This is a genomic window from Streptomyces sp. NPDC005374, assembly GCF_042872225.1.
Lineage (GTDB): Bacteria > Actinomycetota > Actinomycetes > Streptomycetales > Streptomycetaceae > Streptomyces.
In genome coordinates this window covers 113,613-171,283 of the sequence record NZ_JBIAKA010000020.1, presented here as the reverse complement: position 1 = coordinate 171,283, position 57,671 = coordinate 113,613, and the positions used below count along the sequence as shown (strand labels likewise).

Genomic DNA, 57,671 nt, shown 5'->3' with positions numbered 1-57,671 from the left:
ACAGGCTCTTGCCGGTGCCGGTGGCGTTCTCGATGCCCTGGTACTCGAAGAGCTTCTTGCCGGTCGCGGCGTCGGTGATGACGTGCAGCTGGTTCGGGGTGCCGTCGTCCTGGAAGCCGCCGACGATCGTCTCGTAGGCGAGGACGGGGGTGCCCGAGCCGGCCCAGATGACCTTGCGGGCACCGTCGGCGGCGGTCTTGTCCGAGCCCGCGGCCTTGGCGGCGGTCAGCGCCTGGGCCTCGGCCTTGGCGACGGTGAGCTTCGGCGTCAGGGAGGTGACCTTGATGGTCTTGTTCGTCGCCTTGACGACGCCCTCGGTCGCACCGGACTTCGACTCGTGGACGACCAGGTCGCCGCCGAGGACGGGCAGGCCGTCGTAGGTGCGCTCGTAGCGGGTGTGCACCGTGCCGTCGGCGTCCTTCACGACGTCCTTGACGACCAGCTTCTCCTTGGAACCGAGGCCTATCTCCTGCGCCGTGGTGCCGGCGTCGGCCTGCTGCTCCTTGATGAGGGAGGTGCGCGCGGCCGCGGAGAGCTGGACCGGGGCGCCCGCGAGGGCCCTGCTGTCCGCCGGGGTCTGGGCGGCGGCGGTTCCGGTGGTCAGACCGGTGGTGAGAAGAGCTCCGGCCGCGACAGCGGTGGCGATGGCCAGAGTGGTGCGCTTGTGACGCGCGTAGAGGGGGGTCACACAAGCTCCTTCGTGGGGAACACCGGACGGCGTGGGGTGCCTTCCGGGGTGGCTGTGAAGTTGTGCGGCGGTTGTGAGGAAGCGTGGCATCAAGGCGCGTACATGTCATGACCCCGAAGTGATGTTGGCTGAAAGTCGACGGCTGGATGAACATTGCAGGCATGTAAAACGAGTTGACCTGGGTAAAGCCCCAACAGGACGTCGGTCATGGGAGGGCAAAAAGAGGGCGCCGCCCCGGGGAGTCGAACCTCCGGAGCGGCGCCCTGTTCTGTGGGTGCGGGCCTGCGGGTGCGGGCCTACGGGAAGGTGAGCTTCCAGCTGTTGATGTAGCCGGTGTCCTGGGCCGCGTTGTCCTGGACCCGCAACTGCCAGGTCCCGTTGGCGACTTCGGAGGACGCGTTCACCGTGTACGTGGTGTTGAGGTTGTCCGTGGAGCCGCCGGTGCCGTACGCCTTCAGCGTGTACGCCGTCCCGTCGGGGGCGATCAGCTGCACCCGGAGGTCACCGATGTAGGTGTGCACGATGTCGACCGCGACGGCGAGGTTCGACGGCGCGTTGCCCGTACGCCCCGACACGGTGATCGGCGAGTTGACCGCCGCCCCGTTGTCCGGAATCGATACGTCGGTGGTCGACTCGAACGAGGTGCCGCCACCGCCCCCGCCACCGGGACGCGCGCCGACCGCCACGCCCGCCCAGGCGTTCGCCACGGCCGTGTACTCGGCGCTCGTGGTGCCGTACAGCTCACCGGCCGCCGCGAGGGTGCCGGTGCGGGCCGCCGCGTAGTTGGTCGTGGACGTGAACTTCGTGGTCAGCGCGCGGAACCAGATCTTCTCGGCCTTGTCCCGGCCGATGCCGGTGACCGGAAGCCCGTCCGAGGTGGACGAGTTGTAGGTGACACCGTTGATGGTCTTGGTGCCACTGCCCTCCGACAGGAGGTAGAAGAAGTGGTTCGCCGGGCCCGACGAGTAGTGGACGTCCACCGACCCGATGCCCGAGTACCAACTGTCCTTGGACGCGCCGTCCTTGCTCGGCTTGTCCATGTAACGCAGCGGCGAGCCGTCGCCGTTGATGTCGATCTCCTCGCCGATGAGGTAGTCACCGACGTCGGAGGAGTTGTTGGCGTAGAACTCGACCGCCGTGCCGAAGATGTCGGAGGTGGCCTCGTTCAGACCGCCGGACTCGCCCGAGTAGTTGAGCCCCGCGGTGTTGGACGTGACGCCGTGGGTCATCTCGTGACCGGCCACGTCGATCGACGTCAGCGGGTGCGTGTTGCCCGAGCCGTCGCCGTACGTCATGCAGAAGCAGCTGTCGTCCCAGAACGCGTTGACGTATGCGTTGCCGTAGTGGACCCGGGAGTACGCCCCGACCCCGTCACCGCGGATACCCGAACGCCCCTGCACGTTCTTGTAGTAGTCCCAGGTGAGCGCGGCCCCGTAGTGCGCGTCGGCGCCCGCGGTCTCCGCGTTGGACGCGGCTCCGTTGCCCCAGATGTCGTCGGGGCCGGAGAAGAGGGTGCCGGTGCCGGAGGTGCCGCGGTTGAGGTTGTACGTCTTGTGGTTGCCGCGCGCCCCGTCGGTCAGGTTGTACGTCGACCCGGACTGCGTGGTGCCGAGGGTGACCGTGCCGCTGTACATGGTGTTGCCGGTGCCGGTCTCGATGCCCTGGTACTCGAAGAGCTTCTTGCCGGTCGCCGCGTCGGTGACGACGTGCAGCTGGTTCGGGGTGCCGTCCTCCTGGAGGCCGCCGACGACCGTCTCGTAGGCGAGGACGGGCGTGCCGTTGCCGGCCCAGATCACCTTGCGCGGGGCCTGGTCGGTGCCGGCCCTGTCGGCGCCCGCGGCCTTCGCCAGCGACAGCGCCTGCTGCTCGGCCTTGGCCGCGGCCACCTTCGGGGTCAGGGAGGCGACCTTGATGGTGGCCTTCGTCGCCTTGGTGACGCCCTCGGTCGCGCCCGCCTTCGTGGTGTCCACGACGAGGTCGCCGCCGAGGACGGGCAGGCCGTCGTAGGTGCGCTCGTAGCGGGTGTGGAGCGTGCCGTCGCCGTCCTTGACGACGTCACGGACGACCAGCTTCTCCTTGGCGCCGAGGCCGAGGTCCTTGGCGGTGTCCGCCTTCGTGGCGTTCGCCTTGCGTATCAGCTCGGCCCGCTGGGCGGGGGTGAGCTTGAGGGACTCGGAGCCCGGGATCACCTTGCCCGCGGCCGACGGTGCCTTCTCCGGGGCTGCGGTGGCGGCGCCGGACTGGACGGCGGCGGCGATCAGGGCCGAGACACCGACCAGGGCCACGGCGGCGGCCTTGCGGTGCAGGGTGTGGGGGGTGCGTCTGTGGGAGGAACTGTCTCTCAACACTGACTCCTTCTGCGCGGCCACGGATCACGCGGCCAGGGGAGACCGGACGATGGGTCGACCGTCCGGGCGGTACGCGGAACGAGGTGCAGGCGGCCGCGGAACGAGAACACAGCAAGATATCTGTGAGGTTGCTGTGAAGCGGCCGTGGGAAGCCTGGCACCGGAAAGCCCGTACTGTCAGGACCGCGTCAGGAAGTTGGCCGGAAATCGTTCGTTGTCCGGGAGTTCATGTTCGTTATACGGACTTTCCACCCTGGTCGGACACCGGCCGGCCCCCGTGCCACGACCCCCACAGCGCCGCGTACGCACCGTCCGCCGCCACCAGCTCCTCGTGCGTGCCGAGCTCGGTCAGCAGGCCGTTCTCCATCACCGCCACCCGGTCCGCGTCATGCGCGGTGTGCAGCCGGTGGGCGATCGCGATGACCGTGCGCCCTTCGAGCACGGCGGCCAGCGCGTGCTCGGTGTGCCGCGCGGTCGTGGGATCGAGAAGCGCGGTCGCCTCGTCGAGGATCAGTGTGTGCGGATCCGCCAGCACCACCCGGGCCAGGGCGAGTTGCTGCGCCTGCGGGCCGTCGGTGCGGCAACCGCCCTCGCCCAGCGCGGTGTCGAGCCCCGCGGGCAGCTCCCGCACCCAGCCGTCCGCTCCCACCGCGGTCAGCGCGGCCCACAACTCCTCGTCCCCCGCACCGGGTTCGGCGATGAGGAGGTTGTCGCGGACCGTACCCAGGAAGACATGGTGCTCCTGGGTGACCAGGACGACCTGGCGGCGCAGCTGCTCCGGGCCGAGGCCGACCACCGGGACCCCGCCGACGGTCACCGTCCCCGACGTGGGCGCGTCGACCCCCGCGAGCAGTCTGCTCAGCGTGGTCTTCCCGGCACCGGACGGACCCACCACCGCGAGCCGCTCACCGGGGCGCACGGTCAGGTCGACACCGTGCAGGACCTCGACGCCACGGCCGTAGGAGTAGTGCACACCGGTGACGTCGATACGGTCGTCCACGGGAGCGGGGGAGCCCCCTTCGGTCGAGCGCGGAGCCTGCGCGAGGCCCTCCACGCGGGCGAACGAGGCGCCGCTGGACTGGAGTTGCTCGACCCGCACCAGGATCTGGTCGAGTGGATTGACCAGCTGCTGCAGATACAGGGCGGCCGCCACGACCGAGCCCAGGCTCATCACGCCCCGTGCGTGCAGCATCCCGCCGACCAGCAGCACCCCCGCCACCGGCAGGATGTACGCCACCTCCACCACGGGGAAGAACACACTGCGCAGGTAGAGGGTGTAGAAGCGGGTGCGGCGGGCCGTGTCGAGGGCCGACCGGCTCGCCCCGACGCGCCGCTCGTGGAGGCGCAGCGCCTCGACCGTGCGGGCGCCCGACGCGGTGGCCCCGAGGATCTCGGCGACGTCCGAGGTGGCCGCGCCCTCGGCCAGGTAGCCGTCCCTGGCCCGCCGCAGGTACCAGCGCAGGACGAACCAGATCGGCAGCAGACCGAACACACCGACCGCGCCCAGCAGCGGGTTCAGGACGAACACCGCGGCCAGCAGGAACAGGAACTGCACGGAGTTGATGAGCAGTTCGGGTCCCGCGTCGCGCAACGTGGTGCCGACGGTGGCCACGTCGGCGGTGCCGCGGGCGGTGAGGTCGCCGGTGCCGGCGCGTTCCACGACGGAGGCGGGCAGGGTCAGGACGCGGTCCACGAACTCCTCGCGGACCCGGGCGAGGGTGCGTTCGCCGAAGCGGTGGCCGACGTAACGGGCCCAGCGGGCCAGCAGGAGCTGGGTGCACGCGCACGCCACGAGGACGAGCGAGAGCCGGTCCACCGCGGCCACGCCCGCACCGGCACGCACCTCGTCGATGATCCTGCCGAGCAGCCACGGGCCGGCCAGACCGCTGAGGGCGGCGAGCGAGTTCAGGCCGAGCACGGCGGTGAAGGCCCGGGTGTCGGCGCGGACCAGCCGGCCGGCGGCCCGCCGTACGGTGGCCTGGTCGGCGACCGGCAGATGGCCCTTGCTCACTGCGCGACCTCCATGTCCCGTGTGACCAGCGCGCGGTATCCCGGTTCCTCCGCGAGCAGCCGCTGATGGGTTCCGGTCGCCGCGAGTTTGCCGTCGACCAGGTAGTGGACCGTGTCGGCGCGGTCCAGCACGAGGGGGGAGGTGGTGGTGACGACTGTGGTGCGGCCGTGGCGGGCCTGTCGTAGGCGTTCGGCCACGAGGGCTTCCGTGTGTGCGTCCAGGGCGGAGGTGGGCTCGGTGGCGAGGAGGACCTCCGGGTCCGCGAGAAGGGCTCTGACCAGGCGGATGCGTTGGCGTTGGCCGCCGGAGAGGTTGCGGGCCTGGGCGTCCATGGGGGAGTCGAGACCGTCGGGGAGACCTTGGACGATGTCGTCCGCGGCGGCCGCGTGCAGGGCGGCCGCGGCTTTGTCGGGGCTCCCCGCGCCTTCGCGGGGTGCGATCACCTCACCCAGGCTTCCCGCGAACAGGTCCGCCTCGTGGTCCGCCATCAGGATGTGCTCCCTGATCTGCGGCAACCGGATCTCGTCCAGGGGGACTCCGGCCCAGGTCGCCATCGAGGAGGTGTAGCGGGCCAGGCGGTCCAGGACCGTCGCCGTGTCCGCGGGCCTCGCGCAGGCCAGTGCCGTCAGACGGCCCGGGAGGACGCGGACGCCCGACTCCGGGTCGTGCAGTACCGACGGCTCCGCCGGGGCGTCCCTGGTGCCCACGTCCTCGATCGGCTCCAGACGCAGGAACCGTACGACCCTGCGCGCCGCCACCGCACCGCGGCTCAGCTGGTATCCGCACTCCACCCAGAACGCCACCGGGCCCACCAGCACCGCGACATAGCCGTACACCGCCACCAACTCGCCCACGGTGATGTCCCCCTGGGCGGCCAGGCGGGCCGCGAGCCAGGTGACGACGGCGAGGAACAGGGTGGGCAGGCCGACGCCGAGGGCCTGGACCCAGCTGGTGACCGCGCCGACCCGGTAGCCCTGGGCCCGCAGCCGCTGGGAGTCGCGATGGAAGGCGTCGGCGACCAGGCCCTTGCCGCCGAGGCCGTTGAGGACGCGCAGGCCGCCCGCGAGGTCGGCGATCCGGGCGGTGAGAACGCCCTGGCGGTCGCGGTACTCCGTCTCCGCGCCCTGGAGGCGGGACAGGAACGGGCCCACCAGGACGACGATCGCCGGAATGCCGAGGAGGACCACGGTCGCCAGGACCGGCGAGACCGACACCAGCAGGGCGGCGACCGTCAGGTAGGCGACACACGCCCCGACGCCCGGGCCCACGACGGTCAGGGCCTGGGCGATCGTCTGCACGTCGCTCACGCCGATGGTGACGACCTCCCCGGCCCCGGTCCTGCGCGAGAGCGCCGAGCCGAGCCGGACCGCCTGCCCGACGACCACCTTGACCGTGCGGAAGTTGGCGTCCATCCGCACCCGGGTCATCGTGCGGTGCCGCATGATGCTCAGCCAGGCGTTGAAGGAGCCGACCAGGAACAGGGCCAGGCTCCAGCCGGTGAGCGCCGTCCAGTCGCCCGGCTCCAGACCCTCGTCGATCGCCTTCGCCATCAGATACGGCGTCGCCGCCAGCAGCACCATCCAGGAACTGCCCAGCAGCGCCCCGGCGACGGACCGCCCCGGCTGGCAGCGCACCAGCCACCACAGATACCGCCAGCCGCCGCGGACGTCGGGCGTGCCGGGATCCTCGTACGCGTCGATCACTTGTCCCCCTGGCCCTGTGGCTTCCTCTTGATCGTCAGCAGCCGCGCAGTCCCGGTCCGGTGGATGGTGTTGCAGGTTACCGAGGGCTCCGAGGGGACGCCCGGGTGGGTTCGCAATGCGCGGCGGTGCCTCTCAGGGACGCCAGTACTGTCCGTCGGCCCGCGTGAGCAGCTGTTCCTCCACCAGGTACCGGCGTAGCGCGGCCACATCCGGGTGGATCTCACGCAGCAGATCGTTGACCGAGCTCTCCGGGTAGTGCCGCTGCGGTTCGAAGAGCTGCACCAGGCCTTCCAGGAACACCCTCCGCTTACCGCGTCTGGAGGGAATCGTCGTCTGTGACGGCGGCCGCACACGGCGGGGCGCTGCCTTCTGCCAGACGTCGTCGACAGCGGACCAGCCGCTTTCCGTGTGCGTGACGAGCCCGGCCCGCGCCAGCGAGGCGAGGGCCTTCGCGGTGCGCGCGGGAGTCATCGTCAGGCGCTCCCCGACACCCTGGGCGGTGTCGGCTCGAAGGACGACGGCGCTGTAGACCGCGCGGCGGGTCTCGTCGGCCAGCGCTGCGAGGATCCGGCCCGTGACGTCGTCCGCGCCGCTCTCCGGACGCGCGGGCGGCGCGGCCAGCCGGGGTGGCTCGGTGGAGGCCGGCTCACCCAGGGCTTCCAGCTCCTCGGAGAACAGGGCGCCCCTGTCGCGTTCCCACGCCCCGTGTCTGCGGAGCAGCAGCAGGCCCGTCTGACGGTGCTTGTGGGGCTCGTTCAGGGCGAGCACGTCCATCCCACTGCCCGGTGCGGCAGCCTGACGGCGGAGCTCCTGCAGCAGTGGGGTCGGCACGATCCGGCCGGCCACCCGGGCGCGCCCCTGTTCGTCGGAGATCTCGACGGTGGTCGCCATGTACGGCTCGTGCAGGACGACCGTGCCACCGGGGGGCACACGGGGCCACAGGGATGCGAGGAATCCCGCGTCGTCGGCCTGGGTGCCGGCATCGAGCCAGACCAGGTCCAGAGGACCCCACTGGTCGAGGTCCGCGTCCGTGAGGGCGAAGAAGTCCCGCTCGATGAAGGTGAGCATGTCGTCGAGCCCGAGCGAGCGGGCCGCCTCCCTCACCTGGTCCGCGGAGGTGCCCGGGACGGAGATGTCGTCGACGACGAGCAGCCTCGGTGTGTAGTCCTCGACGGCGGAACGGGGGTGCAGAACCGAGGCACGCTCGTGAGCCCCCGCCTCGCCCTCGACGATCCGCCGGTCCTGAGCCGCCTCGGCGCGGGCGTCCCGCAACCCGAGAAGCAGGTGCAGGGTCGACGAGCCCGCTCCCACCTCGAGCACCGTGCGGGGGCGCAGCATGGTGGTGAGCGCTCGCAGGGCGGGACCGGCGTTCTCCGTTCCCATCCCGGGACGGGTCAGGGCGGTCAGAGCCTCCGAAGCCGGCTCACTCATGGATCATCCTCTCCTCGACTTGCCGGGGCCCGTGGTCAGGCGGCCCTGACGGCCCGAAGCATCCCCGCGGACAACATCTGGCGGGCCGCGGCATGCAGTGGTGCGGGCAGAGAGGCGAAGGGGATCCCGTCCCCGGACCCGGCGCACCGCCACAGATGGTGGGCCGCCTTGCCGACCTTGAGGAAGTTGCCGGTGGAGAGGGAGGCGAGGACGTGCACGCCGGGCTCTCGCTCCACGGCCTCCGTCCACGCCTCCCGTACCAGGAGCTGGTGGTCCGGTCCCTCCGGCCCGGCGACGGGTGCGGGATCGGCGTCCAGCAGGCCCAGGCGCAGCAGGCCCACCAGGAGGTGGTCCACGGCTTCCTCGCGCTGTCCCCATCGCTCGCGCACCGCGGCCACGGACGTGCCGTGCGCCAGGAGTGCGCCCACCGCTTCGGGAACTTCCGCGAACGCGGGCAGGTCCGTACCGAAGAGAGCGGCCACAGGACCGCCGTCCCCTACGAACGGCACCGGCGTCCGCTGTACCCGCACGCCGTGGGGAAGGCGGAGCCCGGTGCCGGCGGACAGCCGTCCTGGCCAGACGAGGCTGTCGACCTGCCGGGGAGCGGGCGGCGGAGTGAGTCTCAGCACGGTGTCCTGCGCCTGGTCCTGCGGCGACCAGGCGAGCTCCCAGGCGAGCGGCAGCGAGGCCCCGGTCTGGGCGCAGAACCGGGGGACGACGGGATCGAGGGCGGTCGGGTGACGGGTCACGACGCTCTTTCCTCGGACACCCGCACCGCGGGCACGGACTCGTTCGCGCCGGCCGGTGCGGGGGCGGTCAGCGCCCGTGTCCGGAGCCAGCCCAGGGAGCCCGCGAGAAAGGCGACGGCACCCCCGGCCAGGATGCCCCAGCGGGCCCAGCCGGCGGGGGCGAGCCCGGCCAGAGCGAATCCCACCGCCACCGAGCTCTGCAGTGTCGCCCCGTAGGCGGCGCCGACGCGACCCCGCACGTCCTGCGGACAGTCGGCCATGACGTGCGTCCGCAACGCCACGTTCTGAACCGAGTTGGCCATGCCGCCGCACAAGCAGGCCGCCAGCATCACCGGGAGGACGAGGAACGCGGCCGTCACCACATAACCGAGCCCGATGATCGCGGCCGCACCGACGGCGACCACGGCGGTGGGCTGCTTGCCGAGCCGGCCACGCAGTACGAACGGCCCCACCACCAGCCCCACGCTCCAGGTGGCCAGCAGGGTGCCGTAGGAAGCCGCGCCGCCCGGAATCTCGCGCGCGAAGAAGGGCATCAGCACATTGACGACAGAGGTCGACGCGACGGTGACGGTGATCGTGGCCAGTGCGGCTCGCCGCTGGGGTCCCGTCCAGAGCAGGGACAGACCGACGCGCAGGCCCCCCTTGGCCCCCTCGGCGGGCGCGGGGGGTGTGTCGACAGTCGGCGGGAGCGGCACCGCCCGGGCGGCCAGCCACTGGGTGATCACCGGCACGGCCAGCAGTGCGAAGGCGAAGGTGCCCGCGTCGACCGCCAGCGCCAGCCCGGTCCCGCCCTGCGCGGTCAGCAGGCCCACCAGCAGCGGGCCGACGATGTAGCCCGCGTTCCTGGTCGACTCCATGACGCCGTTGACCCGCAACTGAACGTCGGAGGCGGGGAACAGCCGGGGTACGAGCGCCATCACACACGTCTGGGCGACGGCTCCCAGGGCCCCCAGGAACAGCATGGTGGCGATGAGCAGTACCGCACCGTCGGCGAACGCGGCGGCGGACGCCGCGATCAGGCACTCGAGTACCAGCGTCACGCCGAGGACGACGTCGAGGCGGAAACGGTCGACGATCCTCCCGATGACACCGCCGAGGACGATCCCCGGCAGCAGTCCGGCGAGCATCTGGGCCGACACCACCGACGTGAGTCCCGTACGGTCGGCGCCACGCAGGGCGAGCGCCACCAGGGCCACCTCGTCACCGACCGTGCTGATCAGCAGGGCGACGACGGTCAGCAGGGTCGCCCCCCTGCTCAGCCGTGCCGACGTCACAGAACTGTCCCGGCGCCGGACCCGCTGCTCTCGACGCGGGTCGCCCGCCAGGTCGACAGCCGGAGCAGGACGGCATGCAGGAGGGGGACCGCGGCGCTGTCCGTGCCCTGCTCCCACTGGCCGAGATCGAGTGTGTCCCCCGAGCCCAGCGCGGTGAGGGCGACTTCCAGGCGAGGATGGTCGGCGACCTTCAACGTGTGCCCCTGGACGGCGACCGCGCGGCGCCCGTCGGCGAGCGCCCGCTGGTGCAGGACGACATCGCCGCGGAGCCGGATGCGGGCGTCCCGGGGCACGGGCACAGGGGGCTCGGACGGTCGGCCCACGCCCAGACCGCCCGACGTCACCGTACGCATGTGGTGCTCCCAGACGGCGTCCTCGATCTCGCCGCCCGACAGGCCGGCCAGCGCGTCGAGGGCCGCGGCGGCCGCGACCGGGATGCCGTCGGCGACATGCGCGTCGGGGCCGGGTCCGCGGGTCGCGCTTCCCCGGCCCAGCAGGCCGCCGACGGCTTCGAGGACGAGGGCGGCCGGATCGTTCCTGGTGAAGAAGGCGATGTTCACGTTGACCGCGACCGTGTCGGGAGACTCGCCGACGTGCAACTGCTCCGAGGGGAAGTACGTCAGCGCTCCGGGCACCCCGACCAGGACATCGGCCAGACCGCGGGCCGACGTGTAGTCGGCGGTGTGCTGCGGGACCTGCTCGGAGTGCTCCGGTGCCCAGGTGAGAAGGGTCTTGCGGCCGCGCAGGGTGAAGCCGAAGTTTCCCGCGTGGTCGACGTGCACGCCGACGTTGGTGGAGGTGTACCGGCCGATGAAGGTGTCCATGTCCACCCGGCCGGCGACCCGGGTTCCGGTGAACCGGAAGACGTCGTCGGACATCTGCTTGGCCCGGTCCCAGAGCGGTGCCGAGACCGCGTGCAGGCCGGACACCGCGACGCTCCACTCGTGGTCACGCATGTGCAGGTCCACACGAGCCAGGTAGTCGTCCAGAGAACCGTCCTCGGGCGACGGCAGGAAGACCTGGGTGTCGATCGGCTGCGTGCGGCCGTCCACCGTCACCACGACTTTCGGGAGCCCGGACCCCCTGGGCCGGTTGTTCGTGCCGGCCGCCAGGACCAGAGCCCTCAGCAGTTCCTCGTCGCCGATGCCCAACTGCACGGGGGACGAGGGCAGGGACAGCGGCTCCTGCTCCCAGTGACGGGAAGCGAATTCCTTCCAGAAGCGGTCCGTTTCGGACCCTGCCACGGGGAGGGGGTGGGACACGGCTGGAACTCCTGGGCTCGGGGCCGCGGCGTGCGGCGTCGGTTGGTCTGACGGTGAGGGCGACGGGGCGTCAGCCGGAGTGTCGGGCCGCTCCGGCCGGCACGGACCCGCCGAGAAGGGCCGGGTGAAAGCAGGCCGACGCAAGGACATTGTGTCCGGTCAGTTCGTTCAGCAGCGGCACCAGCCGCTGCTCGGGCAGCCGGGTCCGGGTCGCCAGTTCGGCTGTGCTCGCACCGTCGGCCGTGAGCAGCCAGATGAGCCGGCCCGCGGCGGAGACCCTGACCTGACGGCTGGTCTCAGGAGACGTCAACAGGCAGCTTCCGTCGGGTCGGCTCTCCACCACGTCGTGCGGCTGGGCGGTGTACCACAGCGGTGGGCGCTCCCCGGAGGTGCCGGCCGCGGTGACCTCCAGGGCCCGGTGGGCCGAGAGCCGTATCAGCGTGGTCGCCGCGGTTCTGGCCGCGGGCGCGTTCCCCAGCAGGTCGGCCACGGTGTGCGGTTGTCCGTCGAGCAGTGGGTGCCACTCCGGCAGCACCGTCAACAGGGCGTCTCCGGACGGCACATGCAGCAGGATGTCCTGCCCGGCTCCGGGCGTCCGGGCGTGCACCTCGTCCGCGAGCCGTACGAGTGTCCCGGGGTGCAGCTCCGGTCGAGGAGCGGCAGGAGTCGCACCCCTGCGGGCCGGCAGTTCCGCCTCTGCCATCGCCCAGAGGAACGACCACTCCTCCGCGTCCCCGATCCAGGTGCCCCTGTGGAACGCGGCGCCCGCGGAGGCGCCCGGTCCACTCGAGGTGAGACGGGCCGCGTCCTCCTGCGTGAGGCCTTCGGCGACGGTGTAGTCCAGGTCGAAGGCCAGGTCCTCTCCCGCACCGGGCGGGATCAGCTCGACGCCGAACAGATCGGGGCGTTCACCCACGGGGGAGAGCACATCCAGGATGAACGGTCCGTTGGCGGCCGTGGAGTACGGAACGTCGTACTCGTCCGCCGACCGGCGCAGTGCCTGTGCCGCGAACTCCTGGGTGCGGACCGCCTCTTCTTCCGTTTCCCCGGGAAAACCGGTCATGCAGAACAGGTGGACCGGCACCTTGTTGCTCAGGAGAGCGTCGAGGGAGGGTTCGATGTCGGCGACCTTGGTGCCCTTGCGCATGAGATCCAGCACGCGTTGGTTGTAGGACTCGAGGCCGAGGTCGAGACGTCGGCATCCCGAACGCCGCAGCGCGCCCGCCAACTCGTCGTCGAGCCCCTTGCTGAACCGCGTCTCTCCGTACCAGAACAGCTCGTGCCCGCCGTTGATCAGTTCTCGTGACACCCCGCGCAGTGATGTGAGCGTCATGATCTCGTCCACGAACATGAAGGTGTCGGTGCCGTGTCTGCCGGCGAGGGTGGCCATGTCGTGTACGACCTGGTCCGGGCGCCGGATGCGGAACTTGTTGCTGGCGAAAGGAATCGAGCAGAAGGCGCAGTCCCATGCGCAGCTCCGCGAGGCCTGCAGCGGGAGAACGGGACCGGGCGCGAAGTAGCGGTCGAGCGGCAGGCCGTCGAAGTCCGGCGTCGGCAGGTCGGAGACATCGACCATGGCCGCCGGAGTGCGCAGCAGCCCACCGCGGCCGTCGCGCTCCAGCAGTCCCGGCACCGGGCGGTCATCGGCACCGGTGATCCGGTCGCAGAGCGCGGGCAGCGCGTCTTCTCCCTCGTAGGACACGAAGGAGTCGACGTACTGGAAGAACGGGTGTTCCTCCTGCCAGCGGCTCACCATGCGTGTGGTCAGGTTGCCGCCCATCACCACATGGACGTCGGGACGGGCACGCTTGACGTGGCGGGCCACGGTGAGGGCCGCGATGAGCTGGGTGTCGGCGGACACGGAGATTCCGACCACAGCCAGGTCGGATGCCTCGAGTTCAGGGATCGGCCGGTTTTCCAGAGCCCAGCCGTACACATTGCGGTCCGCCGACCGGGCCGCGTCCAGGACGGAATCAGACCGTCGGTGGGAGAAGCAGGAGAAGTTTCCCCGCAGGTCGAAACTGAGTCCGGGAAAGGAGGCCGAGACACACCCGAGCCCATTGCGTACGACCGTCGCGGCGTCGGTGAAGGCGGCCGGATCCGTCAGGACGGAGCGGGACTTGAGTGTTGCGCGGGCGCTGTCGATGCGGGCGATGGTGTCGCCGAACACAGCCAGAGTCTCCTCATGGGCCCGGCGTTCGCCGTCGCGCATCTCGCCCTGACGCCGCTCTGCTTTGGGGAGCAGGGCCGTCAGCCCCTCGCCGGAGAGCAGCCAGTCCGTCTGTTCGATGCTCAGATCGAGGGACGACACCTGCCATCCGTGCCGTCGCATCACCGCGGCCAGCAGCGGGACCGCGAGGTGAGGCGCGTAGACATTCCAGATAGGCGGGTTGACGAGAAGTATTCGGGGTTTCCGCATATGAGCTCTCGTGGGAGTCCGTTACTGGATAGGGGAGTCGAGTCCGGCCATCAGAGCGCGGACGGAGCGTGCTTCAGCACGACATGCCGATCAGCCCATGGCTGTTCAGCTGTTGGCGGACTCCTGGAGAAGCGCGTACTTGCTGTTGATGCGGTTCGGGACGATGGCCTCGACGGAGAGGGCCTCGTCGACCTCGGCGAGGGCGAGAAGGGCGTCGACGTCGAATTCGTTCGAAGAATCAGCGTTGAGGTTCATGAAGTTCTCCTTTTGAGTGAAGGACGCTTCGTGGAACGTGTGCTTTTTCCCGGCCTTCGCTCGACTCCCCAGCCGTCCAGCGCGACGACGAAGGTATCTTCGTGATCGGTACGGCACAAGAGTGGCCTTGCGCCAGGGAGACGGCGAATTCAAGTCATTTCGTGGGGCACGGAGTCGCTGTAGGGATGCGCGATCCGCTTCGGATGGCATGTGCGGTCGTGGCGGTGTGTCGTCGTGGTGCCTCAGCTCCTGATGTATCCCCGGGGGTTGACCGACCGTTCGCCGGACGGTCAGGAGGGTGTCCGGTTCATCGGTCGTCACACGCCGATACCGGACACCCTCCGATCATCCACCGCCGGACGTCACCACCTCTCGGCCGGCGCGTCGGGCGGTCAGTGCGTCAGGAGGTACGCGTCGATGATCGTCACCGTGTGCGTGTTCCCGCCCTTGTCCGTCAGACGGGCCCGGAAGGAGACGGACCCGGCGTCCGCGGGGTGGGCCAGAGTCACCTGCCGCGTGCTCCCGGAGGAACGGACGGCCGTCTTCCGCCAGGTGGTCCCTGCGTCGTACGAGACCTCGACCGAGAGCGCCTTCACGCCCCGCGTGGCCGCCGAGCCCTCGACCACGAGCGGCACCGTCAGACGGGTGCCCGCCTTCGCGGTGCCGGTGGACGTCAGTTCGGGAGCGAAGCGGACCGAGGACAGCGGCAGTACGGCTGCACGCGTGCCGGACACCCGCCCGGAGACGAACGTCCAGGAGGCGCTGACCCGGCTGCTGAGCCCGGAGAGCTCCGCCGGACGGGAGAAGTCCGTGGTGAGGCGGTAGGACTGCCGTGCCGCGGGGAGCGTGGTGACGGACCGGCAGCGCAGGTACTTCGGCGTCATGGCGGTCGCTGTGCTGTACACGTAGGGGACACCGCCCGAAGTGAGGGTGACCTCGGCCTTCTCGGTCACGGAGTCGCCGAGGTGGCCGGAGCCGTCCGCGAACTGCGGCAGGCAGATCGCGAGGTCGTCACCGAGACGCGACACACCTCCGCCGCCCGGTCCCTCGCCGAGGCTGGGCCCGAAGACACCGGTGTTGAAGGTCTCCGAGTAGCTCCGTCCGGCCCGGTACGTCCGGCCCGCGATGCTCTGGAACGTCTCGCGGCCGCCGTCCGCGCCCTTCTGTACGAAGTCGAAGCCCCAGGTGTAGCCCTTGGGCACGGTGACGTAGTGCCGCTGGCTGCCCGGGAGGGCGAGGTCGGCGGCGGCGACGCTGTAGCTCTCGCCGATCGGCGAGTACCAGACGGCCCCGACGCCGCCCGTCTTGCCCGCCGCGGGAGCGCCCGCAGTGATGTCCGCGCGCGCGAGTTCGCTCGTACTCGTCGCGTGCGAGAAGCCGTCGAAGAACGAGCCGGACCGCGTGTACAGCAGGTCGTACGCGGTGTCGGTGCCCTTGCTGAAGGTGGCGCCGACCTGGGCCTCGAAATGGTCGGCGGGTGTCGCCGGGGCGCCGGACTGGGCGATCCTGAGCCGCGAGAAGTCACTGCCGGTCAGAATGCCCACGGCGAGACTCGACCCGGCCGCGCGCATCAGGTACGCGGCGTAGGCGCCGTTGGACGTGGCGTCAGGATCCGGTGGGGTGAGCGACACCGGCTTGGCCTCACGGGCGTCCAGGACCACATGGGTGTCCGCGGTCACCGACAGCCGCGGCTGCACCAGGTGCGCCGACCCCGCGGCCGTACCGCTCCAGGTGGTGACAAGGGCGAAGACGTTGTACGCCCCCTTCGGCGCGCGGAACCGCACGGTGCCGTCGGTGGTCCGCAGGTTCCACTGCAGGGTCGGGCTGTCCAGGCCCCAGAGGAGGACGAACGGGAAGAACGCCGGGTCGCCGTTGCCGTCGAGAACGGTCATCGTCAGGTCGTACGACTCCACCTCGGCGTCGGCCGCCACGGCGGTCCGTACGCTCTGGCCGCCGCCGGTGGCGACCACGGCGCCCGAGTAGGCGCCCCCCGTCGGTACGGTGCGGGTGTCCACGGTCACGTCCACGGAGGCGGTGCCGCCCGCGGGCACGGTGACGCGCTTCGGCGACACGGTGAACAGCCCCCGAGGAGCAGGCTTGCCGTCGGCGTCGGTCGCCTGGGCGGACAGGCCGAGGGTGACCGCCGAGGTGCCGGTGTTGCGGTAGGTGATCTGCTTGGCCAGCGGAGTGTCGTCGGTGTGCGGCCACTGCTGTGTGCCGAAGCCGACGGACGACGCCTCACTGCTCACCGTCTGTGTGACGGCCTTCGCGACGTCCACCCGCCCGGTGCCCTGCTGCTGCGCGGTCAGCCCGGCCGTGGGTTTCGCTGAGGAGACGAGGGCCTGCTTGAGCTGCTGCCCGGTCCAGTCGGGGTGCCGCTGGGCCACGATGGCCGCGGCGCCCGCGACATGCGGGGTGGCCATCGAGGTGCCGTTGAGGGAGACGTATCCGTCGCCTGCGGGGACGCCTATCACGCCCTGGGCCGCCTTGGCGGCGACGATGAACCGGCCCGGCGCGGTGAGGTCGGGCTTCAGGGCGCCGTCCTGGGTGGGGCCCACGCTGGAGAAGGTGGCGATCCGGTCCTGCTTGTCCACCGCGCCGACGGTGAGCGCGGCGGCCGCGCTGCCGGGGGAGCCGATGGTGCCGGCGAGGGGGCCCGTGTTGCCGGCGGCGATCACGAACAGCGTTCCTGACTGGGCGGACAGGGTGTTGACGGCCGCTTCCAGCGGGTCGGTGCCCGCGGTGTCGGTGCCGCCCAGGGAGAGGTTGACAACGTTGGCATGCTGGTCCACCGCCCACTGCATACCGGCGATGATGCCCGACTCGTAGCCCGCTCCGGTGTCGCCGAGGACCTTGCCGTCGAGGATCTTCGCCCCGGGGGCGACACCCTTGTAACGACCGCCGGACTTGGCGCCCGAACCGGCCGCGATGGAGGCGACATGGGTGCCGTGGCCCACCCGGTCCACGTTGTCGGGCGAGTCGGAGAAGTTCTTCTCGACGATCTCCCGGTCGGCCAGATCCGGGTGGGTCTGGTCCACGCCGGTGTCCAGTACGGCGATGGTGACACCCTTGCCGTCGTAACCGGAGGCCCACGCCTCGGGCGCGCCGATCTGCGGCACGCTCTGGTCCAGGGCCGCCGTCCGGGCGGCGTCCAGCCATATCTTGTCGATGCCGGAGGCGACGCGGGTGGCGCCCGCCCTGGCACCCGTACCGGCGTCCGTCAGCGCGTTCCACACCTGCGCGGTGCCGGACCTGGGCGCCTCGACCGCAGAGCCGTTGATCACCGGCAGGTCCCGCCCGGCGTCCGCGTCGGCGGCGGCGAGTTCCCGTTTCGCCGATGCCTCACCGGACTTGCGGTAGGTCACGATGAGCGGTGTCGAATCCCGATGCGCGTCGTCGTAGTCCGAGGCGAGCAGCTCCGTCACGTCGAACAGCCGTCGGTCCACGGTGCCCTCGGACAGCGGCCGCATCGCGTCCTCGGGGATCACGTAACTGCGGTCCTGGTAGCGGTGGACGGAGATCGTGACGTCCTCCCGTCCCTTCCCCGCCCGGACCCCGGTGACCCGCCCGGCGCCGTCGGTCGTCACCGTGTCCCCGGTGATCAGCGTGACGGTGCGGCCGCCACTCTGCGCCGTATCTCCTGCCGGTGCGGCCTCCGCCGCGACCGACAGGCCGGGTCTCATCCCGGGCACCATGCCCAGGGCCAGCGCGGCGGCAATCGCCGTAGCCCCCGAGCGCATCCGTAAGCGCATGCAAACTCCTCTGTTGTCAGGTGAGTTGGGTGGTGATCAAGTGCTGCCATCGTGGCGGCGGCCCCATGATCCGTGGTGCGATACCTCCACACAAGGCCGTCCCTGTCCGGCACCCGGATCAGGCTCGCGCCCTTCGGAGCGGCGGGGCGGTCCAGTACGGCGGTGACGCGGCCGGGTGAATTGGCGCCGACTCCGCAAAGTCCGTCAACGGCAGGTGAGCGAGGGGAACTTCGGGTACTGATACGTCCTCGCTACAGGCAGCGACCATTGCGCACCGAACCCCGGATCTATGCAGTCACTGCGCATCCTCAGCCGACATTGCGCGGGATCGTGGACCCTTCAGTACGCCTCGCTCACGCCAGGCTGTCCCGCCAGGCCCGGTGCAGATCCGCGAACCGGCCCGTGCCCGCGACGAGTTCGGCCGGTGTGCCGTCTTCGACGATCCGGCCGTGCTCCATGACCAGGACCCGGTCGGCGATCTCGACGGTCGACAGCCGGTGCGCGATCACCACGGCCGTACGGCCCCTCAGGACCGTCGTCATCGCGCGCTGCACAGCCCGTTCGCCCGGGATGTCGAGCGAACTGGTCGCCTCGTCCAGGATCAGCACCGCCGGGTCGGCGAGCAACGCCCTTGCGAACGCCACGAGTTGGCGCTGTCCCGCCGAGATGCGGCCACCCCGCTTGCGTACGTCCGTGTCGTAGCCGTCGGGCAGGGCGCTGATGAAGTCGTGCGCGCCGATCGCCTTCGCGGCCTGCTCGATCTCCGCACGGCTCGCGTCCGGGCGGCCGATCGCGATGTTCTCGGCGACCGTGCCGGAGAACAGGAAGGCCTCCTGCGTCACCATGACCACCCCGCGCCGCAGTTCGGGCACGGAGAGGTCGCGCAGGTCCGTGCCGTCCAGGAGGACCCGGCCGTCCGAGGGGTCGTAGAAGCGGGCGAGGAGCTTGGCGAGCGTCGACTTCCCGGCGCCGGTCGAGCCGACCACCGCGACCGTCTGCCCGGCGGGCAGGGTCAGGTCGAAGCGGGGGAGCACCTCGCCACCGGTGCGGTAGGCGAACCGGACTCCGTCGAAGACGACCTCGCGGCCCGGATGCTCCGACGCGAGGGCCGGAAGCTGCTGGGGCGTCGCGGGTTCCGGCACGGTCGGGGTCTGGGCCAGCAGGCCCGCGATCTTCTCCAGGGAGGCCGCCGCCGACTGGTAGGAGTTCAGGAACATCCCGAGCCGGTCGATCGGGTCGTACAGCCGCCGCAGATACAGCACCGCCGCCGCCAGCACCCCCAGTTCCAGCGAGCCCTGCGCCACCCGGTAGGCGCCCCACAGCACGATCCCCGCGACGGCCGTGTTGGCGACCAGCCGGGAACCGACGACGTAACGGGCCATCTCGAGCAGCGCGTCGCCGTTGACCCGCTCGTGCCGCTTGTTCAGTACGGCGAAGTCGGCGTCGTTGGCCGCCTCGCGGCGGAACGCCCGCACCGGCCGGATGCCGTTCATCGTCTCGACGAACTTCACGATCACGGCGGCGATGGCGGTCGACCGCTTCCGGTAGACCCGCCCCGCACGCCGCCGGTAGCCCCGCACGAGCAGGTACAGCGGCACGAAGGACGCCACCGCGACCGCGCCGAGGCCGAGATCCAGCCAGAGCAGCAGGGCGGAGATGTAGAGGAAGGACAGGATGACGGTGACGAGCTCCTGAAGGCCCTCGCTGAGCAGTTCGCGCAGCGACTCCACGTCCGTCGTCGAACGGGAGATGAGCCGGCCCGAGGTGTAGCGCTCGTGGAAGTCGATGCTCAGCGCCTGCGCGTGCCGGAAGATCCGGCTGCGCAGGTCCAGCAGCACGTCCTGGTTGACGCGGGCGGAAACCAGGATGAACGCGTACTGGAGCCCGCCGGAGACCAGCGCGCACAGCAGATAGCCGACGCCCACCGCGATCAGCGGGCCGTTGTCGTGGTCCCGGAACGCGGGAACGGCGTGGTCGATCGCGTACGCAACCAGCAGCGGGCCCGCCTGGACGGCCGCCTGCTGGAACAGCAGCAGAAGGGTCGTGACGGTGACCCGCGCCTTCATCGGGGTGAGCAGCGAGCGCAGGAGGAGGGAGGTGGCACGCGGAGGAGTGGGCAGGACGTCCCGGTCGAAGGCGTCGTCGGTGCCCTTCGGCCCGGGCGGGCCGGATTCGTCGTCGGCGGTGGGCGCGGACGTCGTGGGGGCCGTCATCGGGCGCTCTCCTCTTCCCTGGAGTCTTCCCCGGACATCAGGTGGGCGTACTCGGCGTTGGTGCGCAGGAGTTCGTGGTGGGTGCCCACGGCCGTGATGCGGCCGTCCGACAGCAGGGCGACCCGGTCGGCGAGCTGCACGGTGGAGGGGCGGTGCGCGACGATCAGGGCGGTGGTGTCCGCCAGGACGTCCCTCAGGGCCGCCTCCACCGCGGCCTCCGTGTGGACGTCCAGGGCGGACAGGGGGTCGTCCAGGACGAGGAAACGGGGGGTGCCGACCACGGCTCGTGCGAGGGCGAGGCGCTGGCGCTGCCCGCCGGACAGACTGAGGCCCTGTTCGCCGACCTGGGTGTCGGTGCCCTGGGGGAGGGCGTGTGCGAAGTCGGCCTGGGCGACGGAGAGGGCGCGGTCGAGCTCCTCTTCGTCGGCGCCCATGAGGACGTTGTCGCCGACGCTGGTGGAGAAGAGGGTGGGTTCCTCGAAGGCCACGGCCACTCTTGAGCGCAGCTCTTCTCTTGGCATGGCGGTGATGTCCTCGCCGTCCAGGGTGATCCGGCCCGATGTCAGTTCGTGGAGGCGGGGGACGAGGGTGGTGAGGGTTGTCTTGCCGCTGCCCGTTGCGCCTACGAGGGCCATCGACTCGCCCGGCCGGATGTGGAGGTCGATCAGGTCGAGGACGGGTGGGGAGTCTTCGGGGGCGTCGGGGTAGCGGAAGCGGACGTTGTGGAACCTGAGGCCATCGTCTTCGGCTGTCGGCCGGTGGGGGCTGGTCGCGCAGTTCCCCGCGCCCCTTACGTAGGTCTCCTGCTCCGGTACCTCATCGATGGCCTCGAAGTACCGCTCCGTCGCCGTGGCCGCCTCCTGGCTCATCGCCAGCAGGAAGCCGATCGACTCCACGGGCCAGCGGAGTGCCAGTGCTGTCGACAGGAAGGCCACCAGGGTCCCTGCCGACAACTCGCCGTTCGCCACCTGCACACAGCCCAGCACCAGTGCCGCTCCGATGGCCACCTCCGGAAGGGTGGTGATGACGCCCCAGATCGTGGCCAGGAGGCCGGCCTTGCGGAGCTCGGTGCCCCGCAGCTCTCCCGTCAGGTCCCGGAACGCCCGCGCCTGCGCCCGGTGGCGGCCGAAGCCCTTGATGATCCGGATGCCGAGGACGCTCTCCTCGACGACCGTCGTGAGGTCGCCGACCTGGTCCTGGGCGAGGCGTGCCACGCCGGCGTAGCGCTTCTCGAAGATCACGCAGGTGACCATCACCGGGATGGCAGGGCCGAGGATCACCAGGCCGAGGGTCCAGTCCTGGAGCAGCATGATGATCACGCCGACGAGGATGGTCACGCTGTTGACCAGCAGGAAGGTCAGCGGGAAGGCGAGGAACATGCGCAGCAGCATGAGGTCCGTCGTGCCCCGGGACAGGAGCTGACCGGACGCCCAGCGGTCGTGGAAGGCCACCGGGAGGCGCTGGACGTGCCGGTACAGGCCCGCCCGCATCTCCGCCTCCACGTGGGAGAGCGGTCTCGCCACCAGCCAGCGCCGCAGTCCGAACAGCAGTGCCTCCGCGAACCCGAGCAGCAGGAGGTACAGGGCCCCGCGCCACACGCCCGCCGTGTCGTGGTCGGCGATCGGGCCGTCCACCATCCACTTCAGGACGAGCGGGATCACCAGCCCCGTACAGGACGCGAGGATCGCGACGGACGCGGCGGTGAACAGCCGCGCGCGGACGGGCCGGACATACGGCCACAGACGCAGCAGGGTTCTGACTGCCGACCGGTCCTTGGTGGTTGCACGTGTCGTGGACATCAGCTGCGAGCCTACGGACCGGCACTGACAACGCCCACCGAGTTTTGGCCGGACCGGAATCGGTCGCAGGACCTACGACCTGCATGTTCGAGGGTCCGCACAGGAAGATCCGCGGGGGAGTCGTAGGGGCCCGTCAACCGATCGGTTGATGCCGGGTCGAGCGTGACGGGCGATGCGGCGGCGGGCCCCGCGCCGGGACGCTGATGCCATGTCCGTCATCGAAGTCAGCGAACTGCGAAAGTCCTACGGCGGCCGGAGCGTCGTCGACGGGATCTCCTTCACCGTCGAGGAGGGCGAGATCTTCGGGATCCTCGGCCCGAACGGCGCCGGCAAGACCACCACCGTCGAGTGCGTGGAGGGCCTGCGGGTCCCGGACGCGGGCCGGGTCCGGGTCACAGGCTTCGACCCCGTCGCCGACCACGCGCGTGTGGCCCGCGTTTTGGGCGCCCAGCTCCAGGAGAGCGAACTCCAGGCCAAGCTCACCGTCCGTGAGGCCCTGGAGCTGTACACCGCGTTCCACGACCAGCCCGTCGACTGGCGGCCCCTGGCCGAGCGGCTCGGGCTGGCCCAGAGGCTCGGCACCCGGTTCGGCAAGCTCTCCGGTGGCCAGAAACAGCGCCTGTTCATCGCGCTGGCCCTGGTCGGCAACCCCCGGGTCGTCGTACTGGACGAACTGACCACCGGTCTCGACCCGCGCGCCCGCCGTGACACCTGGGAGCTCATCGAGGACGTCCGCGCGAACGGCGTCACCGTCCTGCTCGTCACGCACTTCATGGAGGAGGCGCAACGGCTCTGCGACCGGATCGCCGTCATCGACAAGGGCCGGATCGCCGCCCTGGACAGCCCGGCGGGGCTCATCCGGCGCTCGGCGGGCGGCACCGTCATCAGCTTCACCCCGTCCGCCCCGCTCGACGCGCACGAGCTCAACGCCCTGCCCGCGCTCGCCTCCGTCGAGGACCGGGACGGCCACCTCACCCTGTCCGGCACCGACGAGACCGTGAACGCCGTGATCACCCTGCTCGCCCGCCGCCATGTCACCGCCCACCAGCTCCGGGTCGTCGACGCCACCCTCGACGACGCCTTCCTCGACCTGACCCAGGAGGCCTCGGCATGAACACCGCCGTACTGAGGACCGAGATCCGTCTCTTCCGCCGCGAACCCGGCGCCCTGTTCTGGATCCTGCTGTTCCCGACATTGCTGCTGGTGATCCTCGGCTCGATCCCATCCTTCCGGAACCACGACGCCGACCTCGGCGGCCTCAGGACCATCGACGTCTACGTCCCCGTCGCCGTGCTCCTCGGCATGATCGTGGGCGGGCTCCAGTCCATGCCGCAGACCCTCACCGGCTACCGCGAACGCGGCATCCTGCGCCGCATGGCCACCACCCCGGTCCGGCCCTCAGCGCTGCTCTCCGCGCAGATGACCGTCTACGGCGGTGCCGCCCTGGCGTCCGCGCTGCTCGCCCTCGCCGTCGGCCGGTTCGCCTTCGACGTACGACTGCCCGAGCAACTCCCCGGATACCTGCTCGCCCTGGTCCTCGCCGTCCTGGCCGCCCTCGCGCTCGGCGCGGTGATCTCCGCCCTGTCCCGGACCACGAAGATCGCCGGTGCCATCGGGTCCGCCGTGTTCTTCCCGTCGATGTTCTGCGCGGGCGTGTGGGCGCCGGTGCAGACCATGCCGCACCTCCTCGCCCGGATCGTCGGCTGGACCCCGTTCGGCGCGGCCGCCGAGGCCCTGAACCGGGCCGCGGCCGGCCACTGGCCGGGCTGGACCCACCTGGGCGTCCTCGTCCTCTGGACGGTGCTGCTGACGGCCGCCGCGTCGCGCTGGTTCCGCTGGGAGTAGGGGAGGGGCCGTGCAGACTGGGGACATGACCGTGGCGGACACACAGATCGAGCGGCGCCTGGAACAGCTGCACATCTGGGGGCCGTACGCGCTGCTCGGCATCGGTGCTGTCCTCGCCGTCGGTTCCGCGGAGCTGCAGCGGGGCCCCGAGGAGTGGTACGCCGCAGCGGGCCTGGTCGTCGCCGCGCTCGTGCTCCAGACGTGGTGGCACGGCACCCGGCACCGCCGTGCCGACCGCGGCCGCACGCCCTCCCGGGCCGGGACGGCGTACTACGCCGTGCGCTGGGCCATCGCCTTCGCCCTCACCTGGATCAATCCGTTCTTCGCGTTCTACGCCGCCACCGGCTACATGGACGCGGACGAGCTGATCCCGGGCATGTGGCGACGGCTCGGACTGTTCGCGAGCGCGGTCACGGTGGCGGGCGCCCAGCTCGGCGGACTGCCGGCACGCGGCACGGGCGAGTGGCTCGGGTTCGCCGGCCTCCTCGTCGTCAACTTCGGCCTTCAGGCGGTCGTCGCCCACATCACCGAACAGGAGGAGCAGCGCTCCCGCGACCGTGCCGAGACCATCGACGCGCTGCAGCAGGCGCTCGACGAGAACGCCGCCCTTCACGCCCAACTCCTCGTCCAGGCACGGGAAGCCGGGGTCGCCGACGAGCGCCGCCGGCTCGCCGCCGAGATCCACGACACCCTCGCCCAGGGCCTGACCGGGATCATCGCCCAGCTCCAGGTCGTCGCGAACACGCCCGACGAGGTGCTGGCCCGTGAGCACGCGCACCGGGCCATGGACCTGGCCCGGCACAGCCTCGGCGAGGCCCGTCGCTCGGTCCACAACCTCGCCCCGGTCGCACTGGCCGACGCCGGACTTCCCGAGGCCCTCAAGCAGACGGTCGCCGACTGGGGCGAACGCACCGGCGTACGCGCCGAGTTCACGGTCACCGGCATCGCGCAGCAACTCCACGACGAGGTCTCCGCGACGCTCCTGCGCATCGCCCAGGAAGCCCTCTCGAACGCCGCCCGGCACGCCCGAGCAGGCCGCGTCGGCGTCACCCTGACCTTCCTGGGCGACGAGGTCATCCTCGACATCCGCGACGACGGCGTCGGCTTCGACCCCCTCGCCCTCGCGCCCCGCACCCGCGGCGGCGGCTTCGGCCTCGACGGCATGCGCGCCCGCGCCGAACGCATCGCGGGCTCCCTCACCGTGGAGACCGAACCGGGCCACGGCACCGCCCTGTCGGCTCGCGTACCGTTGGTCCGCCATGACCAGTGACGTGCCGCTCCCCATGCCGCTCCCCGTGCCGATCTCCCTGCTGATCGTCGACGACCATCCCGTCGTACGGGACGGTCTGCGCGGCATGTTCGAGTCGGCGCCCGGCTTCACCGTGCTCGGTGAGGCGTCCGACGGTGTCGAGGCGGTCGAGCGGGCCACCGCGCTCGACCCCGACGTGATCCTCATGGACCTGCGCATGCCGGGCGGCGGCGGGGTCGACGCCATCCGGGAGCTGACCCGCCGCTCCGCCCGCGCGAAGGTGCTCGTCCTGACGACGTACGACACCGACTCCGACACGCTGCCGGCGATCGAGGCGGGCGCGACCGGCTACCTGCTCAAGGACGCCCCGCGCGACGAGCTGTTCACCGGGGTACGGGCGGCGGCGGAGGGCCGTACGGTCCTGTCCCCGGCGGTCGCCTCCCGTCTGGTCTCCGCGGTCCGTGCCCCCAAGTCCCCGCCGGGGGAACCCCTTTCCGCCCGGGAGCGCGAGGTGCTGGCCCTGGTCGCCAAGGGCACCTCCAACCGCGAGATCGCCCGTGAGCTGTTCATCAGCGAGGCCACCGTGAAGACCCATCTCACCCACCTGTACGCCAAGTTGGGCGTCAACGACCGCGCGGCGGCGGTCGCGACCGGATACCAGCGGGGGATCCTCGGCTAGGCGCGACGCAGCGGGTGTCCAGGGACCGGTGCCCCCTCAGCCGACCACCCTCAGCAACAGCACCGCCCGCGCCGGAACCGTGATCGACGTCCCCGCCCGGTGCACCACCCCCGGCGCCTCCGACTGTTCCTCGCTCGACGTGTCGACCACCACCTCGTACCGCTCCGCCCACGGCGGCCCCGGCAGCAGGAAGGCCGCCGGACGGTCGCCGGCGTGCAGGACGGCCAGGAAGCTGTCGTCGACGATCGGCACCCCGCGCTCGTCCCGGCCGGGGATGTCCCGCCCCGACAGATACATGCCGAGGGTGGCGGCGGGCGCGTACCAGTCCCGTTCCGTCATCTCCGTGCCGCGGGCCGTGAACCAGGCGAGGTCGCGGATGCCGTCCACCGAGTCCGCCCGCCCGGAGAAGAAGGCGCGGCGGCGCAGCACCGGGTGCCGGTGGCGCAGGGCGATCAGCCGGGAGGTCAGCTCGAACAGGGCCTTCCAGCCGGGCTGTTCGAGCAGACCCCAGTCCAGCCAGCTGATCTCGTTGTCCTGGCAGTAGGCGTTGTTGCTGCCGCGCTGGGTGCGGCCGAGTTCGTCACCGGCGACCAGCATCGGCACGCCCGTCGACAGCAGCAGCGTGGTGAGCAGGTTCCGCAACTGCCGTCGCCTGAGCGCCCGTACGCGCTCGTCGTCCGTCTCCCCCTCCGTCCCGCAGTTCCACGCCCGGTTGTCGTCCGTGCCGTCCCGGTTGCCCTCGCCGTTCGCCTCGTTGTGCTTGCGTTCGTAGGACACCAGGTCGCGCAGGGTGAAACCGTCGTGCGCGGTGATGAAGTTGACCGACGCGTACGGCCGCCGCCCGCCCCACGCGTACAGGTCGCTGGAGCCGGAGAGGCGGTAGCCGAGATCCCGTACGTCCGGGAGGGCGCCCCGCCAGAAGTCGCGTACGGCGTTGCGGTAGCGGTCGTTCCACTCCGTCCACAGGGGAGGGAAGGCGCCCACCTGGTAGCCCCCGGAGCCCACGTCCCACGGCTCGGCGATCAGCTTCACGCGCCGCAGCACCGGGTCCTGTGCGATGACCGCGAGGAACGGGGACAGCATGTCGACGTCGTGCATCGAGCGGGCCAGCGCGGCGGCCAGGTCGAAGCGGAAGCCGTCGACGCCCATCTCCGTCACCCAGTAGCGCAGGGAGTCGGTGATCAGCCGGAGCACATGTGGCTGCACCACGTGCAGGGTGTTGCCGCAGCCGGTGTAGTCGGCGTACCTCCGCGCATCCGACTGGAGCCGGTAGTAACCCCGGTTGTCGATGCCCTTCAGCGACAGCGTGGGGCCCAGCTCGCCCGCCTCCGCCGTGTGGTTGTAGACGACGTCGAGGATGACCTCGATCCCGGCGGCGTGCAGCGCGCGGACCATCCGCTTGAACTCGCCGACCTGCTGGCCCGTCGTACCGGAGGCGGCGTAGGCCGCGTGCGGCGCGAAGTAGCCGATGGAGTTGTAGCCCCAGTAGTTCTTCAGGCCGCGCCGCAGCAGATGGTCCTCGTGCGCGAACTGGTGGACGGGGAGCAGCTCCACGGCCGTGACGCCGAGTTTCACCAGGTGCTCGATCGCGGCCGGGTGCGCCAGCCCGGCGTACGTGCCCCGGAGTTCCTCGGGGATCTCGGGGTGCAGCCGGGTGAAGCCGCGGACGTGCAGCTCGTAGATGACGGAGTCCGCCCACGGTGTCTTCGGGCGGCGGTCGTCCGCCCAGTCGTCGTCATCGTGGACGACCACGCCCTTCGGGACGTACGGCGCCGAGTCCCGGTCGTCGCGCACGGTGTCCGCGACCTGCTGCTGGGGCCAGTCGCGGACATGGCCGTACACCTCGGGCGGCAGGCCGAAGTCGCCGTCCACCGCGCGGGCGTACGGGTCCAGGAGCAGCTTCGCCGGGTTCCAGCGGCAGCCGGTCCACGGGTCCCAGCGGCCGTGCACCCGGTAGCCGTACCGCTGGCCGGGCATGACGCCGGGCACGAAGCCGTGCCAGATCTCGTGCGTGAGCTCGCTCAGCCGGGCCCGGGTCTCCTTGCCGTCCGCGTCGAACAGGCACAGCTCGACCGCCTCGGCCCCGCCCGCCCACAGCGCGAAGTTGGTCCCCGCCACGCCGTCCGGACCGACCCGGAACCGGGCGCCCAGCGGTGTCGGAGCACCGGGCCACACAGGCACGGGGGGCGCACCCCGCCGCGCGCCGTTCACCAGCGCGGCGGGGCGCTCCTCGGCGGCTTCCGTCACCGCCTCCTGCTCGGCTGCGCTGGACACCGGTCGGCCTCCCACGGCTCATGGAGCAACGCGGAAAAGGGCGCACGGCGTCCCGGCCGCGACACCCCCTCGCGTCGTTCTCCCCACTGTTCTGCCCAGCGCTTGCCTCGCACTCACGGGTTCGCTCCGCCGGGTTGGGCCGGGCGCCCGAGGATGTGCCGGGTTCGGTTGTGGGGCGGCTGCGGATCGTGGGGGCTGGTCGCGCAGTTCCCCGCGCCCCTGGTGGGTGCAGACCACGTCAGCTGAAATGGGCCGTCGGCCTGGTTCTCGGACTCACGTTTCTCCCAGGTGGGCACCGTCGTTGGGGTGAGTGTGAGACACCGACACGGGCGCGCTCGGCGCGCGGGGGCCGCACTGGCCGCCGTACTGACATGGGCAGGACTGCTGGCCGGGGCCGCCGGCTGTACGTCGGACGGGGGCGGGGGGATCGGCGGTGTCGGGGGGTTCGGGAAACCCCCCGCGCCCGAGGACGTCATCCGGGTCGCCCCCGACGACGGCACCAAGGGCGTACCGCCCGAAGGGAAACTGCGGGTCCGGGTGCCCAGCGGGCGCCTGGAGTCGGTCACCGTCGTCAAGTCCCAGGACGCGCAGGACTCCCCGGTGCCCGGGCGCATCTCCGACGACGGCCTGCGCTGGGAACCCGACGAGGCACGGCTCGCGCTGGCCGCCGAGTACACGGTCGACGCGGTCGCCCTCGACGGCCACGGGCGCCGCTCGGCCCGGCACACCACCTTCACCACCTACGTCCCCGACGAGCGCTTCATCGGCTATGTCACCCCGGAGAACCGCTCCACCGTCGGCACCGGAATGATCGTCTCGCTGGAGTTCAACCGGGAGATCGAGGATCGTGCCGCCGTCGAACGCGCCGTACACGTCACCTCGAAGCCGCCCGTCGAGATCCGTCCCCACTGGTTCGGCGACGGCCGCCTCGACTTCCGCCCCGAGCACTACTGGCAGCCCGGCACGCGCGTGACGGTCGCGCTCCGACTCCGTGACGTCGAAGGGGCGCCCCGCGTCTACGGCCTGCAGTACAAGACCTTCTCCTTCACCGTCGGCCGCAGCCAGGTCTCCCTCGTGGACGCCACGGAACACACCATGCAGGTCCGGCGGGACGGCGAGCTGCTGGCCACCGTGCCGATCACCGCCGGCGCCCCGAAAACGACGACGTACAACGGCAAGATGGTCGTCACCGAGATGCTCGAAGTGACCCGCATGAACAGCCGCACGGTCGGGTTCGGCGGCGAGTACGACATCCCGGACGTCCCGCACGCCCTGCGTCTGACCGACTCCGGCACCTTCGTGCACGGCAACTACTGGGCGCCCGACGCCCCCGGCAGGGTCAATGTCAGCCACGGCTGTGTCGGCCTCAGGGACGTGAAGGGCGGCAGCTCGGACACGCCCGCGGGCTGGTTCTTCGACCGCAGTCTCATCGGTGATGTCGTCGAGGTCGTCGGCAGCCATGACAAGCAGGTCGCTCCCGACAACGGCCTCGGGGGCTGGAACATGAGCTGGAAGCAATGGAAGGCGGGTGGTGCGGGGAAGTAATCGGGAGGGGGGTGGGTGGGTCCAACTTTCCGTTGAAGTTGGGACTGAATGGTGACCTTGGGCTCACACGATGCTCAAAACTCTCCGGTTAATATTCGCCAACGCGTGCGTAGATCATGCGGGGGAGCGGGCCTGACCAGGCCCTTCGAGGGGAGAACGACGTGAACGTGCGACCGATATCGGGGGCGTCGGTTGACGCGCGAAAGCGCGGTACCAGGGGGCTGTTGGCGCTGATACTCGGCGTTCTGCTGCTGGCCGTCACCGCATGTGGAGGCGGCAATTCCGGGTCTGGTTCCGGTGACGCCAAGGCAGAAAAGGGCGACGCTTCCGCCGCCGAGACCAAGCAGTCGGAGGCGGTCGTCTCCATCGCCCCGAAGGACGGCGCGACGTCCGTCGACACCAGCGGTGCCCTCAAGGTCGGCGCCACCAAGGGCAAGCTGACCGAGGTCGAGGTGAAGGACGCCAAGGGCGCCGCGGTGGCCGGGGAGATAGCCGCGGACGGTGCCTCCTGGACGCCGTCCGCCCATCTCGCCTCCGGCACCAAGTACGTGGTGCACGCGGTCGCCAAGGACACCGAGGGCCGTACGGCCGCCGAGGACTCCAGCTTCACCACCCTGACCCCGAAGAACACCTTCACCGGTACCTTCACGCCCGAGGACGGCTCGACGGTCGGCGTCGGGATGCCGTTCTCCATCCGCTTCACCCGGGGCATCACCAGCCCCGCGGACGTCGAGAAGGCCATCACGGTCAAGACCTCGCCGGCCGTCGACGTCGAGGGCCACTGGTTCGGCAACGACCGCCTGGACTTCCGTCCCGAGCAGTACTGGAAGGAAGGCACCAAGGTCACCGTCGACCTCAACCTCGACGGTGTCGAGGGCCGTTCCGGCGTCTACGGCAAGCAGGACAAGACCGTCTCCTTCACCGTCGGCCGCAACCAGGTCTCCGTCGTGGACGCCAAGAAGCACACGATGAAGGTCACCCAGGACGGCAAGACCATCAAGACGATCGCGGTCACCACCGGCAAGCCCGGCTACGACACCTGGAACGGCCAGATGGTCATCAGCGAGAAGCTCGCGGTGACCCGCATGAACGGCGAGACCGTCGGCTACGGCGGCGAGTACGACATCAAGGACGTCCCGCACGCCGAGCGCCTCACCGACTCCGGCACCTTCATCCACGGCAACTACTGGGGCGGCGACGCCTTCGGCAACTACAACGCCAGCCACGGCTGCGTCGGCCTGCGTGACGTCAAGGGCGGCTACGACAGCGGCGTCCCGGCCGCGTGGTTCTTCAACCACTCGCTGCTCGGCGACGTGGTGGTCGTGAAGAACTCCGACGACGCGACGGTCGCCCCGGACAACGGCCTCAACGGCTGGAACATGTCGTGGGAGAAGTGGAAGGCCTGACGCTCCGCTGATCCACGGCCCCGGTGCGAGGTACGGCACCGGGGCCGTTGTCGTGAGCGACCCCGTCGATCAGTTGGCGGTGCGGGTGAGGAGGGTCCGCATTTTTCGTGCTTTCACTGGAAGTTCGGCAAAGTCAGGCTCAAGCTTCTGGGGAGCGTGAGCCGCCGCCTGCCCGAGATGAATCGGGTAAAAATGGTTCACCCCCGAGGTCGCCGACAGGCCGCCCCCGCCGTTTGCTGGTGGGTGGCTGAAGATCGCTTTGCCAGCGGTTGACTGGACGGAAAGCTCTCGAAGCCGACGGCTTCAGGCCGTCCGTAGCATCTGTCCGGTCGCGCAGAGTTCCTGGTGATCGGCCACAAAGGTGGAGGCGGAAGTGTCCCGAAAGGCTGTATCTCGGTCGTTGGTCGTCGGCGCGTTGTCGGTGTTTCTCGTGGCGGGGGCCGCTTTCTCCGCCAACGCCGCAACCGTCTACGGCGGCAATACCAGCCAGTTGACCAACTCGAATTCTCTCTCCCTGTTCTACAACTCGAACCAGGAAAACGCCGAGGCCACTTTTGGGGGGAATGTATACAACTACTCCAGCCCCAATCTCTACGTTTTTGCGGGATCGCAGTTCTCAGATCAAGGTGATGCCGGATACGGCACGCCGGTGAAGAACAACGCCGCTTCCTACGGGAACAATGGCGTCACCTACTCGTTCAACGTCTGGTACAACAGCGGCTACTCCGGCCCGGTGGAGACGATCGCGCCCGGAACCCCGTACGGGGGAGGATGGAATCCCAACTGGGGAAACTTCAACTCCACCCTCAAGAATGAGAACGCTTCGCAGACCATGTGGAACTGATCACGGTGAGATTTTCCCTTCCGGAGTCCGCGCGGGCCGCGCGCCTGCGTGTGGCTCTCGTGGCGGTATCGGTGGCGGTGCTCGCGGGCTGCTCCGGTGGGGGTTCGTCCACGGCTGGGGCAAAGCCCGCGGGGGCGGCTGCGGCGGACGCGCCCTCCACCTCGACTTCGGGCGTTCCGGTGCCGAGTGCGTCTCCAGGGGGCTTGTCGGCGGGGCTGGTGCTGCCGCTGGAGGCGTACATGGAGACCTATCCGGAACGGCACGCGATCTCCCAGGCGAAGTGGCACCTGGCACAGAGCTGTATGGCACGGCTCGGCTTCACGGTGGCGATGCCCGTGTCGATTCCGTCGACCGCGTACGACGAGGCGGACATGGCGCGCCGGTACGGCGTGATGGATCCGGCCCTGGCTCGTACCTACGGCTATCACGTGCCCGGGATCATCAACGGCGCGCCCCCACCGTCGCAGGCGCCGATGTCGTCGGCCGAGCAGTTGGCTCTCGTCGGTCCGGAGGCCGGTCGGCCGGGTGCCGCGCCGAGCGCCGCGGCGCGGCAGGTCAACGGGAAGACCGTACCGGCGGGCGGATGCATGGGTCAGGCCATGACGAGGTTGCACGCGAATTTCGACACGTCGCTTCCCGGCGTGCTCGATATGCAGAGCCTGCCGCGAGCTCAGGCGGAGCCGCAGGTGCAGGCGGTGATCAAGGCCTGGTCCGCATGTATGGCAGGCAAGGGGTACTCGGTCGATTCGCCGTTCCATGCGAATTCCCTGGCACCTTCCAGCAGCAGCCCCTCGCCGAATGCCCAGGAGATCCAGGTCGCGACGGCAGACGTGGGATGCAAGGCGAAGACGAATCTGGCGAAGGTCTGGTTCGACGCGGAGTCGGTCATCCAGCAGCAGCAGATCGAGCAGAACAATCTGGCCCTGGACACGCTGCGAAAAAACATCAACGCGGTAGTGAAGGCCGCGGCCTCGGTCGCGGGCTGAGCGCGGCCGGATTCCTTTCGTTCCGGGTCCCGGCGCATGGTGCGCCGGGACCCGTCGTCTCGTTCTTTTCTGTGTTTGGCGGTCTTTGATGGTGGTTCAGGAACGGCAGGCGGTCGCCGCGGAGGGTGAAGGTCTGCCGCGTGATCAGGCTCCCCGCCGTCGCCGTTTCGTGCTGGCCGTCGCTGTGGGGGCGGGGCTGGTGTCGGCCGGGGGTCTGGTCGGTGCGCATTTCGTGCGGTCCCCGGCGCAGGCGGCGGCGGATACGTCCCCGCCGCCGCCGTCGGTGATCACGGCTTCGGTGGTGCGGCAGGTGCTGGCGAGCACGATCGTGCTGCGCGGCACGTTCGGAGACGGCCGAACCGTGACGGCCCAGCCGACCTCGGTGGCCGCGGAGCAGGGGCAACCGTCAGGTGCCGGAGCGTCAGCCCTGGTCGTCACGGGTGTCTTTGTGCGTGCGGGCGACGAAGTGCGCGCGGCGCGGCCGCTGATCGAGTACTCGGGGCGGCCGGTCTTCGCACTGCCGGGGCAGGTGCCGATGTACCGAGACCTCGTGCCGGGCCTGTCCGGCAAGGACGTGTACCAGTTCCAGCGATCCCTGGTGGCGCTCGGCTTCGCTTCCAGCGGTCTCGTCACCGGCACGTTCGACGCCGCGACAGGCCGGGCGGTGCAACGCCTGTACAGGGCCATGGGGTACGCGGTCCCCGTGACCGCTGCCGTCAGCGGGGATACGGGTGCGGCCACCGCGTCCGCACCGGCCGACGCGCCGGTCACCGAGCGGTCTTCGTCGGGCGCGCAGTCCGCGGTGGTGCAGGAGCCGATGCTGCCGATGTCCGAGGTGGTCCTTGTGCCCGCGCTGCCCGCCCGGGTGGTCTCGGTGCCGGTGGCGGTCGGGGACACGGTCAAGGGCCCGGTGATCACACTGGCCCGTGGAGGCATGCAGTTGCAGGGCCGGCTCGACCCGTCGGACGCGGACCTGGTCAAACACGGCATGGCGGTGAGCGTGCTCTCCGAGACCACGGGCATGCAGGTGGCTGCGGTGGTCGACTCCGTAGGCACGTTGACGGCCCCAGGTCAAAAGGGCCAGGACACGGACGCCGCCGACGGGAGTGCTACGGGAGGCGCCTACCTGCCGCTGAGTGTGCACCCGAAGTCAGGCAGCTGGCCGACTCGGTTCGCCGGCCAGAACGTCCGCCTCACGATCACGGCCGCCTCCACGGACACCGCGGTGCTGGCGGTGCCCGAGGCCGCGCTCAGCTCGGGGGCGGACACCAGGACCCGATTGACGGTCGTCGCTGCCTCCGGCGCGCAGCGCATCGTCATCGTCCGGGCGGGAGTCTCCGCCGGAGGGCTGGTCGCGGTCGTCCCGCTGAACGGCAGCCTGCAGCCAGGGGACAAGGTCGTGGTCGGACAATGACCGCTGCCGGCCAGGGCGTGGCGCCCGCAGGCACTGCCCACGCCGCACGGGAAGCGGGTGCCCGGGTACGCCTGGAAGGGGCAGAGCGCACCTTTCCCGGCGCCGTACCGGTGCGTGCCCTGCACGCCACGGACCTCGACATCGACCCGGGCCAGTACACAGCGATCGTCGGCCCCTCAGGCTCCGGGAAGTCCACCCTGCTGAACCTGATCGGGCTGATGGACCGGCCCAGCGCAGGCCGACTCCTGCTGGACGGGGCCGACACCACCGCGATGGGGGAGCGGGAGCGCACCTCGTTGCGCGGGCGGCGCATCGGATTCGTGTTCCAGGCCTTCCACCTGCTGTCGCACCGCAGTGTGCTGGAAAACGTCGCCCTCGCCCAGACCTACACCACCCGTGACCGGCGCCGGCGCCGCGAGCAGGCCGTCCGGGCAATCGCCCGCGTCGGCCTGACACACCGGCAGCACGCTCTGCCCAGCACCCTGTCCGGAGGAGAGCGCCAACGCACAGCCATCGCGCGCGCCCTGGCCGGCAACCCCGGTCTGCTCCTGTGCGACGAACCCACCGGCAACCTCGACACCGTCACCGCGGCACACGTGCTGGACCTGCTGGAGGCCCTGAACCGGGACGGCACCACCCTCGTGGTCATCACCCACGACCCCGCCGTAGCCGAACGTGCCCACCGGCGCGTCACCATCCGTGACGGCCATCTCACCACCACACCACCCACGACGACCGCGAGTCCACCGTGAAATTCCTGCGTCGCCGGCACCGTCAGCAGCTGCCGCCCACCAGACTGACCCTGCCCGACCTTGTCACCGAATCCCTGGCCGGACTCGCCCAGCGCCCGGGGCGCTCCCTGCTCACCATGCTCGGCACTGTCCTGGGCGTGGGCGCCTTCGTCGCGGTCCTCGGCCTGACCACGACCGCGACCGGACAGATCAGCCACTCCTTCAACCTGCTGCGCGACACCACCGTCACCATCAACGACGCCGGCGCCGGCACCGCCACCACCAACACCATGGACTTCCCCGCCCAGGCCGATGCCCGGCTGAAGCAGCTGAACGGAGTGATCGCCGGCGGCGTCTGGTGGACGGCCCCGCTGCGCAGCCCCACCATCGCCACCACCCCCGACTCGTCCGTCCAGGGCACCGAGGACACCGGCCTCCCCGTTTACGCGGCCTCCCCGGGCGCCCTCGCCGCCGCCCAACCAACCGTCGAGCAAGGCGAGTTGTACAACGCCTTTCACCAGGCCCGCGGTGAGCGCGTGTGCATCCTCGGCACCGCCGCAGCCCGCCAACTCGGCATCACCCGCCTGAATGACCAGCCCGTCGTCTTCATCGACGACCACCCCTACGCCGTCGTCGGCACCATCAGCGACATCCAGCAACTCCCCCAGTTCCTTCTCGGCATCATCATCCCCACCAGCACCGCCCTTGCCGACTACGGCCCCCCGGACGCCCCCGGAGCCCAGGCCCTCATCCACACCCGTATCGGGGCCGCAGGCCTGACCGCCGACCAAGCCCCGCTCGCGCTGCGCCCCGACCAGCCCAGCCTCCTCCAGGCCGTCCCCCCACCCGACCCCCGGACCCTGCGCGACCAGGTCAACACGGACCTGTCCGGACTCTTCCTCCTGCTGGCTGCCATCTGCCTCACAGTCGGTGCCGTCGGCATCGCCAACACCACCCTGGTCGCCGTCATGGAACGCACCGGCGAGATCGGCCTGCGCCGCGCCCTGGGCGCCCGGCCCCGCCACATCGCCGCCCAGTTCCTGGCCGAATCCACCGCGTTGGGCGCTCTCGGCGGTCTGATCGGCACCAGCCTCGGGGTGCTCGCCGTCCTGTCCACGGCGCTCGCCGAGCACTGGACGGCCATCCTCCAGCCCGCCACCGTCCTTCCCGCTCCCGCGATCGGCGCCGGCGTCGGCCTGCTGGCGGGTCTCTACCCCGCCCTGCGGGCGGCCCGCACCGAACCCCTGGACGCCCTACGGCGGTAGCCACGCACACGCAGTCGGCGACCGTCGGACACGCGGGCTCGCCGCCGCGTGCGGCTCGCAGCGGCCGGACGCCCCCAGTCACGGTGCATCACGAGTTCGGCTCGCTTGTGCGGAGAGGAAAGCCGCGGCCGCCGCGATACAGAGAGCAGAGATGACAGCGGGCTTTCTGTCGCCCTGGAACAGTAGCCAGGCGAGTGCGATCAGGGACATCGTGCCGAGGAGTCCCACAGAAAGCAGCTGATCCCGGTGGCGCATAGCAAGCCGGCCGTGAGCCCGTCCCGTGGCCCAGTCGTACAGGGCCTGCCTCGACTTGAGCGGGGTGTTGAACATCTGGCTCTCGGGCCGGACGTCGACGTTCTGGTCCTCGTCGAAGTACGCGTCGGCCTCGATGCTGTCCGTGACGTAGGTGCCGGTGACCGGCTGAAAGGCGATGGCACCAAAGGCGGCGTCGGCGTCGGCGGTTCCGTCGGGCGTGTAGTTCGACATGCTCACACCCGGTGCGGAGGTGAACTTGTAGGCTGGGTAACGGTTGCCTCAACGCATCTTCAACTCACTCCGCATCAAGCGGACGGTTCCCGGCTTCTCAGGGCTTGCCCGCACAGGACCGCTGGGTGACGGGAACGGCCCGGCCGACTGTGAGCGACCGCACCCGGGCCGGCCCCGTTAGTCCCCGTTAACCTGCTGGCATGACCGTGAATCTCGAAGTCGTCGAAGGTGTCGGCACCATCCGTCTCGACCGCCCGCCCATGAACGCGCTGGACGTGGCCACCCAGGACCGGCTGAAGGAGCTCGCCGAGGAGGCGACCCGGCGCGAGGACGTGCGGGCCGTGATCGTGTACGGCGGGGAGAAGGTGTTCGCGGCCGGGGCGGACATCAAGGAGATGCAGAACATGGACCACAGCGCCATGGTCCTGCGTTCGCGCGCACTCCAGGAGTCGTTCACGGCGGTGGCCCGCATCCCCAAGCCGGTCGTCGCGGCCATCACCGGCTACGCGCTGGGCGGCGGCTGTGAACTCGCGCTGTGCGCGGACTTCCGGATCGCCGCGGACAACGCCAAGCTGGGGCAGCCGGAGATCCTGCTCGGCCTGATCCCCGGTGCCGGCGGCACCCAGCGGCTGGCCCGGCTGGTCGGCCCCTCCAAGGCGAAGGACCTGATCTTCACGGGTCGTATGGTCAAGGCCGACGAGGCGCTGACGCTGGGCCTGGTGGACCGGGTCGTGCCCGCCGACGAGGTGTACACGCAGGCGCACGCCTGGGCGGCGAAGCTCGCGCAGGGACCGGCGATCGCGCTGCGCGCCGCGAAGGAGTCGATCGACACGGGCCTGGAGACGGACATCGAGACGGGCCTCGCGGTGGAACGGAACTGGTTCGCGGGTCTGTTCGCCACCGAGGACCGTGAGCGGGGTATGAAGAGCTTCGTCGAGGAGGGCCCCGGCAAGGCGAAATTCCTCTGAACCACTTGCAATTGACGCGATGTCTGATCCGGGTCCCTCGAAGGGGCGGTTTATGGGAGCCTTAAGGCACCCTTAAGTCTGCCTTGTCGAGGGAGCCTGTCGATTGCCTCCCAGCGAACCTCCACCGCAGGTCGGAAAGGCTGTCGCAGGCGCCGAAGTGCCTTTGGCATATGCCGATCGACGTTCTCGGAGCGACGCATTCCGGGGGGCGTATTCGTCGGGAACGGCCCCGGAGGACGCCGCCTGCGGCCATGATGGGGGCATGGCGGGGCTGGAGGACTTCGAACAGCCGCGGGGAGACGGCCGTGCGACGGCGGCGCGCTGGTCTCCGGCGGTCGAGGACGAGCACGCGCTGAAGGCACTCGAACTGTTCGGGAACCCCACGGAGGCTGAGGTTCCGTTGCCGTCCCGGCCGGAGTCCGCCGCGGCCGCACGCCGGTTGACGCAGGTGATCGTTCTCCGTCAGTGGGGACTGAGCCCCAAGATGACCGAGGACGCCGTCTTACTCGTGTCCGAACTCGTCGGCAACGCGGTCCGGCACACCGGGGCACGCGTCTTCGGGCTGCGGATGCGGCGGCGCCGGGGGTGGATCCGGATAGAGGTCCGTGACCCGTCGCGCGGACTGCCCTGTCTGATGCCGGTGCAGGAGATGGACATCAGCGGGCGCGGGCTGTTCCTCGTCGACAAGCTGTCGGACCGGTGGGGCGTGGATCTGCTGCCACGCGGGAAGACCACGTGGTTCGAGATGCGAGTGGCCGACAGGTAGGGGAACGCGCCCACGCGGCGCGGGCGCACGGTGACACAGACCCGCGCCCCTGAGTGGGTCAATCGGCCGGTATTCGGGGTGAGACCCCTTAAATGGGGCGGGTGACCACGACCGACCGTCGCACAGCGCTGCGTGCCGGTGCGGGGCTTGTCGCCGGAGGTGCGTTCGCCGCCGGATGTTCCGCCGCCGGCGCCGTCGCGCATCCCGCGCCCTCCAGCCGCCCGTCCAGCCCGCCCGCCGCCCCCGCGCCCCGCCGCTTCCCCGGCCGCCCTGCCCAACTCGCCCACGGCCCCCGCACCCACCCCCGCGTCGCCCTCACCTTCCACGGTCAGGGCGACCCCGCCATCGCCCGCGCCCTGCTCGCCGAAGCCGAACGGCACCACGCCCGCGTCACCGTCCTCGCCGTCGGGACCTGGCTCGACGCGCACCCCGACCTCGCCCGCCGCATCCTCGACGGCGGACACGACCTCGGCAACCACACCCTCCACCACCTCGACATCAACTCCATGACCGAAGCCGGCGCCCGGCAGGAGATCACCGGCTGTGCCGAGCGGCTGCGGCGGCTCACCGGATCGATCGGCACCTGGTTCCGGCCCTCCCGCACGCCCACCGCCACGCCCCTCGTCACGCGGGTGGCCCAGGAGGCCGGCTATCCGCACGTCCTCTCCTACGACGTCGACTCCCTCGACTTCACCTCCCCCGGCGCCGCCGTCGTCGCCCGCACGGTCCTCACCGAGATCCGCGAAGGATCCGTGGTGAGCCTGCACTTCGGCTACGACGACACGGTCGCCGCCCTCCCCGTCGTACTGGAAGAACTCGACCGGCGCGGCCTGGCCGCGGTGACCACCACGGAGCTGTTCAGCTGATGCACCCCACCCCGATGAAGCGCAACCTCGTCAAGAGCGCCCTGATCGCGGGCGCCGCGGTCGTCGCCCTCGCCGCCTGCGGCACCGAGACCAAGGGCGGGGTGAACGAGGCCCTCGGCACCAGGGCCGCCGCCCCCGCTCCGGTGAAGAAGGCGAAACCGGTGAAGAAGGCGGCCCCGGGGCTGCCGGGGATGCCGCCCGTCCTCGACCCGCACGACGTGTACGCGGCCGACCGGCCGAACCGGTTGTCGCCGGTGGTCAAGGACTTCCCGTCCCGGGTGTACGTGCCCAACACCGAGTCCGACACCGTGTCCGTCATCGACCCGAAGACGTACGAGATCGTCGACACGATCCATGTCGGCCGCCAGCCCCAACACGTCGTCCCCTCCTGGGACATGAAGACGCTCTGGGTCAACAACAACCGCGGCCACACCCTCACCCCCATCGACCCGAGCACCGGGAAGGCGGGCACACCGGTCGAGGTGCACGACCCGTACAACCTCTACTTCACGCCCAACGGCAGATACGCCGTCGTGATGGCCTCCCTCGACCGTGAACTCGTCTTCCGCGACCCGCACACCATGAAGGTGGTCAAGACCGAACCGGTCAGCTGCTACGGCGTCAACCACGCCGACTTCTCCCTGGACGGGAGGTACTTCATCGTGTCCTGCGAGTTCAGCGGTGAGCTGCTGAAGGTCGACACCGAGAAGATGAAGGTCGTCGGGCAACTGAAACTGCCCTTCCGCGGGGCCATGCCGCAGGACGTCAAGATCTCGCCGGACGGGAAGCGGTTCTACATCGCGGACATGATGGCCGACGGGATGTGGGTCCTGGACGGCGACAGGTTCACCGAGCCGACCCTGCTGCCCACCGGCAAGGGCACCCACGGCCTGTACATCAGCCGTGACTCCCGCGAGATGTACGTCTCCAACCGCGGCGAAGGGACCGTCTCCGTCTTCGACTTCACCCGGAACAGGCTCACCAAGAAGTGGCACCTGCCCCACGGCGGCAGCCCCGACATGGGCGGCGTCTCGGCCGACGGCAAGGTCCTGTGGCTGTCGGGACGCTACAACTCCGAGGTGTACGCCATCGACACCCGCACCGGCGCCCAGCTGGCCCGTATCAAGGTCGGCCGCGGCCCGCACGGACTCGCGGTGTACCCGCAGCCGGGACGCTACTCACTGGGACACACCGGCATCTTCCGCTGACGCGGGGCCGGCCGCCACGCCGCCCGTACGGCGGGCCCCGCCACCGAGCAGCACCGCCTCCGCGCCCACCGGGCGGTAGCCCGCCGCCTGGAACGCCCGCATGCTGCGGGCGTTGCCCGGGGTGACCTGGGCCCACAGCGGTTCCGTGACGAGGTGGCGGGCCGCCGTCACCAGCGAGCGGCCCAGGCCCCGGTGCCGGGAGTCCTCGTCGACCTCGACGGAGACCTCCAGGCGGCCGGCGATGCCGCGGCCCGTCACCAGCACCCCGCCCTCCGTCGTCCAGGCACGCACGTCGTCGCGGCGCCCCCGGGCGTAGACGATCCGGGGATGCCCGGTGTCCTCGATCTCCTTCAGCGCGAGCGGCGGCTCGCCCGGCAGCGGGTCGCCGACCAGCATCGCGTCGACCGTCTCGGACCTGCGGCCCGTCCGTGCGATGAACGCGGCCAGGAACACCGGGTTCATGGCCGCGGCCAGCCGGTCGCAGTCCAGGCCGCGCAGGGTGGCGTGCACCCAGCCGGGGTCCTCGTCCGTGAAGACGACCGAATGCGCCGTGAAGGACAGGACGCCCGCGTCCCGGTCGCACACCTGCGGCACCACCGTCGTACCGCCGTCCATGGGCGGGAACACACCGCGGGCCGCCGCGTCCAGAATGTCCCGCAAGGTCTCCGTCACGACTCTCCTTGGGCCCACGCAACCGCCCGGTCACCGGGCTGGATCGCCGCCCGGTACTGCCCGGGGGTGGTACCGAATTCCCGGCTGAAGGCGTGGGAGAGGGCGTACGGGGTGCCGTAGCCGACGCGGCGGGCGATGGCGGCCAGCGGGTCCGGGGTGTCCCGGAGCAGGGTGGCGGCGAAGGTCAGGCGCCACCAGGTGAGGTACGCCATCGGCGGGCGGCCGACCAGGGGGGTGAAGCGCCGGGCCAGGGTGGCGCGGGACACGCCTGCCTCGTCGGCCAGCCGGTCGTTGGTCCACGGCGCGGCCGGGTCCGAGTGCAGCGCCCGCAGGGCGGCGGCCGCCACCGGGTCGCTCAGTACGGTCGACCAGGTGCCGCTCGTGCCCTGCGCCGCCCAGGAGCGGATCATGTAGACGAGGAGGAGGTCCAGCAGGCTGGGCACCGCGATGCAGGAGCCCGGCCCCTGTGTGCCCAGCTCGTGGCCCAGCAGGTCGACGGCGGCGCGCAGTTCGGGACGGGCGCCCACCCGGTTCGGCAGGTGGACCACCTTCGGCAGTTCCGCCATGAGCGGGTGCATGTGACTGCGGTCGAGCCGGTACTTGCCGCACAGCAGCCGCACCTCGCCGGAGCCGGCCCGGGGCCGGCGCGGCCCCCTCTCGTCGAGCCACCGCTCGAACGGCACCGCCTGTTCCACGGTCGTCGCATCGGCGGGAGCGTCGGCGAGCACATGTCCCGTGCCGTGCGGCAGCAGCACCACGTCACCCGTGCCGAGCGAGACCGGTGAGCCGCCGTCGGGCAGCAGCCAGCAACTGCCCTCCAGCACCACGTGGAAGCCCGCTCCGTCGTACGGGGCGAGCCGTGTGCACCAGCTCCCGCTCACCCGCACCCGGTTCGAGGACGGACGCCCGATGCGTACCGCCGAGACCGCGTCGCTCACCACATCCATCGGGTGATGGTACCCATGGCGTCAGGGATGAGTCGGACGCGTATCCGATTGAGCCGAGCAGGCATTGAGAGGCTCATCCGCCCTTCCTAGAGTCGATGCCATGAAGAGCGAGAGCATGCCGGGCATCGTGCTCGGTGACGTCGAGGTCATCAGGGTCGTCGAGTGGCAGGGGCCGTTCGCGCCCGCACGCGGCCTGGTTCCGGAGTCCGGCGCCGAGGTGTGGAGGGACAACGAGGACCGACTGGCGCCCGATCACTGGAAACCGGACAGCGACATGGCGGTGGTGGCGCTCCAGACCTGGGTGCTGCGCAGCGGCGGACGGACCGTCCTGGTCGACACCGGGGTGGGCAACGGGCGCGAGCGGCCCGGCTCACCGCGGTTCCACCACTGGCAGGGCGACTTCCTGGGTGGGCTGGCGCGGGCCGGGGTCCGGCCGGAGGACGTCGACGTCGTCGTCAACACCCACGTCCACGGTGATCACGTCGGTGGGAACACCGTCGGCGTGGACGGGGGGTGGGAGCCTGCGTTCCCCAACGCCCAGTACCTCGTCCCGGCCGCGGACGACTTCCACTTCGGGCCGGACAACGCGTACGGGAACGGCCGCCGCGAGGACGACCGGCTGATCTACGAGGACAGCATCGCGCCCGTCCACCGGGCCGGACAGACCGTCCTGTGGGACGGCACCCACCGCATCGACGACCACCTCACTCTGGAGTCCGCGCCGGGCCACACGCCCGGCTCCGCGGTACTGCGGCTCGCGTCCGGGAGCGACCGGGCGGTCTTCGTCGGCGACCTTCTGCACAGCCCGGTACAGATCCTCGCCCCCTCCTGCAACAGCTGTTTCTGTCTGGACGCCGAACAGGCGGTGGCCAGCCGCACGCGGATTCTCGAACGGGCCGCCGCGGAAGGGGAGCTGGTCGTCCCCGCGCACTTCGGCGGAGCCGGTGCGGTGGAAGTCCGCCGAGAGGGCGGCGGGTTCGCCCTCGGGCGGTGGGCGGCCCACGGCACGGAGTAGATGCCACCGGTCATGGCGACCACGGAGGTGGCCGTGCCGGCCCGTCGCTGCCGTGAGCCGAAGGTGGTCGATGCGCGGCACGCCCGGGCGGGCGGTTAATCTGACCTCCGTCAGCAAGACGGCAAGGTACGAAAAAGAGGGGCGGATCGGTGGCGGACATCGAGGAAGCACGCAAGCAGTTCGACCGGATCGATGCGGACGGTGACGGCTTCATCACGCCCGCCGAGTTCAAGACCGCTCTCGCCCAGGGCGGCGACTGGAACGTCACCGAGTCGGTCGCCGAGGCGATCATCAAGAGCCGTGACCTCAACGGCGACAAGCTCCTGTCGTTCGACGAGTTCTGGGCGTTCCTGAACAAGTGAGGCCCGCGAAAGGGGCGCCCGTCCGGCTGCGGAAGGGCGCCCCTTCGTCATGCCCGGCCGCGCAGCCGCACGCTCCAGCGGCCCCCGTGCCGCTCCAGGGTCAGCGGCAGGTCGAAGCACTTGCCGACCTGGTCGCCGGTGAGGACGTGCGGCGCCGGGCCCTGCGCGAGGACGCGGCCCTCGCGCAGCAGCATCGCGTGGGTGGTGCCGGCCGGGAGCTCCTCCAGGTGATGGGTGACCAGGACCGTCGCCAGTGCCGGATGCGCCCGGCGCAGGGCGTCCAGCGCGTCGATCAGCCGCTCGCGCCCTGGCAGGTCGAGGCCGGTCGCCGGTTCGTCGAGGAGGAGCAGCCGAGGCTCGGGCATCAGGGCGCGGGCGATGAGAGTACGGCCGCGCTGCCCCTGCGAGAGCGTCGGCCAGCGGGCCTCGCCGAGGCCGGTGAGGCCGAGGGTGCCGATGAGCCGGTCGGCCCTGTCCCGCTGATCGCGCGTCGGCCGCCAACGGGGGAGCGGGGCCACCGAGTTGGTCAGCCCGGTCAGGACGACGTCCCGGACCCGCAGGGGCGCGGTGAGCGGATGACGCGGGTCGACGTGACCGACATGGGCGCGCAGTTCCCGCACGTCGACCCGCCCGAGGCGACGGCCCAGCACCTCGACCGTGCCGTGGGTGGGATGGACCAGGGCGCCGAGCAGACTGAGCAGCGTCGACTTGCCCGCTCCGTTGGCGCCGAGGAGCGCCCAGTGCTCACCGGCCCGGACGGTCAGGGAGACCTCCTCGAGGATCGCCTTCCCGTCCCGGACGACATGCACGTCCTCGGCGCGCAGGACCTCCTTCACCGCGTCGCCCGGTTCATCGCGGACAGCACGGCCCGCACGGCGGCCGACGATCCCATGCCGGCGCCCCATGCCGTACGGCCGTTCACCCGGCACTCGGCGTAGGCGACCGTCCCGTCCCCGTCCGAGGCTGGGTGTTCGGCGAAGTCGACGATGTCGACGGCGAGTCCGGAACCGGAGAGCGCGTCCACGAACGCGGAGACCGGGCTGCCGCCCGTGCCCTCGTAGTCGCCGACGCGGTCCCCGGCCTCCAGCGTGCACACGAAGCGGTGGACGCCGGGCGCCTCCTCGTACGCCGACCAGGCGTGCAGCCGTACCGGAGCGGACTCCGCCAGATACGTGGCCCGGAACAGCTCGTACAGCTCCTTCGGTGTCATCTCCCGGCCGCTGGTGTCGGTGGCCTCCTGGACGGTCCGGGAGACGTCGGGGCGCATGCGCTCGGGCAGGTCGATGCCGTGCCGCGTGCGCAGCAGATACGCCGTCCCGCCCTTGCCCGACTGGGAGTTGACGCGGATCACCGCCTCGTAGGAACGGCCGATGTCGGCGGGGTCGACGGGCAGGTAGGGGACGTTCCAGGGAGCCTTTCCCGCCGGGACCCCCGACTCCGCCGCCAGGTGGGCGTGGTGGGCGAGCCCCTTGCTGATCGCGTCCTGGTGGGTACCGGAGAAGGCGGTGTGGACGAGATCTCCGGCGTACGGATGGCGGGGGTGCACGGGCAGCCGGTTGCAGTGCTCGACGGTCGCCTTCATCGCGTCGATGTCGCTGAAGTCGAGCTGGGGATCGACCCCTTGGGCGTACAGGTTCATCGCGAGGGTCACCAGGTCGACGTTGCCGGTGCGCTCGCCGTTGCCGAACAGGCAGCCCTCCACGCGCTGGGCGCCGGCCAGCACGGCGAGTTCGGCGCAGGCGACGCCGGTGCCGCGGTCGTTGTGCGGATGGACGGAGAGGATGACCGAGTCACGGCGGGACAGGTGGCGGTGGACGTACTCGATCTGGTCGGCGTAGACGTTCGGGGTGGCGATCTCGACGGTCGCCGGCAGGTTGTGGGTGACCGGGCGGTCCGGGCTCGCGTCCCACAGCTCCGTCAGCCCGTCGCACAGTTCCAGGACGAAGTCCGGCTCGGTGAGGTTGAAGGTCTCGGGGGAGAACTGGAAGCGGATCCCCGGGGTCGCCCGCCGCGCCATCTGCTCGGCCGCCTCCCGTACGGTCCGCCACACCTCGTCCCGGTCCCGGCCGAGGACGACGTCCCGCCAGACCGGCGAGGTGGCGATGTACAGGTGCACGACGGCTCGTGGCAGCCCGGCGATCGCGTCGAAGGTCCTGTCGACGAGATCGGTACGGGCCGGGGTGAAGACGACGGGCGTGACGTCGTCGGGGACGGCACCGCCGGTCACCAGGTGCCGTACGAAGTCGAAGTCCGTGCGGCTCGCCGACGGATAGCCGACCTCGATCTCCTTGAACCCGGTGCGCACCAGCAGGTCGAAGAAGCGGCTCTTGCGCGCGGTGTCCATCGGCTCGGCCAGTGCCTGGTTGCCGTCGCGCAGATCGACGGGGACCCAGAGGGGGGCGTGGTCGAGGCGGGCCGAGGGCCAACTCCGGTCGGTGACCGGTACGTTCACCCGGTCCTCGAAGGGGCGGTAGCGGCGGAACGGCATGGGGCTCGGACGCTGGGGGTTCCAGACGGCGGTCACGGGAGGTCCTTCGGCTCGGTCGGCAGGGACCGGCAGCACGGCGTCCCGCGGCGGGGTGCCGGTCGCGTCAGGCCCCGCCGCGGCAGCCGAGAAGAAGGAGACCGCGGAACGTCATGCCCGTACGCTATCCACTCCTCAGGTCCTCAGACAAGTAGAATTCTGCTGAGTCCTCAGACAAGTAGGTGAAAGCCGTGCCGCTCGGTGCCGTCCGTCCCAGTCCCCTGGTCGAACAGGCCGCCGAGCGCCTGCGTGAGCAGATCACCGCCGGGCACTGGCCCGTCGGGACCAGGCTGCCCGGGGAGACCACGCTCGCGAAGGAACTCGGCGTGGGCCGCTCCACGGTCCGGGAGGCGCTGCGGGCGCTGGCGGGGGCGGGGCTGGTGCGGCCCAGGCAGGGCGCGGGGGTCTTCGTCACCGCGACGGAGGCGGTCGAGGACTGGCCCACGCGGCTGCGCCGGGCCGCGGTCACGGACGTGTACGAGGTCCGCATGGCGGTGGAGGTCCACGCGGCCCGCCTCGCCGCGCGACGACGCACGGCGGAGGACGTGACGGCGATGGAACACGCCCTGGAGGGCCGGCGGACCGCCTCCGCGTCCTCCGACGCGGCCTTCGTCGACGCCGACATCGCCTTCCACGCGGCCGTGGTCGCCGCCGCGCACAACCCCGTACTCGCCGACCTCTTCCGGGAGTTCACCCCGGTTCTGCGCGAGGGGCTGACCGAACTGCTGTCCCTGACGGGTCTGCGCGACACCGACCCCAACACGGCCGACGAGGCCCATGCGGCACTGGTCCGGGCGGTGGCGGACGGGGACGCGGAGGGGGCGGCGGAGATCCTGCGGCGGGAGCTGGAGGATCCGTTCGCGGGACAGGGCGCCCCTCGTCCATGAGGGATCGCCGTGCGGTCCCGAAGGGTTCACCCGATCGCCGCTGTGGCGGAATAGTCCGTGCCGGGCCACGGTTGGTGACACTCAAGCGCATGCGTGTGCATCGATTGCGAAAGGGTCTGTCATGAAGATCGGCATCATCGGCGCGGGCAACATCGGCGGCAACCTCACGCGGCGGCTCACCGCCCTCGGTCACGACGTCGTCGTCGCGAACTCCCGCGGCCCGCAGACGCTCAAGGACCTGGCCGAGGAGACGGGGGCGACACCGGTCACCGTCGCAGAGGCGGCACGCGGTGCGGAGGTCGTGGTCGTCACGATCCCGCTCAAGGCGATCCCGGACCTCCCGTCGGATCTCCTTGCCGGGGCGTCCGACGGGGTGGCCGTCATCGACACCGGCAACTACTACCCGCAGCGGGACGGCAGGATCGCGGCCATCCTGGACGAGGGCCTCACCGAGAGCCGCTGGACGGCACAGCAGATCGGCCACCCGGTGATCAAGGCGTTCAACGGCACCTACGCCCAGGACATCCTGGACCGCCCGCGCCCGTCCGGTGACCCCGAGCGCATCGCCCTCCCGGTCGCGGGCGACGACGGGGCGGCCAAGGACAAGGTGCGGTCCCTCATCGACGAACTCGGTTTCGACACCGTCGACGCGGGCGGCCTCGACGAGTCCTGGCGCCAGCAGCCGGACACGCCGGTGTACGGGCTGCGCGCCGGGGCCGAGGGAGTCACCAAGGCGCTGGCGGAGGCGAGCCGGGAGCGTACGGCACAGTTCGGCGGATAGGGCGCGCGCCCGCACCGTCCCGCCCGGAACCGAGCGGGAGAACGAGGATCACCGCCTGCGCCTGAAGCCCTCCGGGTGCGGCGCAGGCGGCCCGTCGTGCCCTCAGACGATCTCCAGTGGCAGGTGCGGCCCGGCCGGCGGCTCTATGACGACGGGGTCTCCGGGCCGCACCAGGCCCCCGCTGACGACGACACTCATGACCCCGGACCTGAAGCGCGGGCGCCCGTCCGTGTCCCGCCCGACGACCTGCTTCAACAGTCCCTTCTGGAAACCGTCGATCTGCGCACACGGATTCCGCAGCCCGGTCACCTCGACGACGGCCTCGTCGCCCAGCCGCAGCAGGGTCCCTGCCGACAGCCCCAGCAGATCGATGCCCCGGGTGGTCACGTTCTCCCCGAGCTGTCCCGCCGCCACCTCGAAGCCGGCCCGCCGCACCTCCTCGAACAGTTCCTCGTGGATGAGATGCACCTGCCGGAGGTTGGGCTGCGAAGGGTCCTTGAGCATCCGGAAGCGGTGCTTGACCGTCGCCCCGGCATGGACGTCCCCCTCCACCCCGAACCCGGCCAGCAGCCGGACGCTCTCCCGGTTCGGCTTGGTGAAGGAGTACGTCCCGTTACTGCTGACCGCGGCAACCGTCCCGCTCATGAAAAGCTCCCCACTCCTCAGCGGCGACTGCTTCGCCGCAGGTCAGAGCCTAACTGAGGGGTTCCGGCCGGGACAGGTCAGTCGTCCGCCGCCCACTCACGCAACGCCGCCTTGCTCGCGAAGTCGGCGACGTTCTTGTCCAGGGGATCGTCGGTGTACTGGTGGAAGCGCCACTTGGCCTTGATGCGCGGCTTGCCCGCCGTGACGTAGTCGGCGATCCAGAGACCGTCACCGGCGTACGACGTCGTGTCGACCGTCAGCCAGTAGTTTCTGTTCGTGTAGAGGACGACCCGGTTGTTCGGGCGGAGTTGCTTCACCTTGCGGATGAACGCGTCCTTCTCCGCGTTGGACGCGTGGGTGCCCTCCCCGGTCGTCTCCCAGTCCACGGCGAGGATGTCACCCGCCTTCTCGGGCGCGTGCTTCACGAAGTACTCGGCCTGTGCGGTGAGGTTGCCGGGCCACAGGAAGTGGTAGAAGCCGACGACCAGCCCGGCGTCACGGCCGTGCTTGGTCTGGGCGGAGAGTTTCGGGTTGGTGTAGGAGCGGCCCTCCGTCGCCTTGACGAAGACGAAGGAGAGGCCGTCCGTGTCGTACGACGAGGACTGGTAGGCGCTGACATCGATGCCGCGGAGCATGTGGGGGCTCCCTGAAGTCTGAGTGGGGGAAGGGAAGTCGATGATGCCCCACCCGCCCCGCCCGGGAACCTCAGCCGTGCGTGGTCTCCCGTTCGACCCCCACCGCCGACCTCGCCGGCCGGCCGGATCTGACGGGCCCCGCACGGTCCGCCGCCAGCAGGGACAGCCGTACGGCGGTCTCCCCACAGTCGGAACCGGTGGAGGGGAATGCGGGGGACACGCCGTATGCGTCCGTCATGCTGAGGATGCAGGGGTTCGTCGGGCAGTCGGCCGCCGTGCGGGACCAGGCCGCCCTCCCCGTGGTGCCCGGCGCGGTAATGGCCCTGTTCCGCCCGCCACTTGACCGTTCCGCGTCTACCGGACCCTGCCGACCGTGTTATTACGCAGAACGGTTACGTACTTCTCCGCCTGAGATCATGATCACGGAACTCCGGTGGCTGTCAGTGGCGTACGACAGGATGTGCAGGGGGAATCACCTGGCGTGGAGGGATATGGGGGCATGCCGATGGAACGGACCCGATTGGTCGGCAGGGAGGCGGAACTCGGGCGGCTCGACCGGCTGTTGGCGGACCTCACGGCGGACGCGCCCGGCCGTCCCGCGGTACTGGACGTCAGCGGTGAGGCGGGCATCGGCAAGAGCCGGCTGGTGGGTGAGCTGTGCCTGCGCGCGACGCGGCACGGGGCGGCGGTGCTGCGCGGCCGGGCGACGGAGTACGAACACCACATCCCGTTCCAGCCGTTCACCGACGCCTTCGCCGACCTCGACCCCGAGGTGACCGGGACCTTCCCGGCGGCCGCCGAGGTCGCCCCGGTACTCGCCGGCACCCCGCGCCGCGCCGACCGTTTCGGCCTGCACCGGGCCACCGCCGCCCTGTTGGCGCACGCCGCGGACACCCCGCTGGTCGTGGTGCTGGACGACATGCACTGGGCGGACGACGCCTCCCTGGAACTCCTCGACCACCTCGTACGGCACCCCGTGCGCGCCCGCGTCCTGCTGGTCCTCGCCCGCCGCGACCGGCAGAGCCCCGCCCCGCTCGCCGCGACCCTCACCCGCGGCGCGGACACCGGCGCGGTACGGCGCACGGTCCTCGGGCCGCTCACGGAGCGGGAGTGCGTCGCGCTGGTCACCGACGACCTGGCCCGCGACGAGGCCGTACGGCTCTCCACGGCGAGCGAGGGCAACCCGCTGTACCTGCTGACCCTGCTCCAGGCCCACCGCGAGGGCGCGTCGATCAGCCGGCTGTCCACGACCGGGCTCGACGCGCTGCTGCTCGACGAGCTGACACCGCTGACGCCCGCGCAACGCCGGCTCGTGGACGCGGTGGCCGTACTGGGCGACCACGCCACGACCGCCCTGCTCGGCGCGGTCACCGGCCGTGCACAGGCCGAACTGGCGCCGGACCTCGCGGCGTTGATCCGTCGTGACCTGCTGCGCACCGGTCAGCACGGACGACTCGCGCTACGGCACCCCGTACTGCGCGGTCTCGTCCACGACCGGGCCGAACCCTGGCTGCGCACGGAGACCCACCGGCTGGCCGCCGCCGAACTCACCAGGACCGGCGCCCCGCCGGCCGAGCGGGCGCATCACGCCGAGCGGTCGCTGTCCGGCTGGGATCCGCAGGCGGCGGCCGTACTGACCGAGGCCGCCGAACAGGCCGCCCTCACGGCGCCCGCGAGCTGCGCGCACTGGCTGGCGGTGGTGCTCCGGCACCTTCCCCACACGCCCGAACACCTCGGCCGGAGAACCGAGTTGATGCTGCTGCGCGCCCGGGCACTGAGTTCCTGCGGACGACTCCGGGAGAGCCGCGACCTGTTGCACCAGGTGATCGCCCTGCCCGACCCCGGCGACGGCACCGGATCGAGGGTGCCCGCGGTCGTGCTGTGCGCCGTCGTGGAGCGCCACCTGGGGCGCTACGCGGAGGCCGTGGCCCTGCTCCGCCGCGAGCTGGACCGCACCGACCCCGCGCCGTCGCCCGCCGACCAGGTGGCGCTGGGCCTGGAACTGGGCTCCTCGGCACCGCACGCCACGCCGTACCCGACCGTCCGCGCCACCGTGGCACGCACCCTGGAGGTGGCCCGCTCCCTCGGCGACGAGGCCGGCGTCGCGGGCGCGCTGGCCGTCGGCGCGCTGGGGGAGGCCTACGAGGGGGACATGGCGGCGGCGGCCGACCTGGCCCGCCGGGCCGCCGACCTCGTGGACGCGCTGCCGGACGGTGACCTCACCGGCCTGTGCGAACCGCTGGCCCGGCTCGGCTGGGCGGAGGCGTTCCTGGAGCGCTTCGCCGACGCCGAGCGGCACGCCGACCGCGGTCTGGCCGTGGCCCGCCGCACCGGACAGCTGTACCTCCTTCCTCACCTGCTGCTCTGCAAGGCCCATGTGCGCACCCAGACCTGCCGGCTCACGTCGGCGGTGGAACTGGCCGACGAGGCGGAGGACATCGCCCGCGGCATCGGCAGCGACGAACTGCTCGCCTTCGTCCTCGGCACCAAGGCCCACGTCCTGGTGGACGCCTGTCCGCCCGGTGATCCGGGGCCCCTGGCCACCGCGGAGGAGGCGGTGGCCGCGGCGGGCCTCGGCGTCAACTGGTGGGCCTCCATCGCCTGGTGCACCCTCGGCTACGCGGCGCTCACCACCGGCGACCCGGCCCGGGCGCGGGACGCGATGCTGCGCGCTGGCGGCCCCGGTCTGCGGCGGCTGCAGCCGTCGATGCGCCCGCTGTTCCTGGAGATCCTCGTGACCGCCGCCGTCGCCACCGGCGACCTGGGCGCGGCGAAGGACTGGGCCGAGCGGGCCCGGGAGGAGGCCGACAGGCTCGATCTGCCCGTGCAGCTCGCCTCGGCCACGCGCAGCGCGGCCCACATACACCTCGGCCTGGGCGACAGCCACGCGGCGGCGGACCTGTTCATGGTGGCGGCCGAGGAGAGCGCCCGCAGCGGAGCGGCGTTCTGGGAGGCCTTCTCGCTGCTCCTCGGCGCGTCCCTGCCGGCGGCGGACCCGGACCGGATGCAGCGTGCGTCGGCCGCCTGGCACCGTGGGCGGCGGATCGCCGTCGCCGGGGGCTGCGGGATGCTGGCCGGGCTGGCCGAGATGATCCGCCCCACGGTGGCCGGCGCCTCCGACGGCCCCGACCGGCGGCTCGCCGAACTCACCGCCCGTGAACGGGAGATCGCCGACCTCGTCACCGAGGGCCTGACCAGCCCGGCGATCGCCGACCGTCTCTGCCTGAGCCGCCGTACGGTCGAGACCCATATCTCCCGGATCTACCGCAAGACCGGAGTCTCCTCGCGAGCCGCCCTGGCGGGCCTGGTGACCGGGCGGACACCGGGGCCCCTGTTCGGCGGCTGAGGTCAGGTCCCGCAGCCGACCCGCGCGACCGGAGGCCTCCTCCTCGCCGACATGGCACCCCGCTCGCCGGCGTCCGGGACGCGCTCGGCGTACTGCCGCCCGGACGCGCCCCGAACGCGCGGACCCGGGCCTGGATCTACGGCCGTCGGCACGGTGGACCGCGGGCAACCGTGCGACGCGCCCGGCAAGCCGCCGTAGGGTCAGGCACCGTACGGCCGCTTCTCCCGGGCCTCGCGCAGGGAGACGCCCCACCAGACCAACTGGTCCAGAAGGGCCTTGGCGGCCGAGGTGGCAGCCGTGGGCTCCGTGAGGGCGCCCGAACCGTCGAACTGCCCCCACACGTTGTGGAAGCTGACACAGTCCCGCACGGTCACCGCGTGGAGCTCGGCGAACACGGGACGCAGGTGCTCCACCGAGCGCAGGCCGCCGGACAGACCGCCGTACGAGACGAAGCCGACCGGCTTGGCCAGCCACTGCGTGCGGTGCCAGTCGATGAGGGTCTTCAGCGAGGCCGGGTAACTGTGGTTGTACTCCGGCGTCACCACCACGAAGGCCTCGGCGGCGGCCAGCCGCGGCGACACCGCGGACAGCAGCCCGGCCACCTCGTCGGCGGGGGTGTGCGACAGCTCGTGCGGCAAGGGGTGGTCGGCGAGATCGATCAGGTCGACCTCGATGTCGGCGCGTTGTCCGCTCCGCGTGACGAACCAACGGGCGACGGTCGGGCCGAACCTGCCTTCCCGGACACTGCTGTTGATCACGGCCAGGCGCAGGGGTGCGGTGGACATACGTCTCCTCGGGATACCTGTGCACGCCTATGCGTGCGGGGATGAGCGGGCTCGCCACCGAGTCTCGAACTTCAACCAAGGTTGAGGTCAAGCGGACACCGCCTCCCCTTGCGGTATCCGCCCTTTCCGCCCCTGCTTCGATCTTGTCGATACCATTGCTGGACCGGCGAGTTGGGGGAGTCCTGGATGGAACCGTTGATGAGCATGGCGCTCTCAGCCGTCGGCACCGTCGCCTCGGGTGCTCTTTCCGGAGCGGGCGGCGAGATGGGCAGGCGGACATCCGAGCGGCTCCACGGCCTGCTGGGTCGAGCACGGGCCGAGGGCGGGGGAGCGGGCACCGGTTCCGGCGGCGGTGAGGAGCAGCCCACTCTGCCCGTCACCGAGCAGGAGCAGAGGGCGGCTGCCTTACGGCTGGTCGAAGTCGCCCGCAGATCCCCCGAGGCCGCCCGCGAGGTCGCGGAGTGGGCCCGGGAGGCCTCCTGGCTGGCACCGCGTGCCGTCCCTGCCGTGGCTCACGGTGCCTCCCGTCCGCAGATGCTGCCGCCGGCGACCGCGGCGTTCACGGACCGTGAGGACGTGATCGCGTGGATCACGGCACTGCTGGACACCGTGGATCCCCTACCGGGCGCGCCGACGATCGCCGCCCTCACCGGGCCGGGCGGCATCGGTAAGACGGCCGTCGCCGTGCACTGCGCGTACGCGCTGCGGGAGCGGTTTCCCGACGGGATCCTGTTCGTGGACCTGGCCGGCGCGTCCTTGGGCACGGCTCTGCCGCCTTCCGACGTGCTGGCGCGGTTCCTGGAGAGGCTCGGGGTGCCGCCCGCCATGGTGCCGGGCGACGAGTCCCGTCAACGGGATCTGTTCCGCGACTGCACGGCCGACCGACGCATGATGGTCGTACTGGACAACGCCCATTCCGACGCCCAGGTCGTCCCGCTGCTCCCGGCGTCGCCCGGGTGCCTCGTCCTGGTGACGAGTCGGCACCGGCTGGGCCGCCTCGTGGCCGAGCACGGGGCCCGCCCGCGCGTCCTCGGCCCGCTGTCGACCGCGGATTCCGTCCTCCTGCTCCGGCGGGTCGCGGGCAGCGAGCGTGCGGACGCTCCGGACGCGGCCGTTCAGGCCGTGGCCCAGGCGGCCGGTGGTGTTCCTCTCGCGTTGTGCACCACGGGTGCCGGCCTCGCGGTCCGGGAGCACCTGGCCTGGGAGCGGGTCGCGCGAGAGTTGTCCGAACGGATCCACGGCCAGGGCCCGGGAGGCGACGCCATGCGATCGGGAAGCGCCGACGACTCAGGTGATCTCATCGATCCTGTTCGCCGCGCGCAGGACGCCTCGTACAGCGGACTGACTCCGGAGTGCGCTGCCTTCTACCGCGCGATCGCGGGATGGGCATGGCCGACCGTGACCGTCATGTGCGCCGCGCAGGCCGCCGGCGTGGCGGAGGACCGGGCCCGGGACATGCTGGAGCGGTTGGCCGGGGTGCATCTGCTGGAGGAGGTCGGTGAGGAGCGCTACCGCTTCCACGACCTGACGCGGGCGCACGCGCGTGAGCTTGCGGAGGCCGAGGACGGTCACGGCCGCATGTCCGCCGGGATCCGTCGGGTGGCGGTCGGGCATCTGCGCTGGGCGGCGGAAAAGGACTTCCGGGTCATGCCGTTGCGCTGGCGGCTCGGCCCCGCCTATCGGGCACTCGTTCTGCCGGAGGACCGTGATCCGGCGGACGGCAAGTATGCGCTGGCGGAACTGCGTCGCGAGCGGGAGAACCTCGCGGCCGTCGTCCGGGCAGCCGGTCACCACGGCTTCGACGACCTCGTATGGCAGTTGTGCGAGGCGATGTGGGGTCTGCATCTGCTGCTCGGCTTCCACGCCCAGTGGATCGACACCCACCTGCTCGGAGTCGAGGCCGCCCGGCGCTGCGCCGAGGAGTTCGGTGACCGGCGTGCGGTGGGCCGGATGCTGGTGCAACTCGCCTTCGGCCACATGGGAGCCGGGCGGGCGGACGACGCCGAGCAGGCACTCGCGGAGGCCGTGGTCGCGGACGAGGCCTGCGGCCACCATCGCGGGCAGGCGAGCGCGGTCGAGGCCCTGGGTCTGCTCCGCCTCAAGCGGTGGAAGTACGCGGAGGCCCAGCGGTGCTTCGAGGAGGCGCGGGAGATCCTGGCGCGTATCCGGGAGGGCGACGACGGGTGGGAGGACCTGCCTCGTGCCACGGCCCTGCTGGAGCACCACCTGGGCCGTGCCCAGGCGAAGCAGCGGCACTTCGCGGAGGCCCTCGCCCGGCTCAACGACGCGCTCGTGCGGTTCCGTCAGCTGCCCGACGGCGGCGACACGTACAACGAGGGCCGGGTCTACATGAGCCTGGGTGAGGTTCATCTGGACGCGGGGGACACGGACCTCGCGCGCGTGTGCCTGGACAAGGCCGTCAAGGCCATGGAAACGGCGGGCGCGGGGCTGCAGCTCGCCGACGCCTTCGAGTCGAGGGCCCGCTGTCATCGCCTCTCGGACCGCCAGGACCAGGCGGCGGAGGATCTTCGTACCGCCGCTGTGCACTACGAGGAGAACGGTGACCGGGTCGGTGCCGAGCGGATCCGGACGGTGCTCGCCGAACTGGAGGCGTGAGCGCCGGACGGCGGGAGCAGTTCGACGGTGACGTGATGTGCCGTGGCGCCGGTGCGTACGGTGAGCGCGGGGAGGACACCGGACAGGGGCTGCCCGCTCGCGAGCCAGGCGTGGAGCGCGGAGGCGTAGACAGCGGGATCGCACAGATCAGGCCGCCCGTCGGGTTCCGTCGCGGCGGACAGCCGCAGGAGGTCTCCCTCACGCGTGCGTACGACACAGCGGTCCGGGCCGTCGACATAGGCGACCAGCCCGCAGTACGGATAGCGGTCCAGCGCCTCCGACGCCCAGGCGGCCGGCGGGCCGAGCCGCGCATCGTCCCCGGAGGCATGCCGTACGACGACATCGGCGACGCTCAGTCGGCCGGTCGCCCGCGTCTCCTCGTCGACCACGGTGTGCGCGGCGTCGACCCGCGCCGCCAGGTCTTCCGGCGGATCGGGCTCGTCGCCGACGACGGCGTGGCGGACGAGGTCGAGTTCCGGCGGATCCGTACCGATGTGCCGCACGAGGACGCGGATCGGCGCGGTGACGCGGGCGGGAACGTACGGCGGCAGTGGCAGCGGATCGAGCAGCGCCGGGTGCCCTTCGGGCTCGGGTACGTCCATGAGGCCGTAGAACAGGCGGCGCAGCAGGGCGGCCGACTCTCCTGGTGACGAACTGGTCTGCTCCGCCAGTTCCCGGTAGCGGCCGGGGTCGTGCGAGGTGATCGCCCGGTCGATCTGTGCGCGGAGGCTGCCGCGGCGCAGGAGACGGGGAGCGGTACGGCCGAGGGCGGCCACCGGGGAGAGCGGGTCGAGGTCTTCCTGGGGGAACGCCCCGAGGAGGACGGGGATGCCGATGGACGCCGCGTAGTAGGTGACGCTGGAGTGGTCCCCGAGGACGCAGTCGGCGGCGATCAGGGCCTGTCTCCACCCGTCGAGCGGCGGGATCGCCTCGAGGCCGGCCCGCCGCGCGTTGTCCAGCCACGCACGGACCTGGCCAGGACCATGGCCGTACCAGATGTTGGGATGCAGCACAGCGGTCGTCCGGTACTCGTCGGCGGGCAGCTCCGCCGCCAGACGCGACAGCAGCCAGGGCAGCAGATCATCCGCACCCGGCTCGCCCGCTCCTTCCGACCCGGCGCCGCCGAAGAGGGAACGCGGTGCCCAGGTCGAGCTGACGACGATCAGCCGCCGGCCGGGCCCCACACCCAGTGCACGGCGGAAGCGGTCGCGTTGGGGGAGAGCGGCGAGGATTCGGTCGTAGCAGGGATCCCCGGCCAGTACCGCGGTGGGCACCGCCTCGGGGCAGGCCGAGCGGAGCCTCTCCACCTGTTCGGGGTGGGACAGCACCGTGGCGGTCGCGAGCGGACGCCCGTCCTCCAGGATCCAGTCCGGTGCCATGCCGAAGACCGGTCGTCCGGTGTCCGGTGTCCGGTGTCCGGTGTCCGGTGTCGCCAGCCTCTTATTGTATCCAACCCCATGGGACAGAACGGCCAACTTGCCACGTACGGAACCGAGTTCGCCACCGTAGCTCGCGGCCACCGCCAGATCGAACTCCGTGTCCTTGGCCTGGTCCCAGGGGAGGACGGGCAGCCCCGCCCGGGCCAACAACTCGGGCACTCCCGCGAGGAAGGGAGACGAACCCGTGCAGGTGGCGAACATCTGCACGCGCACATCGCCGGCGAACAGCGGAAGTATGTCCAGCAGGCGGGTCGCGGACGTCACGTTGTGCACGATGAGCAGGACGCGACGACAGCCCACGCGTGTGACCCACCGCTCCGCGTCCTCGCCCACCGGTACTCGCAACCGCGCCGTCCCACCCGTCACTCCGGTCCGTTCCCCTGACTTGATCGAGTCTGTTCTTCCTGTCGTCCTACTGGATGCTATCGGGGTGCACACTTCGGAAACCGGGAGGTGGGGACGCCCTGAGGCCTTCGGTCGATGCCCTCGGCAGGTCTCGCGCAGGGCGCTGGACGGGTGTCACCGTCGGCTTCTGCCAAGGAGGGCTGTCCTACTCGGCCGAGCCGTCGAACCAGCCGCGGC

46 protein-coding genes (2 of these 46 cut by a window edge) are annotated in these 57,671 nt (G+C 71.1%); 21 read left to right on the top strand and 25 right to left on the bottom strand.

What is annotated here, in order from left to right:
* The 13 genes from ACFYRX_RS38905 to ACFYRX_RS38845 form a co-directional block, all read right to left on the bottom strand.
* Positions 1 to 688, bottom strand: the beginning of a protein-coding gene (locus ACFYRX_RS38905) for a M4 family metallopeptidase (RefSeq protein WP_389110752.1). Its footprint begins 971 nt before the window's first position; 688 of the gene's 1,659 nt are visible here — the first part of the coding sequence; its start codon is at positions 686 to 688; its stop codon lies off the left edge, out of view.
* Between the two features lie 296 nt (positions 689 to 984).
* The gene (locus ACFYRX_RS38900) at positions 985 to 3,033 is read right to left on the bottom strand and encodes a M4 family metallopeptidase (protein WP_389110749.1); all 2,049 of its coding nucleotides are present in this window, start codon (positions 3,031 to 3,033) and stop codon (positions 985 to 987) included.
* Positions 3,034 to 3,270: 237 nt separating this feature from the next.
* Complete coding sequence (locus ACFYRX_RS38895) at positions 3,271 to 5,046, bottom strand: ABC transporter ATP-binding protein (RefSeq protein WP_389110746.1); 1,776 nt, start codon at positions 5,044 to 5,046, stop codon at positions 3,271 to 3,273.
* Positions 5,043 to 6,749 carry an ABC transporter transmembrane domain-containing protein gene (locus ACFYRX_RS38890; RefSeq protein ID WP_389110743.1) on the bottom strand — a complete coding sequence of 569 codons (1,707 nt, stop codon included), beginning with the start codon at positions 6,747 to 6,749 and terminating at the stop codon, positions 5,043 to 5,045. Before ACFYRX_RS38890 ends, ACFYRX_RS38895 begins: the two co-directional genes overlap by 4 nt.
* Before the next feature lie 132 nt (positions 6,750 to 6,881).
* Positions 6,882 to 8,180: a DUF2087 domain-containing protein gene (locus ACFYRX_RS38885; protein ID WP_389110740.1), complete on the bottom strand. Its 1,299-nt coding sequence runs from the start codon at positions 8,178 to 8,180 to the stop codon at positions 6,882 to 6,884.
* A 35-nt stretch (positions 8,181 to 8,215) separates the two neighbouring features.
* Positions 8,216 to 8,929 carry a hypothetical protein gene (locus ACFYRX_RS38880; protein WP_389110738.1) on the bottom strand — a complete coding sequence of 238 codons (714 nt, stop codon included), beginning with the start codon at positions 8,927 to 8,929 and terminating at the stop codon, positions 8,216 to 8,218.
* Positions 8,926 to 10,203 carry an MFS transporter gene (locus ACFYRX_RS38875; RefSeq protein WP_389110735.1) on the bottom strand — a complete coding sequence of 426 codons (1,278 nt, stop codon included), beginning with the start codon at positions 10,201 to 10,203 and terminating at the stop codon, positions 8,926 to 8,928. The genes ACFYRX_RS38880 and ACFYRX_RS38875 overlap by 4 nt, the downstream gene beginning before the upstream one ends.
* Positions 10,200 to 11,447 (bottom strand): hypothetical protein, encoded by a 1,248-nt coding sequence (locus tag ACFYRX_RS38870; RefSeq protein WP_389110732.1) that lies wholly within the window; start codon positions 11,445 to 11,447, stop codon positions 10,200 to 10,202. The genes ACFYRX_RS38875 and ACFYRX_RS38870 overlap by 4 nt, the downstream gene beginning before the upstream one ends.
* A gap of 88 nt (positions 11,448 to 11,535) precedes the next feature.
* A complete protein-coding gene (locus ACFYRX_RS38865; protein WP_389110729.1) occupies positions 11,536 to 13,884 on the bottom strand; it encodes a B12-binding domain-containing radical SAM protein in 2,349 nt (782 codons plus the stop codon).
* 105 nt (positions 13,885 to 13,989) lie between these two features.
* Complete coding sequence (locus ACFYRX_RS38860; RefSeq protein WP_389110726.1) at positions 13,990 to 14,139, bottom strand: hypothetical protein; 150 nt, start codon at positions 14,137 to 14,139, stop codon at positions 13,990 to 13,992.
* Positions 14,140 to 14,531: 392 nt separating this feature from the next.
* Positions 14,532 to 17,891 (bottom strand): S8 family serine peptidase, encoded by a 3,360-nt coding sequence (locus ACFYRX_RS38855; protein WP_389110724.1) that lies wholly within the window; start codon positions 17,889 to 17,891, stop codon positions 14,532 to 14,534.
* Positions 17,892 to 18,244: 353 nt separating this feature from the next.
* Positions 18,245 to 20,104 (bottom strand): ABC transporter ATP-binding protein, encoded by a 1,860-nt coding sequence (locus tag ACFYRX_RS38850; RefSeq protein ID WP_389110721.1) that lies wholly within the window; start codon positions 20,102 to 20,104, stop codon positions 18,245 to 18,247.
* Positions 20,101 to 21,903, bottom strand: coding sequence for an ABC transporter ATP-binding protein (locus ACFYRX_RS38845; protein WP_389110717.1), 1,803 nt, complete (start codon positions 21,901 to 21,903; stop codon positions 20,101 to 20,103). The genes ACFYRX_RS38850 and ACFYRX_RS38845 overlap by 4 nt, the downstream gene beginning before the upstream one ends.
* Before the next feature lie 208 nt (positions 21,904 to 22,111).
* Between ACFYRX_RS38845 and ACFYRX_RS38840 the strand changes: the two genes are divergently transcribed.
* From ACFYRX_RS38840 to ACFYRX_RS38825, 4 genes are read left to right on the top strand one after another with little or no spacing between them, the layout of a single operon-like run.
* Positions 22,112 to 23,017 carry an ATP-binding cassette domain-containing protein gene (locus ACFYRX_RS38840; protein ID WP_389110714.1) on the top strand — a complete coding sequence of 302 codons (906 nt, stop codon included), beginning with the start codon at positions 22,112 to 22,114 and terminating at the stop codon, positions 23,015 to 23,017.
* The gene (locus ACFYRX_RS38835) at positions 23,014 to 23,748 is read left to right on the top strand and encodes an ABC transporter permease (protein WP_389110711.1); all 735 of its coding nucleotides are present in this window, start codon (positions 23,014 to 23,016) and stop codon (positions 23,746 to 23,748) included. Before ACFYRX_RS38840 ends, ACFYRX_RS38835 begins: the two co-directional genes overlap by 4 nt.
* A 25-nt stretch (positions 23,749 to 23,773) precedes the next feature.
* Positions 23,774 to 25,018: a sensor histidine kinase gene (locus tag ACFYRX_RS38830; protein ID WP_389110709.1), complete on the top strand. Its 1,245-nt coding sequence runs from the start codon at positions 23,774 to 23,776 to the stop codon at positions 25,016 to 25,018.
* On the top strand, positions 25,008 to 25,676 hold the full coding sequence (locus ACFYRX_RS38825) for a response regulator (protein ID WP_389110706.1): 669 nt from the start codon (positions 25,008 to 25,010) through the stop codon (positions 25,674 to 25,676). The genes ACFYRX_RS38830 and ACFYRX_RS38825 overlap by 11 nt, the downstream gene beginning before the upstream one ends.
* A 36-nt stretch (positions 25,677 to 25,712) precedes the next feature.
* Here the strand turns inward: ACFYRX_RS38825 and glgX are convergent, their stop codons facing one another.
* Positions 25,713 to 27,950: a glycogen debranching protein GlgX gene (gene glgX, locus ACFYRX_RS38820; RefSeq protein WP_389110704.1), complete on the bottom strand. Its 2,238-nt coding sequence runs from the start codon at positions 27,948 to 27,950 to the stop codon at positions 25,713 to 25,715.
* Positions 27,951 to 28,262: 312 nt separating this feature from the next.
* Between glgX and ACFYRX_RS38815 the strand changes: the two genes are divergently transcribed.
* The 7 genes from ACFYRX_RS38815 (at position 28,263) to ACFYRX_RS38785 (ending at position 36,141) form a co-directional block, all read left to right on the top strand.
* Entirely contained in the window at positions 28,263 to 29,495 is a 1,233-nt protein-coding gene (locus ACFYRX_RS38815; protein ID WP_389110856.1) for an Ig-like domain-containing protein, read from the top strand.
* Between the two features lie 161 nt (positions 29,496 to 29,656).
* Positions 29,657 to 30,901 carry an Ig-like domain-containing protein gene (locus tag ACFYRX_RS38810; protein ID WP_389110701.1) on the top strand — a complete coding sequence of 415 codons (1,245 nt, stop codon included), beginning with the start codon at positions 29,657 to 29,659 and terminating at the stop codon, positions 30,899 to 30,901.
* A 373-nt stretch (positions 30,902 to 31,274) separates the two neighbouring features.
* Complete coding sequence (locus ACFYRX_RS38805; protein WP_389110698.1) at positions 31,275 to 31,745, top strand: hypothetical protein; 471 nt, start codon at positions 31,275 to 31,277, stop codon at positions 31,743 to 31,745.
* A gap of 239 nt (positions 31,746 to 31,984) precedes the next feature.
* On the top strand, positions 31,985 to 32,731 hold the full coding sequence (locus ACFYRX_RS38800; protein WP_389110696.1) for a hypothetical protein: 747 nt from the start codon (positions 31,985 to 31,987) through the stop codon (positions 32,729 to 32,731).
* 88 nt (positions 32,732 to 32,819) lie between these two features.
* Positions 32,820 to 34,145: a peptidoglycan-binding protein gene (locus tag ACFYRX_RS38795; RefSeq protein ID WP_389110693.1), complete on the top strand. Its 1,326-nt coding sequence runs from the start codon at positions 32,820 to 32,822 to the stop codon at positions 34,143 to 34,145.
* Entirely contained in the window at positions 34,142 to 34,897 is a 756-nt protein-coding gene (locus ACFYRX_RS38790; protein WP_389110690.1) for an ABC transporter ATP-binding protein, read from the top strand. Before ACFYRX_RS38795 ends, ACFYRX_RS38790 begins: the two co-directional genes overlap by 4 nt.
* Positions 34,894 to 36,141 carry an ABC transporter permease gene (locus tag ACFYRX_RS38785; protein ID WP_389110687.1) on the top strand — a complete coding sequence of 416 codons (1,248 nt, stop codon included), beginning with the start codon at positions 34,894 to 34,896 and terminating at the stop codon, positions 36,139 to 36,141. Before ACFYRX_RS38790 ends, ACFYRX_RS38785 begins: the two co-directional genes overlap by 4 nt.
* Before the next feature lie 78 nt (positions 36,142 to 36,219).
* On the opposite strand, the gene ACFYRX_RS38780 is transcribed toward ACFYRX_RS38785, so the two are convergent.
* Positions 36,220 to 36,627: a hypothetical protein gene (locus tag ACFYRX_RS38780; RefSeq protein WP_389110684.1), complete on the bottom strand. Its 408-nt coding sequence runs from the start codon at positions 36,625 to 36,627 to the stop codon at positions 36,220 to 36,222.
* Positions 36,628 to 36,827: 200 nt separating this feature from the next.
* On the opposite strand from ACFYRX_RS38780, the gene ACFYRX_RS38775 reads away from it, so the two are divergent.
* The 4 genes from ACFYRX_RS38775 (at position 36,828) to ACFYRX_RS38760 (ending at position 40,435) form a co-directional block, all read left to right on the top strand.
* The gene (locus ACFYRX_RS38775) at positions 36,828 to 37,595 is read left to right on the top strand and encodes an enoyl-CoA hydratase/isomerase family protein (RefSeq protein ID WP_389110682.1); all 768 of its coding nucleotides are present in this window, start codon (positions 36,828 to 36,830) and stop codon (positions 37,593 to 37,595) included.
* A 262-nt stretch (positions 37,596 to 37,857) separates the two neighbouring features.
* Positions 37,858 to 38,361: an ATP-binding protein gene (locus tag ACFYRX_RS38770; RefSeq protein ID WP_389110679.1), complete on the top strand. Its 504-nt coding sequence runs from the start codon at positions 37,858 to 37,860 to the stop codon at positions 38,359 to 38,361.
* 92 nt (positions 38,362 to 38,453) lie between these two features.
* Entirely contained in the window at positions 38,454 to 39,227 is a 774-nt protein-coding gene (locus tag ACFYRX_RS38765; RefSeq protein WP_389110676.1) for a polysaccharide deacetylase family protein, read from the top strand.
* Positions 39,227 to 40,435, top strand: coding sequence for a hypothetical protein (locus ACFYRX_RS38760; RefSeq protein WP_389110675.1), 1,209 nt, complete (start codon positions 39,227 to 39,229; stop codon positions 40,433 to 40,435). Before ACFYRX_RS38765 ends, ACFYRX_RS38760 begins: the two co-directional genes overlap by 1 nt.
* Here the strand turns inward: ACFYRX_RS38760 and ACFYRX_RS38755 are convergent.
* A complete protein-coding gene (locus ACFYRX_RS38755; protein WP_389110853.1) occupies positions 40,406 to 41,050 on the bottom strand; it encodes a GNAT family N-acetyltransferase in 645 nt (214 codons plus the stop codon). The genes ACFYRX_RS38760 and ACFYRX_RS38755 overlap by 30 nt on opposite strands.
* A 53-nt stretch (positions 41,051 to 41,103) precedes the next feature.
* The gene (locus tag ACFYRX_RS38750) at positions 41,104 to 42,054 is read right to left on the bottom strand and encodes an AraC family transcriptional regulator (RefSeq protein WP_389110673.1); all 951 of its coding nucleotides are present in this window, start codon (positions 42,052 to 42,054) and stop codon (positions 41,104 to 41,106) included.
* A gap of 100 nt (positions 42,055 to 42,154) precedes the next feature.
* On the opposite strand from ACFYRX_RS38750, the gene ACFYRX_RS38745 reads away from it, so the two are divergent.
* Together ACFYRX_RS38745 and ACFYRX_RS38740 are read left to right on the top strand one after the other, a co-directional pair.
* Positions 42,155 to 43,069: an MBL fold metallo-hydrolase gene (locus ACFYRX_RS38745; protein WP_389110671.1), complete on the top strand. Its 915-nt coding sequence runs from the start codon at positions 42,155 to 42,157 to the stop codon at positions 43,067 to 43,069.
* A gap of 149 nt (positions 43,070 to 43,218) precedes the next feature.
* Complete coding sequence (locus tag ACFYRX_RS38740) at positions 43,219 to 43,431, top strand: EF-hand domain-containing protein (RefSeq protein ID WP_389110669.1); 213 nt, start codon at positions 43,219 to 43,221, stop codon at positions 43,429 to 43,431.
* Between the two features lie 47 nt (positions 43,432 to 43,478).
* On the opposite strand, the gene ACFYRX_RS38735 is transcribed toward ACFYRX_RS38740, so the two are convergent.
* Positions 43,479 to 44,267: an ABC transporter ATP-binding protein gene (locus ACFYRX_RS38735; protein ID WP_389110666.1), complete on the bottom strand. Its 789-nt coding sequence runs from the start codon at positions 44,265 to 44,267 to the stop codon at positions 43,479 to 43,481.
* Complete coding sequence (locus ACFYRX_RS38730; RefSeq protein ID WP_389110850.1) at positions 44,264 to 45,919, bottom strand: 2-isopropylmalate synthase; 1,656 nt, start codon at positions 45,917 to 45,919, stop codon at positions 44,264 to 44,266. The genes ACFYRX_RS38735 and ACFYRX_RS38730 overlap by 4 nt, the downstream gene beginning before the upstream one ends.
* Before the next feature lie 227 nt (positions 45,920 to 46,146).
* Here ACFYRX_RS38730 and ACFYRX_RS38725 point away from each other — a divergent pair, with 227 nt between their 5' ends.
* Both ACFYRX_RS38725 and ACFYRX_RS38720 read left to right on the top strand, forming a co-directional pair.
* Positions 46,147 to 46,842, top strand: coding sequence for a FadR/GntR family transcriptional regulator (locus tag ACFYRX_RS38725; RefSeq protein WP_389110663.1), 696 nt, complete (start codon positions 46,147 to 46,149; stop codon positions 46,840 to 46,842).
* Between the two features lie 121 nt (positions 46,843 to 46,963).
* Complete coding sequence (locus ACFYRX_RS38720; RefSeq protein ID WP_389110661.1) at positions 46,964 to 47,623, top strand: NADPH-dependent F420 reductase; 660 nt, start codon at positions 46,964 to 46,966, stop codon at positions 47,621 to 47,623.
* Between the two features lie 102 nt (positions 47,624 to 47,725).
* Here the strand turns inward: ACFYRX_RS38720 and ACFYRX_RS38715 are convergent, their stop codons facing one another.
* The 3 genes from ACFYRX_RS38715 to ACFYRX_RS38705 form a co-directional block, all read right to left on the bottom strand.
* Positions 47,726 to 48,268 (bottom strand): MOSC domain-containing protein, encoded by a 543-nt coding sequence (locus tag ACFYRX_RS38715; protein ID WP_389110658.1) that lies wholly within the window; start codon positions 48,266 to 48,268, stop codon positions 47,726 to 47,728.
* Between the two features lie 77 nt (positions 48,269 to 48,345).
* A complete protein-coding gene (locus ACFYRX_RS38710; RefSeq protein ID WP_389110655.1) occupies positions 48,346 to 48,903 on the bottom strand; it encodes a glycoside hydrolase family 25 protein in 558 nt (185 codons plus the stop codon).
* Positions 48,904 to 48,973: 70 nt separating this feature from the next.
* The gene (locus ACFYRX_RS38705) at positions 48,974 to 49,141 is read right to left on the bottom strand and encodes a hypothetical protein (RefSeq protein WP_389110652.1); all 168 of its coding nucleotides are present in this window, start codon (positions 49,139 to 49,141) and stop codon (positions 48,974 to 48,976) included.
* A gap of 261 nt (positions 49,142 to 49,402) precedes the next feature.
* Here ACFYRX_RS38705 and ACFYRX_RS38700 point away from each other — a divergent pair, with 261 nt between their 5' ends.
* Positions 49,403 to 52,249 carry an ATP-binding protein gene (locus ACFYRX_RS38700; protein ID WP_389110650.1) on the top strand — a complete coding sequence of 949 codons (2,847 nt, stop codon included), beginning with the start codon at positions 49,403 to 49,405 and terminating at the stop codon, positions 52,247 to 52,249.
* Positions 52,250 to 52,449: 200 nt separating this feature from the next.
* Here the strand turns inward: ACFYRX_RS38700 and ACFYRX_RS38695 are convergent, their stop codons facing one another.
* Positions 52,450 to 53,034 carry an NADPH-dependent FMN reductase gene (locus tag ACFYRX_RS38695; RefSeq protein ID WP_389110647.1) on the bottom strand — a complete coding sequence of 195 codons (585 nt, stop codon included), beginning with the start codon at positions 53,032 to 53,034 and terminating at the stop codon, positions 52,450 to 52,452.
* A gap of 186 nt (positions 53,035 to 53,220) precedes the next feature.
* Between ACFYRX_RS38695 and ACFYRX_RS38690 the strand changes: the two genes are divergently transcribed.
* Entirely contained in the window at positions 53,221 to 55,650 is a 2,430-nt protein-coding gene (locus ACFYRX_RS38690) for an NB-ARC domain-containing protein (protein WP_389110645.1), read from the top strand.
* Here ACFYRX_RS38690 and ACFYRX_RS38685 read toward each other — a convergent pair.
* Positions 55,581 to 57,455: a hypothetical protein gene (locus ACFYRX_RS38685; protein WP_389110642.1), complete on the bottom strand. Its 1,875-nt coding sequence runs from the start codon at positions 57,453 to 57,455 to the stop codon at positions 55,581 to 55,583. The two genes, ACFYRX_RS38690 and ACFYRX_RS38685, sit on opposite strands and share 70 nt — an antisense overlap.
* 184 nt (positions 57,456 to 57,639) lie before the next feature.
* Positions 57,640 to 57,671: the end of a helix-turn-helix domain-containing protein gene (locus ACFYRX_RS38680; protein ID WP_389110640.1), read on the bottom strand. It continues 346 nt past the right edge of the window; 32 of the gene's 378 nt are visible here — the last part of the coding sequence; its start codon lies beyond the right edge, outside the window — the gene reads right to left on this strand; it ends in the stop codon at positions 57,640 to 57,642.

Coding starts and splice junctions, on each gene's coding strand:
- ACFYRX_RS38885 (WP_389110740.1), bottom strand. CDS start 8,180: ATGAGTGAGCCGGCTTCGGAGGCTCTGACCGCCCTGACCCGTCCCGGG.
- ACFYRX_RS38865 (WP_389110729.1), bottom strand. CDS start 13,884: ATGCGGAAACCCCGAATACTTCTCGTCAACCCGCCTATCTGGAATGTC.
- ACFYRX_RS38860 (WP_389110726.1), bottom strand. CDS start 14,139: ATGAACCTCAACGCTGATTCTTCGAACGAATTCGACGTCGACGCCCTT.
- ACFYRX_RS38855 (WP_389110724.1), bottom strand. CDS start 17,891: ATGCGCTTACGGATGCGCTCGGGGGCTACGGCGATTGCCGCCGCGCTG.
- ACFYRX_RS38850 (WP_389110721.1), bottom strand. CDS start 20,104: ATGACGGCCCCCACGACGTCCGCGCCCACCGCCGACGACGAATCCGGC.
- ACFYRX_RS38845 (WP_389110717.1), bottom strand. CDS start 21,903: ATGTCCACGACACGTGCAACCACCAAGGACCGGTCGGCAGTCAGAACC.
- ACFYRX_RS38840 (WP_389110714.1), top strand. CDS start 22,112: ATGTCCGTCATCGAAGTCAGCGAACTGCGAAAGTCCTACGGCGGCCGG.
- ACFYRX_RS38835 (WP_389110711.1), top strand. CDS start 23,014: ATGAACACCGCCGTACTGAGGACCGAGATCCGTCTCTTCCGCCGCGAA.
- ACFYRX_RS38830 (WP_389110709.1), top strand. CDS start 23,774: ATGACCGTGGCGGACACACAGATCGAGCGGCGCCTGGAACAGCTGCAC.
- ACFYRX_RS38825 (WP_389110706.1), top strand. CDS start 25,008: ATGACCAGTGACGTGCCGCTCCCCATGCCGCTCCCCGTGCCGATCTCC.
- ACFYRX_RS38800 (WP_389110696.1), top strand. CDS start 31,985: ATGGAGACCTATCCGGAACGGCACGCGATCTCCCAGGCGAAGTGGCAC.
- ACFYRX_RS38795 (WP_389110693.1), top strand. CDS start 32,820: ATGGTGGTTCAGGAACGGCAGGCGGTCGCCGCGGAGGGTGAAGGTCTG.
- ACFYRX_RS38790 (WP_389110690.1), top strand. CDS start 34,142: ATGACCGCTGCCGGCCAGGGCGTGGCGCCCGCAGGCACTGCCCACGCC.
- ACFYRX_RS38780 (WP_389110684.1), bottom strand. CDS start 36,627: ATGTCGAACTACACGCCCGACGGAACCGCCGACGCCGACGCCGCCTTT.
- ACFYRX_RS38775 (WP_389110682.1), top strand. CDS start 36,828: ATGACCGTGAATCTCGAAGTCGTCGAAGGTGTCGGCACCATCCGTCTC.
- ACFYRX_RS38770 (WP_389110679.1), top strand. CDS start 37,858: ATGGCGGGGCTGGAGGACTTCGAACAGCCGCGGGGAGACGGCCGTGCG.
- ACFYRX_RS38765 (WP_389110676.1), top strand. CDS start 38,454: ATGGGGCGGGTGACCACGACCGACCGTCGCACAGCGCTGCGTGCCGGT.
- ACFYRX_RS38760 (WP_389110675.1), top strand. CDS start 39,227: ATGCACCCCACCCCGATGAAGCGCAACCTCGTCAAGAGCGCCCTGATC.
- ACFYRX_RS38755 (WP_389110853.1), bottom strand. CDS start 41,050: ATGGACGGCGGTACGACGGTGGTGCCGCAGGTGTGCGACCGGGACGCG.
- ACFYRX_RS38750 (WP_389110673.1), bottom strand. CDS start 42,054: ATGGATGTGGTGAGCGACGCGGTCTCGGCGGTACGCATCGGGCGTCCG.
- ACFYRX_RS38745 (WP_389110671.1), top strand. CDS start 42,155: ATGAAGAGCGAGAGCATGCCGGGCATCGTGCTCGGTGACGTCGAGGTC.
- ACFYRX_RS38730 (WP_389110850.1), bottom strand. CDS start 45,919: ATGCCGTTCCGCCGCTACCGCCCCTTCGAGGACCGGGTGAACGTACCG.
- ACFYRX_RS38720 (WP_389110661.1), top strand. CDS start 46,964: ATGAAGATCGGCATCATCGGCGCGGGCAACATCGGCGGCAACCTCACG.
- ACFYRX_RS38715 (WP_389110658.1), bottom strand. CDS start 48,268: ATGAGCGGGACGGTTGCCGCGGTCAGCAGTAACGGGACGTACTCCTTC.
- ACFYRX_RS38710 (WP_389110655.1), bottom strand. CDS start 48,903: ATGCTCCGCGGCATCGATGTCAGCGCCTACCAGTCCTCGTCGTACGAC.
- ACFYRX_RS38705 (WP_389110652.1), bottom strand. CDS start 49,141: ATGACGGACGCATACGGCGTGTCCCCCGCATTCCCCTCCACCGGTTCC.
- ACFYRX_RS38700 (WP_389110650.1), top strand. CDS start 49,403: ATGCCGATGGAACGGACCCGATTGGTCGGCAGGGAGGCGGAACTCGGG.
- ACFYRX_RS38695 (WP_389110647.1), bottom strand. CDS start 53,034: ATGTCCACCGCACCCCTGCGCCTGGCCGTGATCAACAGCAGTGTCCGG.
- ACFYRX_RS38690 (WP_389110645.1), top strand. CDS start 53,221: ATGGAACCGTTGATGAGCATGGCGCTCTCAGCCGTCGGCACCGTCGCC.